The sequence below is a fragment of the Flavihumibacter sp. ZG627 genome (assembly GCF_000814325.1).
GTDB lineage: Bacteria > Bacteroidota > Bacteroidia > Chitinophagales > Chitinophagaceae > Flavihumibacter.
The window spans coordinates 1-57,671 of the sequence record NZ_JPHF01000007.1 but is presented as its reverse complement, the minus strand read 5'-3'; the positions used below and the strand labels follow the sequence as shown (position 1 = coordinate 57,671).

General features: G+C 43.7%; 55 protein-coding genes and 1 tRNA gene (1 of these 56 running past the window's edge). 36 read left to right on the top strand and 20 right to left on the bottom strand.

The genetic code is table 11. From position 1 onward, the window contains the following. From traJ to HY58_RS13780, 9 genes are all read left to right on the top strand, one after another. Window positions 1–28, top strand: the 3' end of a protein-coding gene (traJ, locus tag HY58_RS13820) for a conjugative transposon protein TraJ (protein WP_253271572.1). The gene continues 1,094 nt to the left of window position 1, outside the view; 28 of the gene's 1,122 nt are visible here — the last part of the coding sequence; the start codon falls outside the window, past its left edge; it ends in the stop codon at window positions 26–28. A gap of 87 nt (window positions 29–115) precedes the next feature. Beyond that, on the top strand, window positions 116–733 hold the full coding sequence (gene traK / locus HY58_RS13815; protein WP_039133348.1) for a conjugative transposon protein TraK: 618 nt from the start codon (window positions 116–118) through the stop codon (window positions 731–733). A 7-nt stretch (window positions 734–740) separates the two neighbouring features. Beyond that, complete coding sequence (locus tag HY58_RS13810; RefSeq protein WP_156123695.1) at window positions 741–1,232, top strand: hypothetical protein; 492 nt, start codon at window positions 741–743, stop codon at window positions 1,230–1,232. Next, complete coding sequence (gene traM / locus HY58_RS13805; RefSeq protein WP_052324132.1) at window positions 1,229–2,515, top strand: conjugative transposon protein TraM; 1,287 nt, start codon at window positions 1,229–1,231, stop codon at window positions 2,513–2,515. Before HY58_RS13810 ends, traM begins: the two co-directional genes overlap by 4 nt. Before the next feature lie 20 nt (window positions 2,516–2,535). After that, the gene (gene traN / locus HY58_RS13800; RefSeq protein WP_039133067.1) at window positions 2,536–3,300 is read left to right on the top strand and encodes a conjugative transposon protein TraN; all 765 of its coding nucleotides are present in this window, start codon (window positions 2,536–2,538) and stop codon (window positions 3,298–3,300) included. Beyond that, the gene (locus HY58_RS18965) at window positions 3,297–4,526 is read left to right on the top strand and encodes a hypothetical protein (protein WP_052324130.1); all 1,230 of its coding nucleotides are present in this window, start codon (window positions 3,297–3,299) and stop codon (window positions 4,524–4,526) included. Before traN ends, HY58_RS18965 begins: the two co-directional genes overlap by 4 nt. 40 nt (window positions 4,527–4,566) lie before the next feature. Next, window positions 4,567–5,328 carry a hypothetical protein gene (locus HY58_RS13790; protein ID WP_039133066.1) on the top strand — a complete coding sequence of 254 codons (762 nt, stop codon included), beginning with the start codon at window positions 4,567–4,569 and terminating at the stop codon, window positions 5,326–5,328. A 5-nt stretch (window positions 5,329–5,333) separates the two neighbouring features. Further along, entirely contained in the window at window positions 5,334–5,627 is a 294-nt protein-coding gene (locus tag HY58_RS13785; RefSeq protein WP_039133063.1) for a hypothetical protein, read from the top strand. Between the two features lie 9 nt (window positions 5,628–5,636). Next, window positions 5,637–5,945, top strand: coding sequence for a helix-turn-helix domain-containing protein (locus HY58_RS13780; RefSeq protein WP_039133060.1), 309 nt, complete (start codon window positions 5,637–5,639; stop codon window positions 5,943–5,945). Window positions 5,946–6,169: 224 nt separating this feature from the next. Here HY58_RS13780 and HY58_RS13775 read toward each other — a convergent pair. After that, a tRNA-Asp gene (locus tag HY58_RS13775) sits at window positions 6,170–6,243 on the bottom strand. Window positions 6,244–6,368: 125 nt separating this feature from the next. Here HY58_RS13775 and HY58_RS13770 point away from each other — a divergent pair. The 3 genes from HY58_RS13770 to HY58_RS13760 are packed head-to-tail and all read left to right on the top strand — an operon-like array spanning window position 6,369 to window position 9,114. Continuing rightward, entirely contained in the window at window positions 6,369–7,349 is a 981-nt protein-coding gene (locus HY58_RS13770) for an acetyl-CoA carboxylase carboxyltransferase subunit alpha (protein WP_039133339.1), read from the top strand. A gap of 47 nt (window positions 7,350–7,396) precedes the next feature. Continuing rightward, window positions 7,397–8,278, top strand: coding sequence for a 4-hydroxy-tetrahydrodipicolinate synthase (gene dapA, locus HY58_RS13765; protein ID WP_039133057.1), 882 nt, complete (start codon window positions 7,397–7,399; stop codon window positions 8,276–8,278). After that, window positions 8,275–9,114 (top strand): alpha/beta hydrolase, encoded by an 840-nt coding sequence (locus tag HY58_RS13760; RefSeq protein WP_039133054.1) that lies wholly within the window; start codon window positions 8,275–8,277, stop codon window positions 9,112–9,114. The genes dapA and HY58_RS13760 overlap by 4 nt, the downstream gene beginning before the upstream one ends. Here the strand turns inward: HY58_RS13760 and HY58_RS13755 are convergent, their stop codons facing one another. Together HY58_RS13755 and HY58_RS13750 are read right to left on the bottom strand one after the other, a co-directional pair. Beyond that, complete coding sequence (locus HY58_RS13755) at window positions 9,115–10,017, bottom strand: ribonuclease Z (protein ID WP_039133053.1); 903 nt, start codon at window positions 10,015–10,017, stop codon at window positions 9,115–9,117. A gap of 8 nt (window positions 10,018–10,025) precedes the next feature. Next, a complete protein-coding gene (locus HY58_RS13750; protein WP_039133052.1) occupies window positions 10,026–10,412 on the bottom strand; it encodes an STAS domain-containing protein in 387 nt (128 codons plus the stop codon). A gap of 105 nt (window positions 10,413–10,517) precedes the next feature. Between HY58_RS13750 and HY58_RS13745 the strand changes: the two genes are divergently transcribed. Then, complete coding sequence (locus tag HY58_RS13745; RefSeq protein WP_039133051.1) at window positions 10,518–13,052, top strand: ATP-dependent Clp protease ATP-binding subunit; 2,535 nt, start codon at window positions 10,518–10,520, stop codon at window positions 13,050–13,052. Window positions 13,053–13,118: 66 nt separating this feature from the next. Continuing rightward, window positions 13,119–13,805 carry a (d)CMP kinase gene (gene cmk / locus HY58_RS13740; RefSeq protein ID WP_039133049.1) on the top strand — a complete coding sequence of 229 codons (687 nt, stop codon included), beginning with the start codon at window positions 13,119–13,121 and terminating at the stop codon, window positions 13,803–13,805. 57 nt (window positions 13,806–13,862) lie between these two features. On the opposite strand, the gene HY58_RS13735 is transcribed toward cmk, so the two are convergent. Both HY58_RS13735 and HY58_RS13730 read right to left on the bottom strand, forming a co-directional pair. Next, on the bottom strand, window positions 13,863–16,052 hold the full coding sequence (locus tag HY58_RS13735) for a glutamine synthetase III (RefSeq protein ID WP_039133047.1): 2,190 nt from the start codon (window positions 16,050–16,052) through the stop codon (window positions 13,863–13,865). A 133-nt stretch (window positions 16,053–16,185) separates the two neighbouring features. Further along, the gene (locus HY58_RS13730) at window positions 16,186–17,463 is read right to left on the bottom strand and encodes a hypothetical protein (RefSeq protein ID WP_156123694.1); all 1,278 of its coding nucleotides are present in this window, start codon (window positions 17,461–17,463) and stop codon (window positions 16,186–16,188) included. A 55-nt stretch (window positions 17,464–17,518) separates the two neighbouring features. On the opposite strand from HY58_RS13730, the gene HY58_RS13725 reads away from it, so the two are divergent. The 5 genes from HY58_RS13725 to HY58_RS19535 all read left to right on the top strand — a co-directional run bounded on the left by HY58_RS13725 (window position 17,519) and on the right by HY58_RS19535 (window position 23,156). Continuing rightward, window positions 17,519–18,664, top strand: coding sequence for a glycosyltransferase family 4 protein (locus tag HY58_RS13725; RefSeq protein WP_052324129.1), 1,146 nt, complete (start codon window positions 17,519–17,521; stop codon window positions 18,662–18,664). Window positions 18,665–18,724: 60 nt separating this feature from the next. Further along, window positions 18,725–20,956, top strand: coding sequence for a phosphoribosylformylglycinamidine synthase subunit PurL (gene purL / locus HY58_RS13720; protein ID WP_039133036.1), 2,232 nt, complete (start codon window positions 18,725–18,727; stop codon window positions 20,954–20,956). Window positions 20,957–20,979: 23 nt separating this feature from the next. Beyond that, the gene (rfaD, locus tag HY58_RS13715; protein ID WP_039133028.1) at window positions 20,980–21,960 is read left to right on the top strand and encodes an ADP-glyceromanno-heptose 6-epimerase; all 981 of its coding nucleotides are present in this window, start codon (window positions 20,980–20,982) and stop codon (window positions 21,958–21,960) included. 72 nt (window positions 21,961–22,032) lie between these two features. Beyond that, window positions 22,033–22,827: a pyrroline-5-carboxylate reductase gene (gene proC, locus HY58_RS13710; protein ID WP_039133026.1), complete on the top strand. Its 795-nt coding sequence runs from the start codon at window positions 22,033–22,035 to the stop codon at window positions 22,825–22,827. 164 nt (window positions 22,828–22,991) lie between these two features. Beyond that, entirely contained in the window at window positions 22,992–23,156 is a 165-nt protein-coding gene (locus HY58_RS19535) for a hypothetical protein (protein ID WP_156123693.1), read from the top strand. 91 nt (window positions 23,157–23,247) lie between these two features. Here the strand turns inward: HY58_RS19535 and HY58_RS13705 are convergent, their stop codons facing one another. Next, entirely contained in the window at window positions 23,248–24,084 is an 837-nt protein-coding gene (locus HY58_RS13705) for a dienelactone hydrolase family protein (RefSeq protein WP_039133023.1), read from the bottom strand. Window positions 24,085–24,365: 281 nt separating this feature from the next. Between HY58_RS13705 and HY58_RS13700 the strand changes: the two genes are divergently transcribed. The 3 genes from HY58_RS13700 (at window position 24,366) to HY58_RS13690 (ending at window position 28,646) form a co-directional block, all read left to right on the top strand. Then, entirely contained in the window at window positions 24,366–26,012 is a 1,647-nt protein-coding gene (locus tag HY58_RS13700; protein ID WP_039133334.1) for a CTP synthase, read from the top strand. A gap of 58 nt (window positions 26,013–26,070) precedes the next feature. Further along, complete coding sequence (yidC, locus tag HY58_RS13695; RefSeq protein WP_039133007.1) at window positions 26,071–27,915, top strand: membrane protein insertase YidC; 1,845 nt, start codon at window positions 26,071–26,073, stop codon at window positions 27,913–27,915. A 74-nt stretch (window positions 27,916–27,989) separates the two neighbouring features. Beyond that, a complete protein-coding gene (locus tag HY58_RS13690) occupies window positions 27,990–28,646 on the top strand; it encodes a hypothetical protein (protein ID WP_039133004.1) in 657 nt (218 codons plus the stop codon). Window positions 28,647–28,650: 4 nt separating this feature from the next. On the opposite strand, the gene HY58_RS13685 is transcribed toward HY58_RS13690, so the two are convergent. Then, window positions 28,651–29,034 (bottom strand): hypothetical protein, encoded by a 384-nt coding sequence (locus tag HY58_RS13685; RefSeq protein WP_039133001.1) that lies wholly within the window; start codon window positions 29,032–29,034, stop codon window positions 28,651–28,653. A 144-nt stretch (window positions 29,035–29,178) separates the two neighbouring features. Between HY58_RS13685 and HY58_RS13680 the strand changes: the two genes are divergently transcribed. Genes HY58_RS13680 through HY58_RS13670 form a run of 3 tightly spaced genes read left to right on the top strand, consistent with a single transcriptional unit; the run spans window position 29,179 to window position 32,161 of the window. Continuing rightward, the gene (locus HY58_RS13680) at window positions 29,179–30,600 is read left to right on the top strand and encodes a tetratricopeptide repeat protein (protein WP_039132998.1); all 1,422 of its coding nucleotides are present in this window, start codon (window positions 29,179–29,181) and stop codon (window positions 30,598–30,600) included. 50 nt (window positions 30,601–30,650) lie between these two features. Beyond that, complete coding sequence (locus HY58_RS13675; RefSeq protein ID WP_039132995.1) at window positions 30,651–31,421, top strand: phosphosulfolactate synthase; 771 nt, start codon at window positions 30,651–30,653, stop codon at window positions 31,419–31,421. Beyond that, window positions 31,421–32,161: a shikimate dehydrogenase gene (locus tag HY58_RS13670; protein WP_039132992.1), complete on the top strand. Its 741-nt coding sequence runs from the start codon at window positions 31,421–31,423 to the stop codon at window positions 32,159–32,161. The genes HY58_RS13675 and HY58_RS13670 overlap by 1 nt, the downstream gene beginning before the upstream one ends. Before the next feature lie 4 nt (window positions 32,162–32,165). Here HY58_RS13670 and HY58_RS13665 read toward each other — a convergent pair whose 3' ends face one another. From HY58_RS13665 to HY58_RS18960, 5 genes are read right to left on the bottom strand one after another with little or no spacing between them, the layout of a single operon-like run. After that, window positions 32,166–32,600, bottom strand: coding sequence for a thioesterase family protein (locus tag HY58_RS13665; protein ID WP_039132991.1), 435 nt, complete (start codon window positions 32,598–32,600; stop codon window positions 32,166–32,168). A gap of 27 nt (window positions 32,601–32,627) precedes the next feature. Next, window positions 32,628–33,467 carry a hypothetical protein gene (locus HY58_RS13660; protein ID WP_039132988.1) on the bottom strand — a complete coding sequence of 280 codons (840 nt, stop codon included), beginning with the start codon at window positions 33,465–33,467 and terminating at the stop codon, window positions 32,628–32,630. Window positions 33,468–33,477: 10 nt separating this feature from the next. Continuing rightward, complete coding sequence (locus HY58_RS13655; protein ID WP_052324128.1) at window positions 33,478–34,041, bottom strand: RNA polymerase sigma factor; 564 nt, start codon at window positions 34,039–34,041, stop codon at window positions 33,478–33,480. 29 nt (window positions 34,042–34,070) lie between these two features. Continuing rightward, window positions 34,071–34,649 (bottom strand): RdgB/HAM1 family non-canonical purine NTP pyrophosphatase, encoded by a 579-nt coding sequence (gene rdgB / locus HY58_RS13650; RefSeq protein ID WP_039132985.1) that lies wholly within the window; start codon window positions 34,647–34,649, stop codon window positions 34,071–34,073. Window positions 34,650–34,652: 3 nt separating this feature from the next. Then, window positions 34,653–35,165 (bottom strand): hypothetical protein, encoded by a 513-nt coding sequence (locus HY58_RS18960; protein WP_052324127.1) that lies wholly within the window; start codon window positions 35,163–35,165, stop codon window positions 34,653–34,655. A gap of 130 nt (window positions 35,166–35,295) precedes the next feature. Between HY58_RS18960 and HY58_RS13640 the strand changes: the two genes are divergently transcribed. The 4 genes from HY58_RS13640 to HY58_RS13625 all read left to right on the top strand — a co-directional run bounded on the left by HY58_RS13640 (window position 35,296) and on the right by HY58_RS13625 (window position 38,288). After that, window positions 35,296–36,360: a branched-chain amino acid aminotransferase gene (locus HY58_RS13640; protein WP_039132983.1), complete on the top strand. Its 1,065-nt coding sequence runs from the start codon at window positions 35,296–35,298 to the stop codon at window positions 36,358–36,360. Between the two features lie 65 nt (window positions 36,361–36,425). Continuing rightward, complete coding sequence (gene rpsL / locus HY58_RS13635; RefSeq protein ID WP_039132982.1) at window positions 36,426–36,812, top strand: 30S ribosomal protein S12; 387 nt, start codon at window positions 36,426–36,428, stop codon at window positions 36,810–36,812. Between the two features lie 18 nt (window positions 36,813–36,830). Then, the gene (gene rpsG, locus HY58_RS13630; protein WP_039132979.1) at window positions 36,831–37,298 is read left to right on the top strand and encodes a 30S ribosomal protein S7; all 468 of its coding nucleotides are present in this window, start codon (window positions 36,831–36,833) and stop codon (window positions 37,296–37,298) included. 108 nt (window positions 37,299–37,406) lie between these two features. Further along, the gene (locus tag HY58_RS13625; RefSeq protein WP_039132977.1) at window positions 37,407–38,288 is read left to right on the top strand and encodes a sugar phosphate isomerase/epimerase; all 882 of its coding nucleotides are present in this window, start codon (window positions 37,407–37,409) and stop codon (window positions 38,286–38,288) included. 70 nt (window positions 38,289–38,358) lie between these two features. On the opposite strand, the gene HY58_RS13620 is transcribed toward HY58_RS13625, so the two are convergent. Genes HY58_RS13620 through HY58_RS13595 form a run of 6 tightly spaced genes read right to left on the bottom strand, consistent with a single transcriptional unit; the run spans window position 38,359 to window position 44,175 of the window. Then, window positions 38,359–39,096, bottom strand: a complete 738-nt coding sequence (locus tag HY58_RS13620) for a DUF1080 domain-containing protein (RefSeq protein ID WP_039132974.1) — start codon at window positions 39,094–39,096, stop codon at window positions 38,359–38,361. 1 nt (window position 39,097) lies between these two features. Beyond that, the gene (locus tag HY58_RS13615; RefSeq protein ID WP_039132971.1) at window positions 39,098–39,493 is read right to left on the bottom strand and encodes a c-type cytochrome; all 396 of its coding nucleotides are present in this window, start codon (window positions 39,491–39,493) and stop codon (window positions 39,098–39,100) included. Between the two features lie 13 nt (window positions 39,494–39,506). Further along, window positions 39,507–40,562: a sugar phosphate isomerase/epimerase gene (locus HY58_RS13610; protein WP_039132967.1), complete on the bottom strand. Its 1,056-nt coding sequence runs from the start codon at window positions 40,560–40,562 to the stop codon at window positions 39,507–39,509. Between the two features lie 21 nt (window positions 40,563–40,583). Beyond that, window positions 40,584–41,741: a Gfo/Idh/MocA family protein gene (locus HY58_RS13605; protein ID WP_039132965.1), complete on the bottom strand. Its 1,158-nt coding sequence runs from the start codon at window positions 41,739–41,741 to the stop codon at window positions 40,584–40,586. Window positions 41,742–41,751: 10 nt separating this feature from the next. Then, entirely contained in the window at window positions 41,752–42,417 is a 666-nt protein-coding gene (locus HY58_RS13600; RefSeq protein WP_039132962.1) for a gluconate 2-dehydrogenase subunit 3 family protein, read from the bottom strand. Between the two features lie 18 nt (window positions 42,418–42,435). After that, on the bottom strand, window positions 42,436–44,175 hold the full coding sequence (locus HY58_RS13595; protein WP_039132959.1) for a GMC family oxidoreductase: 1,740 nt from the start codon (window positions 44,173–44,175) through the stop codon (window positions 42,436–42,438). A 229-nt stretch (window positions 44,176–44,404) separates the two neighbouring features. Between HY58_RS13595 and HY58_RS13590 the strand changes: the two genes are divergently transcribed. Genes HY58_RS13590 through HY58_RS13570 form a run of 5 tightly spaced genes read left to right on the top strand, consistent with a single transcriptional unit; the run spans window position 44,405 to window position 50,625 of the window. Next, window positions 44,405–45,679 (top strand): sugar MFS transporter, encoded by a 1,275-nt coding sequence (locus HY58_RS13590; RefSeq protein WP_039132955.1) that lies wholly within the window; start codon window positions 44,405–44,407, stop codon window positions 45,677–45,679. Window positions 45,680–45,688: 9 nt separating this feature from the next. Next, window positions 45,689–46,573: a hydroxypyruvate isomerase family protein gene (locus tag HY58_RS13585; protein ID WP_039132945.1), complete on the top strand. Its 885-nt coding sequence runs from the start codon at window positions 45,689–45,691 to the stop codon at window positions 46,571–46,573. Window positions 46,574–46,617: 44 nt separating this feature from the next. Further along, the gene (locus tag HY58_RS13580) at window positions 46,618–48,297 is read left to right on the top strand and encodes a GMC oxidoreductase (RefSeq protein ID WP_039132943.1); all 1,680 of its coding nucleotides are present in this window, start codon (window positions 46,618–46,620) and stop codon (window positions 48,295–48,297) included. Window positions 48,298–48,302: 5 nt separating this feature from the next. Continuing rightward, the gene (locus tag HY58_RS13575) at window positions 48,303–50,024 is read left to right on the top strand and encodes a GMC oxidoreductase (protein WP_052324126.1); all 1,722 of its coding nucleotides are present in this window, start codon (window positions 48,303–48,305) and stop codon (window positions 50,022–50,024) included. 31 nt (window positions 50,025–50,055) lie between these two features. Continuing rightward, window positions 50,056–50,625: a gluconate 2-dehydrogenase subunit 3 family protein gene (locus HY58_RS13570; protein ID WP_039132942.1), complete on the top strand. Its 570-nt coding sequence runs from the start codon at window positions 50,056–50,058 to the stop codon at window positions 50,623–50,625. A gap of 72 nt (window positions 50,626–50,697) precedes the next feature. On the opposite strand, the gene HY58_RS13565 is transcribed toward HY58_RS13570, so the two are convergent. Further along, window positions 50,698–51,174 (bottom strand): hypothetical protein, encoded by a 477-nt coding sequence (locus HY58_RS13565; RefSeq protein ID WP_039132941.1) that lies wholly within the window; start codon window positions 51,172–51,174, stop codon window positions 50,698–50,700. 319 nt (window positions 51,175–51,493) lie between these two features. Here HY58_RS13565 and fusA point away from each other — a divergent pair, with 319 nt between their 5' ends. Further along, a complete protein-coding gene (fusA, locus tag HY58_RS13560; RefSeq protein WP_039132940.1) occupies window positions 51,494–53,638 on the top strand; it encodes an elongation factor G in 2,145 nt (714 codons plus the stop codon). 334 nt (window positions 53,639–53,972) lie between these two features. Here fusA and HY58_RS13555 read toward each other — a convergent pair whose 3' ends face one another. Next, window positions 53,973–55,070: a C1 family peptidase gene (locus HY58_RS13555; RefSeq protein ID WP_039132937.1), complete on the bottom strand. Its 1,098-nt coding sequence runs from the start codon at window positions 55,068–55,070 to the stop codon at window positions 53,973–53,975. Between the two features lie 675 nt (window positions 55,071–55,745). Here HY58_RS13555 and HY58_RS13550 point away from each other — a divergent pair. Continuing rightward, window positions 55,746–57,671, top strand: a 1,926-nt coding sequence (locus HY58_RS13550) for a hypothetical protein (protein WP_156123692.1), incomplete at its 3' end; no start/stop codon positions are given.

Below are 57,671 nucleotides of genomic sequence, written 5' to 3'. Positions count from 1 at the left end.
GAAGGATAAGTTAAGTGGAAAGAGTTAGGTAGGCCTACTTTCTTTACCCCAGCATATAGTGGTATTGGAATTTAATTTGCTTTCGGTTATATAGTGTTTAGAAAATGTGTGAGTGATGTTTCAGAAATCTAAAAATATTGACACTGCCTTCCGGTATATCCGTTTCTTTAGCCTTGCTTTTTTAATGGCCTGTGTCATCATCTCTGTTTTTATAGCTTACAAAAGCTATCAGCTTTCTTCCCAATCACAGAACAAGGTTTTTATACTGGCAAATGGCAAAGCATTGGAAGCCTATGCAGCCGATAGAAAAGACAATATTCCGGTGGAAGCAAGAGATCATGTAAAAATGTTTCATCATTTCTTCTTTACTCTCGATCCCGATGACAAAGTAATTCAGGCAAATATCACCAAGGCATTATACCTGGCTGACGCTTCAGCAAAGCAACAGTATGATAATCTGAAGGAGAATGGTTATTACTCCAATCTCATATCAGGAAACATTAGCCAGGAAATTAAGGTGGATAGCATCATCATCAATACAGATGTGTATCCGTTTTATTTCAGATATAAAGGTGAACAGAAAATTATTCGTCCCACCACAATTGTAACCAGGAGTCTTATCACAGAAGGTTATCTAAGGAACGTATCCCGTAGTGATAATAATTCACATGGTTTTTTGATTGAGAAATGGCGGACGATGGAGAATACTGACATCAATATTCAAAACCGGTAATATGTGGTTGTATAAAGGAAAGCAAAAAGAGAAAGAAACCGTAGACAAAGTAACTGTTTCTGATAAGGTAGCTGAAAAGATTGCAGGACTTGGTATTAAACTACAACAACTCTTTGCCGAAAAGATGAACAGATTTTTTATGAAAACAGATTTTAAAAGGTTAAAAATCATTCTGATAATTTTCTGCATCGGCGCAGGCGGTTACAGTATCTACCTTATTGCAAACAGTGTCATCAGTCCTGACAAAAAGCAAAACAGTTTTGAAATACAACAAATGGATGTACCAAAACATTTTGATAAAACCGGGGATGAAAATTTAATTCCTGAAGCTTATGTAGATGAAGAAACCTGGCAGGAGGTAAAGCAATTCAGGAATTACATGGACAGTCTGAAACAAAAAAGAAGGAATGAATACGACAGCATCCTGCAATCTCGGCCGGGTTTGATGGACAGTGTGCAGATGCTGGAGCAAATTTATTTATCACAAAAACAAAAATGAAGTGTATGAGCAATGTGCAAAGGTCGCAGGCCTTCCTGCGTAAACGAAAAATGATGCTGGTGTTGCCGCTATTGGTAATACCATTTCTTACAATGGCATTCTGGGCTTTAGGCGGTGGCGAGGGCAAAGAGGAGATAGCTGCAACAAAGCAACAGGGTTTAAATCTGAATCTTCCGGATGCAAAAATGAAAGATGATAACCTTACCGATAAGCTTAGCTTTTATGATAAGGCAGATAAAGATTCAGCCAAGCTGGAAGAGTGGATGCGGACAGACCCTTATTACAAACAAAATGAAGACACATCTTTTTTACCTGTCAACGAATTGGAAGTACTCACTCAAAACTCAGCTTCAAAATACAACCAGCGGCTCAATTCATCGCCGTATGAAGCAACTTCAAATAATCCCGAACAAAAGCTAATGCAAAAATTGGCATTGCTGCAAAAGGAAATTAATAAACAGCCGGAAGTATCAGTCAATGAAGACCCTGATGCAACGAATTACAAACAAGATGAAGAATTTTCCGGTGAAGTAGATAGGCTGGAAAACATGCTGTTCACAATGAATAAAACAAATAGCGGCGATCCCGAGATGGAGCAACTAAACGGTACATTGGAAAAGATACTGGATATTCAGCATCCGCAAAGGATAAAGGAAAAACTGAAAGAAAAATCATTACAACATAAACGGGTGGTTTATGCTGTAACTACTCAACCTGTATTGGCAAATGTTTCGTTGATAGATACAAATAAAAGCAAAACCAATACTGTAAATAAATTTTACGGCTTGGAGAAGTATAACTCAATTACTGAAGAAGGGTTGGCCATTGAAGCGGTTGTTCACAGTAATCAAACATTGGTAAATGGTGCAGTTATTCAGCTAAGATTGGCAACAGATGTTTTTATCAATGGAGTTTTAATTCCTAAAGGCAACCCAATAAATGGTACTTCCTCACTTAATAATGAAAGGCTTGAAGTAGAGATAACTTCTCTCCGCTATAAAAACATTTTATTCCCCGTAAAATTAGAACTATACGACATAGACGGTTTACCTGGCATTTATATTCCCGGTTCGATCAGCAGGGATGTCGCTAAAAATTCTGCTGATAACAGTTTACAGTTGATGGAACTCACCACGCTGGATCCTTCGTTGAAAGCACAGGCCGCCGCCGCCGGTATTAACACGGTAAAGAACTTAATAAGCCGGAAAGTAAAACAGGTAAAAGTGATGGTGAAAGAAGGTTACAAAGTACTGCTGAAAGATAAAAACACTGAGTCCGATTAATAACTTTTAAACTTTATAAAATGAAACGATTAGTGTGTATGATCTGTGCAGGTTGGTTATTCGTTTCTGCTGTGGCACAAACAAAATTGAATATCACAACAGATAAAACCACAAGCCTGGTATTTCCATTCGCTATTAAACATGTTGACAGGGGCACTTCATCAGTTCTTGCACAACAGGTAAAAGAAGCCCCTGAAATTCTATTAGTAAAAGCAGCCGCAAGAGATTTTACTGAAACAAACCTGAGTGTGGTAACAGATGATGGCAGCGTTTATGCTTTTACAGTTACTTACGATAATAAACCTGCTGTATGGGTTTATTACCTGCCTGTGAACAGAACCGCTACAATAAGCTCCTATACTAATGCCATATTGGACAATGAACGGATTACGAAAGGTATAAAAGACAAAAAGTATAATATGAGTGCCGGAGTAAAAGGCATATACATCAAGGAGAATACTATTTACTACCAGATATACATTAACAATGAAGGCGCTGTTGATTATGATATTGACCTGCTCCGTTTTTTCATTAAGGATAAGAAAAGAAGTAAAAGAACCGCTGTACAGGAATCAGAGCAGAAGCCATTGCACATTACAGGAAATTATAATAAAGTGAAAGGAAGCAACAACACCGTATTTGTTGTGGCACTTGAAAAGTTTACCATTCCTGATAAAAAGTATTTAGCTATTCAAATGATGGAGAAAAATGGTGGCAGGCATTTTCTATTGAAAGTTCGCAATAAGGATATAATGAAGGCACGGGTATTACCCGATTTAAAATGAAAAGCGAACATCCCATAGCTGATGAGGTGCTTGACCTGGTGACTATCGCTTTATCAAAAGGTGAGCATTATATGGCTTATAATAACAGCCTGTACTTTATTGACAAAGATGATGTTCATTTTTTCAACACTAAGGAAGAAGCAAATGACTTTTCTACGGCTAATATCAGCGACCGGGACAATTTCTCCGTCCTTCATTTCAATTCCCTTAAAGACGTTCTTGAGCAAATTCCATACGGCGAATGTATAAGCCATCAGTTAAATCTTGATCCTGACGCCAATAGTTTGCACAACAAAGATGGCAACGATTTTACAGATGCATTGATTGACCACTTTGAATCACAACAATTATCAGTATTCGATAAACAATTAAAAACAAATTTTATGAACAATGAAAATCTTCAGTATTTGACCGATAACATCAAATACATGGGCTTTGGTGAAACACTTAAAGCAGAGTTGGAAAGAAACATGAGTGAGGGTAAAGGAGAATTTCAACTTCAATTTAAAGCGGAGGTTAACAAGAAGCCATTTGAGGCAACGCTTAATTTCCGTAAATCTGATTCTACGGACATGTATTTTTTCAACAACTACCATGCTTCATTAGAAAAAAGCAATGGAGAAAAGAATGGGCAAACATTCTACCTGAATAAAGGTAAAGGGGTAACGGCGAAAGAAGCTTATAATCTGCTGGATGGCCGTGCTGTTCACAAAGATCTTGTGACAAAAGAAGGTCAACCATATAAGGCATGGATACAGCTTGACTTTGAGAACAAAGACAAGAACAACAATTTTGAGGTAAGACAATTCCATGAAAACTATGGCTATGATTTGAAAGCCGCTGTAGAAAAATTTGCAGTGGCCGAGTTAAATGATCCTGATAAAGCTAAGGCGCTGATGCAATCACTGGAAAAAGGGAATGTACAATCGATAACCATTGAAAAGGATGGCAGCAGCCACAAAATGTTTATGGAAGCAGATCCACAGTATAAGAAAGTAACACTATACGATTCAAATATGAAAATGGTGGCTAAAGAATCCCTGGAGCAATACAAATCTGGAATAGATAAAGGCAGCAAAGAAGTAAAGGAAGGCCAGGAAAATGATAAAAAAAAAGATTTGAAGCCAGTAACGAAAACTGAAAAGGAAAAGCTGGAGAAAAAGAATGGACAAAGCCTGCTACCTAAAAAAAGGGAAAGCAAAGGCAAAGGTTTAGGAGTGTCATAGTGCACCCCTAAACCATTTTTTAATATACAACAGCAGTACCATGAATATTCAGAATATAACGGCATTGGCAAGCCAATTACAATCTTTAGGGTTTGACAATTTTGGAAGTTTGCTCTTGAAAAGGATTTGTTTTAAACCTGATAATTTTTATTTGAACCACAAAATAGCAAAGGATAAGGAGCTATTGGAGTTCCGGTTTTATTTTGAGAGGCAAAGGGAAAGCGATGCTTATATGTTGCTGTATTATGATGTGACATTACAACAGAAAAATATCTTTGAAGAGTTAATGATTGCCGGGATTAACATAGCAGATCTTGAAAAGCAAATGACAACCATAAACTGGATGTCTGCATTTAATATTGATGAAAGAAAGAAATTGGACCCAAACGATAAAACAACCTGGGAAGTGGAGGCAAAAGTTGAATCTGTTGTTGAAAGTTTAGCCGCACTTGAACTGGATGAAAAAGGTAAAACCGTTGCAGCTGCACTTAAAGTGAAGTTTTGGTTTGGAACTCCATATCATGAAATCTTTGGGAGTATTTCCGCCGTAAAGAATAAGTCAGATATTAGTCAGCGGTTTTATTTTTCTGAAAATAGTAGTGGAATAACTGTTGATGAAGCCTATCGCTTTTTGCAAAATAAGTGGCTTGAAAAACAACTTCAGTTGAAAAAGAAACAAGCAGATTCAACTTCTGAAAGCGAAAATGACGAAACAAACAGCACAACAGGGAGCGGCTTGTTAAAGAAACGCCGGATAAATTCTTCTTTGAAAGGGAAACGAAACAAGACTAACCAGGATTAATCAGCATGGAACTGTTCCCGCCATTATCAGGGTTTTACCAGGCCATTGCAGATGATGCAAGAATAGGCAGTACTCATATAAGTATTTATATGGCTTTACTGCAACAGTGGAATATAAATGGCGGAAAGAATCCTGTGGAAATTGAAAGGATCTTAATTATGAAAGCCGCTAAAATAAATGCCCGGCATACATACAATAAATGTATTAATGAATTGCATGAGTTCGGGTATATTTTATATGAACCGGCACCAAACGGTTCTATAAATAGCCGGATATTTTTAAATAAGTGTGAAATGTAAAAGTGAGTTATGGCAGCAAATTCAGCAGTACCGATTTTGATCCCTTTTGAGCCAGAGGAATTCTGGTCTCAAATCCGACTGATCATTCGGGAAGAAGTGGAACGAAATAAAAAAGCACAACCCCAGGAGCCTGGCATTTTAGAAACACCAGGGTTGAATGAAAAACCGCTTTTCAAAATAGAGGAAGTTTGCAGTCTATTCAAAGTTACAAAGCCCACTATTTACGACTGGATAAAACATGGAAAACTAAAGCGTGTAAAGATCAGGTCAAGGGTCTATTTTTTAGGCAGTGATATTAGACAGTTGATGCAGGCTTAGCCTTTGGTGGCAGTGGGTTTCACTGCCTTTTTTGTGCACAAATAAGTCTTTGAATTCAGGGTAATTCCAGTGCTAAAAAACTACCTTTAGAGTGATATTTATCAAGCTGAATAAAGTGAGATAAAGTACAGTAAAGTTCTTCGTAAAATTGGGTTTTTATAGACCAAAAAATAGACCCAAAAAAGGAAAACCCGCTACCAGAGCGGGTTTTAACCATATACTTGCGGACCGGACGGGACTCGAACCCGCGACCTCCGCCGTGACAGGGCGGCATTCTAACCAACTGAACTACCGATCCGTTTCCCTAATTTACAGCATTACTACCGTGTTTTGGGATTGCAAAGATAAAGGGAATTGCCACTTACAAACAAAACTTTTCCTAAAAATTTTTCAACCCTTAATTTTACACCACAACCAATGCTTATGCCGGAGAATAAGAACAGACAATTCCTGGAATTTGAAAAACCGATCAAAGACCTTTTTGATGATATTGAGAAGATGAGGCAAACTGCCGAGAAGAATGCCAAGGTTGATATGAGCGGGCCCATCGCCGACCTCGAAAAGCAGGTGATCGAAAAAAGAAGAGAGATCACCGAAAACCTCAGTAGCTGGCAAAAAGTACAGCTTAGTCGCCACCCCGACCGTCCCTATACCTTAAAATATATCTCCAAAATGACCACCAATTTCGTGGAACTTCATGGAGATCGCAATGTTAGAGATGACAGGGCCATGGTAGGCGGATTCGCTAACCTGGATGGTGAAACAGTTATGTTCATCGGCCAGCAGAAAGGTATCAACACCAAAATGCGCCAGTTGCGGAATTTTGGTATGGCCAACCCAGAAGGCTACCGCAAAGCCCTCCGCCTTATGAAACTGGCGGAGAAATTCAACAAACCTATCGTTACCCTCATAGACACTCCCGGCGCTTATCCCGGCCTCGAAGCTGAAGAAAGAGGTCAGGGAGAAGCCATCGCCCGCAACATATATGAAATGATGCGGCTTAAAGTTCCTGTAATATGTGCTATCATAGGAGAGGGTGCCTCAGGTGGAGCCCTCGGTATTGGCGTGGGAGACAGGGTGTTCATGTTGCAGAATACCTGGTATACCGTCATATCTCCTGAAAGCTGCTCTTCCATCCTCTGGAGAAGCTGGGACCAGAAAGAAAAAGCCGCCGAAGAACTCAAGCTTACGCCTGACCATATGCATGAATTCGGACTGGTCGATAAGATCGTTCCCGAACCCATCGGAGGCGCTCACTGGGATTATGACCTGGCCGCTGCAAATCTCAAACAGGTGCTTATTGAAACATTGAATGAGCTCAAACAGATCCCCGCAGAAGAGCGGGTTCGCCAACGTATCTCGAAGTTCGGAAAAATGGGCTTCTGGGATGAATTACCGGCATAACCGGATCGAGATCCTTCAATTATTTAAGCTTAAAAAACTACTGTTTCATGTCGCTCAGACAAACTTTACGCGGTACCGGGGTAGCCCTGGTCTCTCCTTTTACCAGTTCAGGGAAAATAGACTACCCTGCCCTTGAAAGCCTGATCAATTATGTTATTAAAAATGGTGTTGAATATGTTGTGACCCTCGGAACAACCGGTGAAACGCCAACCCTTTCCAAAGAAGAAAAGATCGATATCATCAATTTCACCTACGAACAGGTTGATGCCCGTGTTCCCGTGGTGGTAGGTGTTGGCGGAAACAATACCCATGAACTGGTTAAAGACCTGGAAATACTGCCGCTTGATAAAGCCACTGCCGTTCTCAGTGCAAGTCCATATTATAATAAGCCTTCACAGGAAGGTATCTTCAAACATTATGAAGTACTCGCCGCTGCATCACCGCGCCCGGTGATCCTCTATAATGTTCCCGGCAGAACGGGGCGTAATATGGAAGCCTCCACAACACTCAGGCTGGCCCATGAAGTGCCCAATATCGCCGGTATAAAAGAAGCTGCGAATAATATGGTGCAGTGCATGCATATCCTGAAAGATCGTCCCGACCACTTCCTGGTGGTAAGCGGTGATGACGACCTGGTGATGCCTCAGATCGCCTGCGGAATGGATGGTGTTATCAGCGTGGCGGCTAACTGCCTGCCCAGGAAATTCACCGATATGATAAGGGCTTCTCTTGCATTTGATTTCCATAAAGCAAAGACCCTGAATGACTCCATGCTGGAGGCCTATCATCTCTTATTCGCAGAGAACAACCCTGCCGGTGTTAAGGCATTCTTGTCGGAGCTGGGATTGATCAGCAATCATCTTCGTCTGCCAATGGTTCCCCTGAGTGAAGAACTAAGGGAAAAGGTGAATGCTTATCTCATGAAATGAACGGTTTCATCCTTACACTGTTACTGATATATGCTACATCGGCTGATAGCCTGGGGAATACCCATGCGGCACCGCTTTTGAATGATAGCACCATTCGCCAGATGTTTGATACTACCTTTCATATCCCACAATTAAGTCGCACCCGCACTGTCCGGATCTGGCTGCCCAAAGATTACAGCCATTCCAAAAAAAGGTTCCCCGTGCTCTATATGCATGATGGACAGAATCTTTTTGATGCTGCAACTTCTTACGCGGGTGAGTGGGGACTGGATGAAGCAATGGATACCGCCACCAAACAGTGGATCATAGTTGCCATTGATAATGGAACGGTGATGAGGATGAATGAATATAATCCCAATGACCACGAACGTTTCGGCAAAGGGGAAGGGAAGGCTTATCTCGATTTTATCGTCAATACGTTAAAGCCGGCCGTTGACAAAAAATACAGGACCCGGAAAAGCAGAAATCATACAGCCATTGCCGGTAGTTCCATGGGCGCCCTCATCTCTTACTATGCAGGTATATGGTACCCCGGAACATTTGGAAAAGTGGGAGTGTTTTCGCCTTCATTCTGGATCGCACCTGAAATAGACAAGCATACAATTGAGGCTGTGAAACGCAATACACATGGGCGCCAGGATTATTTCTTTTATGGTGGGAAGCAGGAAGGAAAGGAAATGGTTCCTGATATGGAAAGGGTTCATTCAATTTTACGGGAACGTATTCATGCACAGAAGGAGAAAAGTTTCCCGATCATCGTTAATGAAAATGGAAAGCACAATGAAGCCGCCTGGCGAAGCCAGCTCCCGGCATTTATCGACTGGCTGAATAAATGATCATAAGCGGTAACTCACACCTTCCAGAGCAAGATATGTATCGGGGAATAACTCCCTTGCCTCTTCCAGGAACTGGTCGAGCTTTTCATATTTAGAACTGAAATGTCCGATCAGTAATTTACCTACTCCTGCTTTGCTGGCAATAGATGCCGCCTGGTGGGTGGTGCAATGGAACCTTGCATTAGCTCGATCAGCCAGGTCTTTGAGATAAGTGGTCTCATGATACAAAATATCAGCTCCTCTTACTTTTTCAACCAGGCTTTCATCATAGCAGGTATCGGCAGAATAAGCATAACTCTTTGGACGGGGTGCAGGGTCAGTAACCGTTTCATTCAATACAACCCTTCCATCTTTTCTTGTGTAATTTTCACCCCATTTAAGTCTGTCGAAGAATATAGCGGGAATTTCGTGGTGGCGGGCCAATTCAGGATTTACTTTTCGCGGAGCCTTCACTTCTTCAAAACGAAATCCCCAGCAAGGGATGCGGTGGCTTACCGGAAAGCAACTCACCTGGAACTTTTCCTGCTTCGCAATTACGCCTTCACCTTCCAGTGCATGGAAATGAAGTTTATAGGGAAGTGATGTATCGGCAACTCTCAACTGCATCTCGATAAGTTCCAGAAGGGGGGCAGGGGCATAAAGGTTAAGATCGATCTCGCGACCCAATAGCCCCATACTGGTGATCAAACCGATCAATCCGAAGTAGTGATCGCCATGCAGGTGTGATATGAAAATATGCTGGATACGACTCCGCCTGATCTTGTACTTGGCCATCTGCATCTGGGTGCCTTCCCCGCAATCTACCAGGAACAGGAATTCATCCAGCGTCACTACCTGCGCGGTTGGATGCCTGTCGAATGCAGGTAAGGCAGAGTTATTTCCTAATATGGTTACACCAAGCATAGCACTATTTAAAACAGCGGATCTTCATCATCCAGTAATTCACGCTCTATTTCTTCCATCTGAACAATATCCCAGGCTTCTGATTCAGTAGGTGTTGCACTCATGATCTCCAGCAATTGCTCTTTATCAAGCCATTCTTCTACCTCAGGCTTCAATTCACAAATAACGAAAGATGCATTATTCTCATAATAAGATTGCTGCACTTTGATCAACGTTTCGGCTGCCTCGAGATCAAGAGATGATACCTTTCCCATATTTAACACAACGTTTTTAACGTCATTTTGGAGAAAGTCATCTAAACGATTCTGCAGGTCTGCTGTCATATTAGCAGTAATATGCTCGTCAAGCAACGTTATGGCATGGAATTTTTCCTTGGTATCAATTTTGACCTGCATACGCGTAAAATTATGTGACGATTTATTCGTTCTTTGAGTGCTGGGAGGGCAAACCTAAACTCAAAAATATTCGTTATTATTGTATAACACACAACAACTTATAAAATGGACAACAATTTTTCAGCCCAGGTAAAAGAGATCATCTCGTTCAGCAGGGAGGAAGCGTTGCGATTGGGGAATGATTTTATCGGTACGGAGCACTTGCTGCTGGGACTGATAAGAGAAGGTGACAACACCGCTGTCCGTATTCTAAAAAGTTTCAATGTTGACCTTTATGAACTCCGCAAAGAAGTTGAACTCGCGGTAAAAGATAAAACAGGAAAGAATATTGCTAACATCAATAGTCTGCCGCTTACCAAGCAGGCGGAGAAAGTGATTCGTGTAACGGTACTTGAAGCAAAGGCACTTAAAAGTCCAACTGTAGAAACCGAACACCTGATGCTATCTATATTGAAAAACAAAGAAAATATTGCTACCCAGATCCTCAACCAGTTTGATGTGGACTATGATCTTTTCCGCAATGAATTAGGCGTGGTAAAAAGCAATGACGTAAGAAGTGAATTCCAGGATGAGAATGAAGACGACTTTGATGAGGAAAAGAAATACAGTCAGCAAAAGGCAAAGGCAACGGGAGCAACAAAAAGCAAGACACCGGTACTTGATAATTTCGGAAGAGATATCACCCGGCTGGCAGAAACAAATGCACTCGATCCTATCGTAGGACGTGAGTATGAAATTGAGCGTGTATCACAGATCCTTAGCAGGCGTAAGAAAAACAACCCTATCCTTATCGGAGAACCTGGTGTTGGTAAGACGGCTATCGTTGAAGGTCTTGCACTTCGTATTGTACAGCGTAAAGTATCGAGGGTATTGTTTGATAAAAGAGTTATATCGCTCGACCTGGCAGCGCTGGTTGCCGGTACCAAATACCGCGGACAGTTTGAAGAAAGGATGAAAGCTATCATGAATGAACTGGAGAAGAACCGTGATGTGATCCTGTTCATTGATGAGATCCATACGATAGTAGGTGCGGGTGGTGCAAGTGGTTCACTTGATGCATCCAATATATTCAAGCCCGCCCTCGCAAGAGGTGAGTTGCAATGCATTGGTGCCTCCACGCTTGATGAATATCGTATGTACATCGAGAAGGATGGTGCATTGGACCGTCGGTTCCAGAAAGTGATGGTAGATCCGCCAAGTGTGGAAGAAACCATTCTTATTCTTAACAATATCAAATCGAAATACGAAGATTATCACAACGTCAATTATTCTGATGATGCTATCAATGCCTGTGTGAAACTGAGCGACCGTTATATGACGGACAGGCTTCTTCCCGATAAGGCAATTGACGTATTGGATGAAGTTGGTGCACGTGTTCACCTGAAGAATATCAACGTGCCCGAGGAGATCCTTGAACTCGAAAGAAAGATCGAGGACGTGAAGAATGAAAAGAACCGTGTTGTGAAGAGCCAGAAGTTTGAAGAAGCTGCTTCACTGAGAGATACGGAAAAACGTTTACAGGAAGACCTCGAGCGGGCCAAATCGCAGTGGGAAGAAGAAAGTAAGCATAAGCGTTTCCCCATTAGCGAAGATGATATTGCTGAAGTGGTGAGCATGATGACAGGTATCCCTGTTAAGCGAATGGTTCAGGCAGAAAGCGAGAAGCTGAAGAAGATGGCTACTGATATGGCGGATATGGTTGTTGGACAGGAAGAGGCGATCCAGAAAGTGGTGAAGGCCATCCAGCGTAACCGTGTTGGATTGAAAGATCCTAAGAAGCCAGTGGGTACATTTATTTTTCTCGGACCAACCGGTGTTGGTAAAACCGAACTCGCCCGTTCATTGGCACGTTATCTTTTTGACAGTGAAGATGCATTGGTGCGGATCGATATGAGTGAATACATGGAGAAGTTCACGATCAGCAGACTGATTGGTGCCCCTCCCGGATATGTAGGATATGAAGAAGGTGGTCAGCTTACCGAGAAGGTTCGCCGTAAGCCATATTCTGTGATCCTGCTCGACGAGATCGAAAAGGCACACCCCGATATTTATAATATCCTGTTGCAGGTACTTGATGATGGACAACTGACCGACGGCCTCGGTAGGAAGGTAGACTTCAAGAACAGTCTTATCATCATGACCTCTAACATTGGTGTACGCCAGTTGAAGGATTTTGGGGAAGGAGTTGGATTTGCCACTTCAGCGAGAACCGCCAGCAGTGATGAGAATAATAAGGCGGTTATCGAGAAGGCATTGAAGCGCACATTCTCACCCGAATTCCTGAACAGGATCGATGATGTGATCGTGTTCAATTCACTCACCAAGGAGCATATCTTCCAGATAATTGATATCCTGCTGGCCGGAGTAATGAAGCGCCTGAAGAATCTTGGATTCTCTCTTGAGCTTACAGAAGAAGCCAAGAACTTCATTGCAGAAAAAGGATATGACCAGCAGTTTGGCGCAAGGCCTCTTCACAGGGCGCTGCAGAAATACCTGGAAGATCCTTTGGCAGAAGAGATCCTGAATATGACGATCAAGGATGGTGATATACTTATTGCCGACCTCGATAAAGAGCAGAACAAGATCAGGTTTAGTCTTAAGGAGTCTTCGCCTCCGAAAAAGGAAAAATCAGAAGCATAGTTATTGAATATACAACATCAAAGGCCGTCGATGCGACGGCCTTTTTTGTTTTACTATCTTTGTAAAATGGCACCGAAGAAAAAGATAATCATTACCATTGATGGCTGGAGTAGTTGTGGCAAAAGTACCCTTGCGCGGCAGCTCGCAAAAGAACTCAACTATGTATATATCGATAGTGGCGCCATGTATCGTGCGATCACGCTGTACTTCTTAAGAAACCATATTGACTGGACCGATACTACAGAGGTAGAAGAAGCATTAGCGAACATACAGCTTGATTTTCGTTTCAATGAAGTGAGTGAACAGTCTGAAATATTCCTTAATGATGAGAATGTTGAATACGTAATACGTGATCTGGTTATTGCAGAAAAGGTGAGTGAGATCGCTGCTATCAGGGAAGTGAGGACATTTGCCGTTAAGCAACAACAGGAGATGGGCCGGAAGAAAGGAATTGTTATGGATGGACGCGATATAGGCACGGTTGTTTTTCCCAAAGCTGAATTGAAAATATTCATGACGGCAGATAATGCAGTGAGGGTGGAAAGAAGATTTCGTGAGCTGTTTGAAAAAAATCCTAACATAACGATTGAGGAAGTAAAGAATAACCTCGAAATGCGTGATTATATTGACAGCAACCGCGAGGTGAGTCCCCTTCGCCAGGCCGATGACGCGCTGGTTCTTGACAATTCAAAAGTTACCATGGAGGAACAGCTCCGCATTGCACAGAAATGGGTGAAAGAAAAACTACAATAAAAAAAGCCCGTTTCAGTTGAAACGGGCTGGAAGCAATGTTAGTTTTGGTTATAGTGATTATCTCAGGAAAAGCATCTCCCTGTATTTAGGCAGCATCCAATGGCTATCGTCCACCAATAGTTCCAGTTTGTCGACCCTGTACCTGATAGAATCAAAGTAAGGTGCTTTAACCTGGCTTTCGTAGGCGATTGCTTTTTCCCTTGTATTTTCAATTTTGTTACAAACTTTACGAGCTTCGATGAGTTTCTCTACGAGATCACTCAGTATGTTGATATGCTCGCTGATCTTTTCAAGGATCTGCAATTGGTTAGCATAGCTGCTTTCTTTCAGGCCGATCTCTTTTAATCCACTGATATTGCTGATAAGGATATTCTGGTATTTGATTGCTGCAGGCAATACATGACTGGTACAAAGTTCACCCATGATCCTCGCTTCAATTTGTACATGCTTGATGTATTTCTCGAGTTCGATCTCATGACGTGCTTCCAGTTCTACGTGTGTAAGAACATCATTGCTCTCATAGAGATTCTTGGTTTTGTCGGTAACCATTGCATCAAGTGCCAGCGGGGTGGTCTTCACATTTGGAAGTCCACGGCGACCAGCTTCTGCTGCCCACTCATCACTGTATCCGTCACCTTCAAAAAGAACCTTATCACTCGCAACAATATATTCGCGGATCACATGCATGATAGCGATCTCTTTCTTTTCACCTTTCTCGATCAGCCCGTCAACATCCTTCTTGAATTGCTTAAGGGTTTCCGCCATGATGGTATTCAGAACGGTCATCGGGTTTGCGCAATTGGCAGAAGAACCAACGGCACGGAACTCAAACTTATTACCCGTGAAGGCAAAAGGAGAAGTACGGTTACGATCGGTATTGTCAAGGAGCAATTCCGGAATGCTGCGATGCAGGTCGAGCTTTAAGATGGCCTCATCCTGCTCATCGAATTTTGCACTCACTCTTTCCTTTATTTCTGACAATACATTGCTGAGGTAACCACCAACAAATACTGAGATGATAGCAGGAGGGGCTTCGTTTGCACCAAGACGATGGTCATTTCCTGCAGATGCGATGCATGCACGAAGAACATCAGCATAATCATGAACCGCTTTGATCGTGTTCACGAAGAAAGTCAGGAACATGAGATTTGTCTTAGGCGTTTTGCCGGGAGCAAGAAGGTTAACACCGGTATCGGTTGACATGCTCCAGTTGTTATGCTTACCACTACCGTTGATTCCGGCGAATGGTTTTTCGTGAACCAGTACACGAAGTTTGTGACGACGCGCAACACGATCCATTACGTCCATGAGCAGGGTGTTATGGTCAACAGCAACACTCACTTCTTCAAAGATGGGGGCACATTCGAACTGTGCCGGGGCAACTTCATTATGTCGTGTACGCAGGGGAATACCCAGTTTGTAAGATTCGTTCTCGAAATCGCGCATGAAGGCATAGATACGCTCGGGGATGGAGCCAAAATAATGATCCTCCAGCTGCTGTCCCTTTGCAGGCGCATGACCAAAAACGGTTCTTCCGCTAAGCACCAGGTCGGGCCTTGCATTGAACATGGCCTCATCTATCACGAAATATTCCTGCTCCCATCCAAGGGTTGCAGAAACGCGGTTTACATTTTTATCGAAGTAATTGGCAACATCAACAGCATGCTTATTGAGGGCTTCCAGTGATTTGAGAAGCGGCGCTTTATAATCAAGTGTTTCGCCGGTATAAGAAACAAATATGGTTGGGATACAGAGTGTGCGGCCATTGCCGATCTCCATGATAAAGGCCGGAGAAGAAGGATCCCATGCAGTATAACCACGGGCTTCGAAAGTTGCACGGATACCACCGCTGGGGAATGAGGAAGCATCAGGTTCCTGCTGGATGAGCGCGGCACCATCAAATTCTTCAATGGCGGTACCATCTCCTTTCAATGTGAAAAACGAATCATGCTTTTCGGCTGTAGTTCCTGTTAATGGCTGAAACCAGTGCGTGTAATGCGTTACACCTTTTGTTTCTGCCCACTGGCGGATACCTGCTGCAACCTGGTTGGCAACATTGCGGTCAATTTTCTTTCCACCGCGAATGGAGGCGAGCAGACTTTTATAGCCTTCATCACTCAAAAAGGCCCTGGCCTTCTGGATGGTGAAAACATTCTCCCCAAAAATCGCAGTAATCTTGGCAGATCCCGAAACTTCCACTTCTTTTCCTTCATTGATGCCTTCTAAAGCACTGAAACGTAATGACATTAAGAATTAATTTTAGCTATTGAAAAAAATGATAATCTCAGCTTTTTGAAGGACCCTTAACAGGGTTTTCAAAAATTTCCTCTAAGTTGAGTAAAAAAATGATGCAAATCATCCTTTTCGTGCAGAATAAATATCAGAAACCTCTGTTTTTATAAACATTAATTAATTTATAATGTGAAATTTTATGCCCCCCGGCCGCCAGACTCAGCCAGATCAGCAGGCATAATTCAGGGATCGCCCTGTAGCGCACCAGTGCACCGGGGAATGGAATGGTATAGCCTATGAAGAGGCAGGTGAGGAGGGCGGTGTAGGCGAGCACGGCCGCCATAGGGTAAGGGGCAAGGAGAGCCCTGCCGGGGTAACGACGTGCAATAAGCGTCAGGAATAATCCGAGCAGAACCAGGTTCTGGACCACCATCAGCAATTGAAGGGCGCCGCTGGCATTCCATGGACGCGGTTGCAGAAAGGCATTGTCGGCTGCCATGGGCAGCAACTTTATAAATGATGCGGGAGATGGTTCCAGCCGGTGGAGGCTGACCCTTGTTTTTCCTTCCAGCGTAAAGAATGAGGCTTGCTTTTCCGCAACCATTTCAGGCAGGTTGAGGGGGGAGGGCAATAATCCGCTCAGGAAAAATATCACCATCGCGATCATATGCACCGGGACAAATGCTTTTACCTGGGGCTTTTGTTTTTTCACCACCAACCACCAGGCCACAAGCGATGGGATGATGACGGCTACCAGCGGCGCGCGGATGAAACTGATTCCTGCCAGTGCCAGGATGGTCAGCATCAGGTAACCGGCTTTGCCCCTGGCCAACCATTTTCCATATATATATATAAGGAGTCCGAAAAAGAAGAATAGCCAGGCATCCGATCTTATGCCGCTAAGCCAGAACAGGGTGGGGGGATAAAGAAAGATCAATATGAACAGCCATCGCTTAAGTTGGGGCCAGGCAGCCAGGCATGCCTGGTAAAGCCAGAAATGTCCCCAGAAACTAATACCGCTGAAGGCAACCACATTAATATAATAGTTGCCGCCCGATATAAGGTTTACTATGGCAAGGGGCTTGATGATGAGGGCCTGCTCCATTTTCATCTGGAAAACTGCCAATCCCCCTGCCCAGCCATTCTCTGATACAAGTCGGAATATATCTACATCTTCAAAAAAATAGGCAGGACGATTAAGGAGTTTATCGAGTTCATTCATGCTGTCGCCATTGATGAACCAGGTATCATCGCCGCCATAAAACCGAAGGAAGACAAATCCATAAAGTGAACCCATGATGATCTTTGCTGCCATGGCAAGAAGCAATTGCTGTAAACTGAAACGCGGCTCAGCTTTTCGGGTGAGCCATCGCGTTAGCAACAAAACAATGATCAAAACAATGAAGTAGCGCAGGTATATATCCATCCGGGTTTCTTGATTTTCCTTTTCAAATCTATACATTTGGCTTTAATGTGGCCGAATGCAAGTTGAAACAGACAGATCCCTCCTTATCGCTTTTGTTTCCAATAACGGATGGTCCGTTTATAATTTCAGGCTCGATGTGATCCGGAGCCTGCTGCAGGCCGGGCATCGTATCCTGGTTTTATGTCCGGAGGATGCATTTGTTGACAAGCTCCGCAAGGAAGGATGCCAGTACCAGCCCCTTCACTTTGATAACCGCTCGATTAGTCCGCTGGCCGATATTCAATTTTACCGGGAGGCGAAGAAATATTACAGGCAATACCGTCCCAACCTGGTATTTCATTTTGTTGCCAAACCAAATATTTATGGAACCATGGCTGCCACGGCAGCAGGCATTCCTTCCATTGCAGTGGTAACCGGACTTGGATATGCATTTTCGCAAAAGAATATTCTCTATTATATGGTGAAGCAATTGTACCGCAAAGCACTTAAGGGTGCCCGTGAGGTTTGGTTTCTGAATAATGAGGATGCGGGATTCTTTACACGTAATGGTATTACCGATATAAAAAAAACGCGTGTGCTACCGGGTGAAGGCATTGATACCGAATGGTTTTCACCTCTTTCAAAAAGCGATGGTGGGGATGATGATTTTTGTTTCCTGATGGCAAGCCGTCTCTTAAAAAGCAAGGGTATCGGCGTATTTGCTGATGCCTGCAGGTTACTGCGAAAGAAAGGGTATAAGTTCAGATCAGTATTGATCGGGTCAGTGGAAGCCCATCATCCTGATTCCATTTCAATGGAAGAGCTGGCGCGGTGGGAAAAGGAAGGTCTGCTCCGTTATGAGGGATTCATGGATGATGTAAGGCCATGGCTTTCGGAGTCAGATTGCTTTGTATTTCCCTCCACCTATAACGAGGGTGTGCCGCGCTCCTTACTGGAAGCGGCCAGTATGGAACTGCCGATTGTTACCTCCGATTCAAGGGGCTGCCATGATGTGGTGAAGCATCTTGAAAACGGTTTGCTCTCAAAGCCCGGCGATCCTTTTGACCTTGCCTTAAAGATGGAGGAACTGCTGCTTATGACTCCATCCGTTCGCATGCGCATGGGTAAAAAAGGAAGGGAGCTGGTAAAGGCTCAATTTGATATCAGTATAATAATCGCCCATTATAAACAGGCCGTGGCCGGCATTGAAGGGCATCAATAATTTTCGCATTCACTGCCTTACCTTACCTTTGCGCTTTCTTACACCATCCGCAAAAGCAACATGGAAGTAACCGTTAAAACCGCGCAACAATTACGTCTTACCGCCGAAGAATTTGAACTGATCAAAGAGAAACTCGGCCGAACCCCTAATTTTAATGAACTCTGCGCCTTCAGTGGAATGTGGAGTGAACACTGCAGCTATAAAAATTCCATTAAATGGTTGAAAACCCTTCCAAGGGAAGGTGGCAAAATGCTGGTAGCAGCAGGAGAAGAGAACGCCGGACTCATGGATATGGGGGATGGATATGGCGTTGTTTTCAAGATCGAGAGTCATAACCACCCATCGGCCATTGAACCATTCCAGGGAGCTGCAACCGGTGTGGGAGGTATTCACAGGGATATTTTCACCATGGGGGCAAGACCTATTGCCGCTTTGAATTCTCTGCGTTTTGGTAAACTCACGGAAGGTAAAACCCAGCACCTCTTAGGTGGCGTGGTACATGGCATTGGCCATTATGGCAATTGCTTTGGTGTTCCTACTGTGGGGGGCGAAATATATTTTGAACAATGCTATCATACCAATCCACTCGTGAATGCCATGAGTGTTGGAATTGTAAAGGCGGGCGGTACAGTAAGTGCCACTGCTGAAGGACTAGGCAACCCGGTTATGTTTGTGGGTTCTGCTACCGGTAAGGATGGAATAGGCGGAGCCTCATTTGCATCTGCTGATATCACTGCCGAAAGTACCGAGGAACTGCCAGCGGTACAGGTTGGTGATCCCTTCCAGGAAAAAAAATTACTCGAGGCCTGCCTTGAGGTTATAACAACTGGCGCAGTGGTGGGCATGCAGGATATGGGTGCTGCGGGCATCATCTGCTCTACCGCTGAAATGAGTGCAAAAGGTGGCGTGGGAATGAGGATCGACCTTGATAAAGTACCTACCCGCCAGCAGAATATGAAAACATGGGAACTCCTCCTCAGTGAGAGCCAGGAGCGCATGCTCATGGTGGTTGAAAAGGGCAAGGAAGCATTGGTGGAGAAGATCTTTGAAAAATGGGATCTGCCCTGTTCAGTGATAGGGGAAGTGACTGATAACGGACTCCTCGATTTCTATATGCATGGTGAACTGGAGGCTTCCATCCCGGCTTATGAACTGGTACTTGGCGGCGGTGCACCTGTATATGACCGTGCATATGAAGCGCCGGCATACCTCGAGAAGATCGCTTCTTTTGATGCTGCGAAAGTGCCGGTACCTGCCGACCTTAAAGCAGTGGCATCCCAATTGGTTGAGATCCCCAATATAGCTTCCAAGCGCTGGATCTATGTTCAGTATGACAGCATGGTTGGAACTGGAAATACTTCCACCAATGCTCCCAGCGATGCAGCTGTAGTACTGGCAAAACCAAGCAATAAAGCACTAGCGGTAACAACAGATTGTAATAGCCGCTATGTATATGCCGATCCCTACAAAGGCGCCATGATAGCAGTTGCTGAAGCCGCGAGAAATATAGTGTGCAGTGGCGGCGAGCCACTGGGTGTTACCAACTGCCTGAATTTCGGCAACCCTTACGACCCTCAGGTCTACTACCAATTTGTTCAGGCCATTAAAGGAATGGGTGACGCATGCCGCAGATTCAATACCCCGGTTACCGGCGGTAATGTGAGCTTTTATAACCAGAACCCCGATGGTCCGGTGTACCCAACACCTACAATTGGAATGGTTGGATTGCTGGATTCTGTCGACAATAAAATGACGCTTGATTTTAAGCAGGAAGGTGATGCTATTTACATTATAGGAAATAGTTCAGACTGTATCAATAGCTCTGAATACTTAAATAAAATAGTGGGTGTGGAGCATTCGCCGGTTCCGCATTTTGATATAGAAGAAGAATTTGCCCTTCAGCAAACGATCAGTGAATTGATCAAGGACAAACTGATTGATTCAGCACATGATATCAGTGAAGGTGGACTTTTCATTACGCTGGCAGAAAGTGGATTTAATCGCGATCTCGGATTCAGCATCGATACTGACCCCGCCATTCGTAAGGATGCATTCCTTTTCGGGGAGGGTCAAAGTCGGGTGATCGTATCCGTTAATCCGGAACGTCAGTCGAAGTTGGAGGCCGCAATCGCTGGAAAAGCTTTCAGGAAGATCGGAACTGTAAGCTCGGGCAATATTACCATTGATGGGGAAGACTGGGGCGATATTAATTCCTGGAAAAAGAAATATGATACTGCCATTGAAAGATTGCTGGCAGGCCATGATGCCGAATTTGCAATGAGCCCTATTTAATAATGGCGTAAACTGCCTCATATATGAATACAGATTCTGTTATTGTCATAACCGGTGCCGCGGGTTTTATAGGTAGTTGCCTGGTTGGTTATCTTAACCAGAAAGGATTCAATAATCTTTTGCTGGTGGATGATTTCAGCAGGGATGACAAGGCCCCCAATACCGAAGGGAAATCATTCCTTGAGAAAATCCCCCGGGACCATTTCTTCGAATGGCTGAATGAGCACAAACCCAGGATCGATTTTGTATTTCATATAGGAGCAAGAACCGACACCACCGAATTCAATTATTCCATCCACCAGGAACTGAATGTGGAGTATTCCCAGAAGATCTGGAACTACTGCACCATCCATAATATCCCACTGGTATATGCCTCATCTGCTGCCACCTACGGCGGGGGTGAACTTGGATACGACGACAGTCATGAGCTTGTTTTCAATTTGCAGCCGCTGAACCCTTATGGCGTTTCAAAGAATGAATTTGATAAATGGGTAATGCATGAGGAATGTCATCCCCCTTTTTGGGCGGGACTAAAATTCTTCAATGTGTATGGCCCGAATGAATATCATAAAGGAAGGATGGCAAGTGTGATCTGGCATTCCTTCAACCAGATCCGGGAAACCGGGAAGGTGAAGCTGTTTCGCTCCCACCGCCCCGATTTTAAAGATGGTCAGCAGCTCCGTGATTTTGTTTACGTGATGGATGTGCTGAAGGTTTGTGTGTGGCTGATGGAGAACCAGCCCAAATCAGGATTGTACAACCTGGGAACCGGCAAAGCGCGCGCATTTGAGGACCTCGTTAAGGCAAGTTTCAGGGGAATTGACCGTGAGCCGGTAATTGAATTTATTGATATGCCGGAAGACATCCGTGATAAGTATCAGTATTTCACCGAAGCAAACATGCAGAAACTCAGGGCGGAAGGTTATTCCGAAAACTTCTATTCTCTTGAAGAGGGGGTGGAGGATTATGTGAGAAATTACCTTGTTCCGGGTAAGTACTTTTAAATCATTATATTTACAATATGATTGCTGCCATCACTCCGAAAGAGTGATGGCATTTTTTTAAACCTATGTGAGATGAGTAAAAAAATTGCCATTATTGGTGGCGGAAATCTTGGTATATCAATAGCGGAAGGCTTATTGGCCGGTGGATTCACAGATGCCGGCAACATTACTGTAACCCGTAGAAATATTGCTCTTTTACAGCCTTTACAGCAGAAAGGCATACATGTAACGAATAATAATGTGGAGGCGGCGCAGCAGGCCGATGTAATTCTGCTTGCCGTTAAGCCATTCCAGGCTGCGGAGGTTGTTCGTGAAATTGCCGGGGTGACCGGAAAGGAAAAAATGCTCATTTCGGTGGTAACTGGGGTGACCATAGCAGAATTGGCAAAGGAGCTCAATGGCGAAACTGCCATATTCAGGGCGATGCCCAATACGGCTATAGCCATTCGGGAAAGCATGACCTGTGTGGGTTATACCCGCGCGGATGCGGCCCAGGTGGAATGGGTGATGGCATTGTTTAACCAGCTGGGACGGGTTGCCATCATTGATGAAAAGCTTATGGATGCGGCAACGGTGCTGGGTGCCTGTGGCACGGCCTATGCAATGCGGTATATCCGGGCCAATATACAGGGGGGAATCGAAATAGGCTTTGATGCGGCAACTGCCAGCCTCATTGCTGCCCAAACAGTGAAAGGAGCGGCGGAACTATTATTACAGAAAGGTACCCATCCGGAGCAGGAGATCGATAAGGTGACTACTCCCAAGGGCTGTACTATAGCGGGACTTAATGAAATGGAACACCAGGGGTTCAGTTCATCACTCATTAAGGGGATAGCCGCCAGCTATGATAAGATACAAAAGGGATAATTTTTATGCATCTACCGCATAATACATGAGAAAAAACGTTATTAATAATATATTAATGGGTAGATCGTTAATCTAATATGGTAAATCCGACAGGCAGTTTTTGCGGCTAGGCCTAATTGAGGTAATTTGCACCGCGTTGGACTTACCACCATTGAACTACAGATATGAAAAAGAATATTAGCAGTTGGATTTTACTATTAGAGATTATAGCCATCGTGGCTATGCATGCCAATAAGGGAGGCAGCGAAAAGATCAAAGACATCCTTTTAAAGAGAAATCATACTGGTCTGATCAAAGCAACACCTATCATCCAGGCATCTGTAAATTAGGATTATATAATTAGCAATAATCACCAAAAGGAAAATAGGCATCCGGGAAACCGGGTGCCTATTGTATTTAAGGGAGTATTTATATTTTAGCTCAACTTCTTTCACGGATAAAGGCCAGTACTTTCTTGTAAGCGTCTTCGGTTGCTTCCTTATTGAAGTTGGGATTACTCGGATTCGCAAATGCGTGGGTAGCGTCATAGCGGTTTAGCAAAAGCTTCTTGCCGGCTTTATTCATGTTTTCAGCGAATTCATCCACCACCTGTGGACTCGGCCATTGGTCCTGGTTGGCGAAGAAGCCCAGGATATCTGCATTCAGCGTTTTGAGTTTTTCAACATCCTTTTCAGGCTGGCCATAATACATTATTCCCCCGGCTGCCTGCTTGCCACCCAGTAATGTTGCCTGCAGGCTCCATCCGCCGCCAAAGCACCATCCGATGGTAAATACCCGGGCATCATCGCCTGCATATTTATAAGCACCTCTTATGATGGCTTCAGCCCTTTCTGACTTTACCGACTGCATCGTTTTAGCTGCATCCTCCCTGTTGGAGGCAACCACATTGTCATACAGATCAAGGGCTATCACATTTATTCCAAGGTCGCGGCCAAGTTTTTCTGCTTCCTGTTTGATATAGTCGTTAAGTCCCCACCATTCATGAACCACGAAAAGGTAATTCTTAGTTGGTGTTGCTGATCTAACCTCCCAGGCATGTGCTGTTTTACCATCGGGTGTAGCATAATTGATGTCTTTGCCCGCATCAGACTGGTATTTAAAGGGAAGGGGCTCATCATGGCTCATACGGAATGATTTGCTGGAGGCATTCTGTGCAAATGATTCTGTTGCCATTGCCGCACAGCAGGAAACTGGTTCCTGGGCACTGGCAGCCTTTATGAATAAAAAGCCGGCAACAAAAAGAACGATTTTTTTCATATGAGTAAACTTTTTAAGATTACAATCCAGTGGCCTTCTTGTTCAATTATTGCCAGTGAATATGCTGATCGGCTATACAGTTTTTTTCCACAAGGCAATTCCCAACTTGGGTGGAATGGGGAATACTGTATCTTTGCATGACCTCCCGGATATACATATTCCATTTTTCCGCAAGGTCAGTATTCAGACTGGAGAAGCGGTTCAACATTAAAACAAGGATGTCAGCAATAACCTAAGCTATTATGGCTTGGGAGTTTATTTTTTTTGAAAAAATTCAAAATATGGCCAAGTACATTTTCGTAACAGGAGGGGTAACCTCATCATTAGGTAAGGGTATTATTGCAGCATCGCTGGGGAAGTTGCTTCAGGCGAGGGGATTGAATGTAACGATCCAGAAATTTGATCCTTACATCAATGTTGATCCCGGTACACTTAATCCTTATGAACATGGCGAATGTTATGTAACAGAAGATGGTGCTGAAACCGACCTTGATCTTGGTCATTATGAAAGATTCCTGAGCATATTTACTTCACAGGCCAATAACGTTACTACCGGTCGCATATACCAGACCGTTATTAACAAGGAAAGGGAAGGAGCATACCTTGGTAAAACCGTTCAGGTTGTACCACATATCACTGACGAGATCAAAAGGAGAATGTTATTACTTGGTCAGCAGGGCTACGATATTGTTATAACCGAAATTGGCGGAACAGTTGGTGATATTGAAAGCTTACCTTTTATTGAAGCGGTTCGTCAGTTGCAGTGGGAGTTACCCGAAGAGGATTGTGTGGTGGTTCACCTTACATTGATTCCCTACCTCCGTGCGGCGAAGGAACTAAAGACCAAGCCCACCCAGCACAGCGTCAGGATGCTTAGCCAGGAGGGTGTACATCCCGACGTACTTGTATGCCGCACCGAAGAATCACTATCCCCCGAAATAAGAAAGAAGATTGCGCTCTTCTGCAATGTGAAAAAGGAAGCAGTAATTGAAGCAGCGGATGCCCCTACTATTTATGAGGTTCCATTGGCGATGATGCGTGAAAAGCTTGACCTTATCTGCCTGAAGAAGATGAATATCACTAATTATTCAGAACCTGAGCTCGGTAAATGGAAAGAGTTCCTTGATAAGCTTAAGTATCCCAAGAGTAAGGTAACCATCGGGTTGATCGGTAAGTATATTGAATTGCAGGATGCTTATAAGTCGATCCTCGAAGCGTTTGTACATGCAGGTGCGATGAATGAATGCAAGGTGAATGTGGTGAATGTTCACAGTGAATTTATCACGGAAGAAAATGTGGAAGAAAAACTTGGTCATCTTGATGGATTGCTGGTTGCCCCAGGGTTTGGGCACAGGGGTATTGAAGGAAAGATCACAGCGGTAAAATATGCACGCGAAAATAAATTGCCATTCTTTGGAATATGCCTGGGCATGCAGATGAGTGTGATTGAATATGCAAGAAATGTATTAGGTTGGAAAAATGCTCACAGTACCGAGATGGACCCGAATACAACCCATGCGGTTATTGATCTTATGGAAGGTCAGAAGGCAGTTACAGCCAAGGGAGGCACCATGAGGCTTGGTTCTTATCCCTGCGAAATCAGGGAGGGAAGTCTGGCGCATACCGTATATGGCAGCACATTAATTAGTGAAAGGCATCGTCATCGCTGGGAATTCAATAACCAGTACCTCGCAGATTTTGAGCAGGCGGGTATGATTGCGAGTGGAAGAAACCCGGAGAGCGGATTGGTGGAGATCGTGGAATTATCAGGCCATCCATTCTTTATTGGCGTACAATACCATCCTGAATTAAAGAGTACGGTGGAGAATCCTCAGCCGGTTTTTGTACACTTTATTAAGGCAGCCAAGGAAAATGCAGAAAAAAGAGAAGGTATCCGGAACCCACTGTTACAGAGTGAAATGATATAAATAAAAGGCCCGCGAGGGTCTTTATTACCCTATCTTTGCACGTCAAAAAACATACTACATGCAGAGCATGGATAGAAATACGATCATTGGTTTTGTGTTGATGGGAGTCCTACTTTTTGTTTATCTCTTCATTTCTTCCAAAAACAGCCAGGAGCTGCAGGTCAAGAAGCAGCAGTACGAAGATTCGGTAGCAAAGATAGAATTAGCAAGAAAGAAAACTGCCCCGGTAATAACTGACATCGTAAATGCGGTAGCAACAATTGATTCAACAGCAACCGGATGGGCACGAGCAGCAGCCGCGGCAGAATCATTCCAGGACCTTGAGAATGATGTATTAGCCATTCGCTTTACCAACAAAGGCGCCCAGCCTGTTCAGGTGAAGCTGAAAAAATACAAAAGATCCGATAGCAGCCAGGTTACCCTGATTCATGATGGCAGCGATAATATAAGTTATGCAGTTAATATTGGTCCTAACCAGACTGCCCAGGCAGGAGAACTGTTTTTCCAGCTAAAAGACATTAAGAAAGATCCTTCCGGTAACCAGACGATCAGTTATGAAGTGACCGGTAATAATGGTGAAACTATCGTTCATGAGTATGCGTTGAAACAGGGAAGTTATCTCGTTGATTATACCATTCGCCTGAATGGCGTTAACAGCTTGCTCACACAACAGCAACTGAACCTGAACTGGGTGGTTGATGCACACCAGCAGGAAAAAGATGTGAAGTACGAGAGGCAGCAATCTCAGTTGGTGATAATGGAAGATGGTGAGTATGATTACTTCAATCTGTTTTCAAGCGACCAGGAGAAATTCGAAAAGCCTGTACATTGGGCAAGTATAAAGCAGCAGTTTTTCAATACCACACTTATTGCTAAAGACAAGTTTGATGCTGCACAGGTTGATTGGACCAGTGCGGGTGAAGACACCACCAGCCTTATTGTTGCTGCCAAAGCAAGTTTCCAGAAAAAACTGACTGGTGATAATACTGCCGTGATCCCCCTGCAATTCTATTTTGGTCCCAATGATTATAAGATCCTTCGGAATGTAGGTGTTGATGATATGGATAAGATCGTTAACCTGGGCCAGGGTTTCTATGCATTTGTGCGACCAATCAACCAGTTTGTGGTAATGCCGGTATTTGATTTCATTAAGAAATTCATCGGCAGCTTTGGAATAGTGATTGCGTTACTCACATTATTTATTCGTCTGATCACTTCCCCGCTTGTTTACTCCAGTTATCTCAGCGGTGCAAAGATGAAAGCGCTCAGGCCGGAGATAGATGCGTTGAAAGCAAAACATGGTGACGACCAGCAAACATTCGGAATGGAGCAGATGAAGCTTTTCAGGGAGGCCGGCGTGAATCCATTGGGCGGATGTATTCCTGCATTATTACAGATCCCGATCTTTTTTGCGCTCTATAGTTTCTTTAATGCTAATGTGGCGCTTAGGGGTGAACGTTTTCTCTGGGCCGAAGATCTTTCAACGTATGATGTAATAGCCCGGTTACCTTTTTCTATTCCACTTGGATTTGGAGATCATATCAGCTTGTTCACTTTACTGGCTGTTATAACCAGCTTCCTGATATCATTATACAACATGAATATGACGCCGGACCAGAACAATCCGATGCTCAAATACATGCCGTATATCTTTCCGGTTGTAATGTTATTCTTTTTTAACAGGTTGCCTTCAGCGCTTACCTGGTACTATACGGTATCAAACGTAATTACGCTGGTATTACAGTTCATTATTCAGAAATACATCATCAATCATGACCAGATAGTTGCCCAGCTCGCACAAAACCGCCTTAAACCCAAGACCAAATCGAAATGGCAGGAGAAAATGGAGGAAGTGCAGAATTCCCAGAAGCGGGTGCAGAACATGCAGAAAAAAGGAAAGTAGGTCAATTTCGATGGGCTTTCTTATTTTAGACAACCTGAAAGGTTTAAAAATCGTCTGATACCGTAAGATCGACCATGAAAAAATTATTAATAGTCAGCTCCCTGTTTTTTACAGCGCTGGCTTCCGAAGCTCAGAAAAAAACTGCTGACTTAACTATCATCTACGATGCCGTCATTACCACCGGCAGTGTTGAGCCCCGGCTGGCTGATGCTTTTGACGGCGCAACCACCACGGTTTACCTCAAAGGCCACCACAGCAGGTCGGAGATGGTAAGCGCACTTGCAAAGTTCACCACAATACATGACTCACGCACAGGCGCAGGGGTTGTTTTGCAGGAAGTAGGGGGACAAAAAGTGCTGATCCGGATGACTGCAGATGATTGGAAAGATAAGAACCGGAAATATGAAGGGATTCGTTTCACGCCAAGCTCCGAAACCAAGATGCTGGCAGGCTACCTTTGTAAAAAGGCAGTTGCTGAAATGAAGGATGGCAGCTCTTTTGTAGTCTATTATACAGAAGATATCATTCCCGAAAATAATGATTACAACAGCCAGTTCACAAATTTAAAGGGATTACCGCTTGAATATGAACTTACCCAGGGAAAGCTGAATATCAGGTATGTAGTATCACAAGTATCACTGAATCCCGTTCCGGTATCAAAGTTCGATATACCAAAAGCTGGTTATAGGGAAATGACCTACGAGGAAAGTAAAAAAGGAAGAAAAAATTAATCGATCACTTATTGAGTTTCACCTTCAGGCGAAGTAACTGGAGATTGTCCTGTGTAGCCCCTGCTTTGCTGATAGTTACCCGGTGATTATAGGGCATGATATAGGTGGTATTACCCTTCTGGTAGGTGATGAGGGTATTAAAAGTAAGGTGACTGGCTGATTTTTCCTGTTTGAAGATCATGCTCCCCTTGTAAGACGGACCGGCTTTAAGCGTAAATCCTGAGCTGGTCTTGATAGGAACGAAATCTGCAGTGAGGTTTGAGCCTTTGCGGTTCTTTTTCTCCCCACCCATACTTGCGAAAGCAAAGCAGGCGAACCCCAGGAAAGCTGTTGCCACAAACAGCTTTAAGCTATGTCGGGCAATTCTTGTATGGAGATTTCTTAACATCGTGACAAAAATAATAAAAATATTTGCTAATTCCGAAACCGTTTATCACAAACTTTAATATGTATTTAACGGATGGTGATAAAAAAAGTTACAATTAATTGGATGTTTTTTTTGAATAGCCTATATTAGGATAACCTATAGTAAATGAAAGAATACCCCTTTCGCCAGGATAAAGAGGATATTGAGGAGTTGCTCAGGCAGTATAACGACAGGAAATCCGGCCGTTCTTACTCCTTTCTGGATGAGGAAGCCTATGAAAAGATAATTAATCACTTTGACCAGGCCGAAGACCTGGCACAGGCGCTTGAAGCCAGTGAAATGGCAGTTGAGCAGTTTCCTTATTCTTCCACCTTATTGATCCGAAAAGCAGATATACTGATAGCATCCCGCAAATACCAGGATGCTCTTTCCATTTTAGACCTCGCTGAGCTCCTCGACAGTACAGACATCAATCTATTTATTCTGCGCACCGATGCTTACCTGGCGCTCGACCAACAGGACAAGGCCGTTGAATTACTGGAGAATGCCCTGAATTATTTTGAAGGGGAGGAGCGGATCGAACTACTTTTCGAACTGGCGGATGTTTATGATGACTACGAGCAGTTCGATAAGATATTTGATTGCCTAAAGCTTATCCTGGAACAGGAACCTGCAAACGAAGAGGCCTTGTACAAGATCTGTTTCTGGACTGATTTCACCGGCAGAAATGAGGAGAGCATTCGCCTGCACCAGAAGATCCTCGAAGAGCTGCCTTATAATGAACTTGCCTGGTTTAACCTTGCCGCCGCTTACCAGGGACTTAAACTATATGAGAAGGCAATCGATGCCTATAAATTTGCCATCACCATTGACGAAAAATTTGATTATGCCTATCGGAACATGGGAGATGCATTTATCCGCATGCGTAAATTCCGGGAGGCTATTGAAGTGTTGGAAAAAGTGCTTGAGCTTAGTCGCCCTGAAGATGTAATCTATGAAGCTATTGGTCACTGTTATGACCGCATAAAGAATTATGGCCAGGCCAGGTTCTACTACAGGAAAGCGGTGCACCTCAATCCGGATGATGCCAGGCTTTATTATAAGATCGGTTGCACCTATATTAATGAAGAGCTCTGGGCACAGGCTGTTAAACAGCTTGAAACGGCTATGCAGATCCAAAAATCGGTACCCGAATTCAACCTCGCCATGGGCGAATGCAAGATCCAGCTGGGTGAAACCCGCGATGCCATATTTTATTTTTCCAATGTTGTGAGGGCAAGGCCAAAGAGCACCACAGGCTGGGAAGCGCTTATACGTTGTTTATACAAAGGCTCTTTTATGGAGGAGGCCCTTGAACAGGCAGATGCAGCCCTCCAGCATACTGAAGGCAAGCCCCTTTTTATATACTATAAAAGTGCAATATTGTTTGCCCTCGGCAAATCAAGGGAAGCGCTGATATACCTGGAAAGAGCCATTCAGAAAGCACCTAAACAGCTGAAAGAATTTGTTGCACTTCATCCCTCTGTATTGCAAAATCAGCTTGTTGTTGATGTAATTGCCAGGAATAGGAAAGGTAGCCGTCCGTAATATGCGTCCCGTTTCCTATTTTTGCGCGGCAATTCCTTAAACAAAAGCAAATGAATTTCAATTTAACGCAGATCCCTGAACGTGTTGCCAAGCCGCGAATGAAAGGGATTACAATGGTAATGGATAAGGGCCTGAGTATTGAAGAAAGTAAGAATTTCATGAGTATTGCATATCCTCATGTTGATATAGTGAAGCTTGGTTTTGGAACTTCTTATGTTACTCCCAACCTCCGCGAAAAGCTGGAAATTTACCGTTCTTATGATATGCCTGTTTATTTTGGCGGTACATTGTTTGAGGCATTCCTGATAAGAAACCAGTTTGATGATTATATAAGTGTTTGTAAAGATTATGGCATCAGCTATATGGAAGTGAGTGATGGTTCCATAACCATCCCGCATGCCGAGAAATGCGGATATATTGAAAAACTAACCAAGCATGGTACCGTATTAAGTGAGGTAGGAAGTAAGGATGCAGCACATATCATCCCTCCCTATAAATGGATTGAACTTATGCGAGCTGAGCTGGATGCGGGTTCTACCTATGTTATTGCTGAAGCCCGGGAGGCTGGTAATGTTGGTATCTATCGCGGAAGCGGGGAAGTTAGGGAAGGTCTGGTGCAGGAGATCCTTACACAGATACCCGAAGAAAAGATCATCTGGGAAGCGCCCCAGAAAGCCCAGCAACTTTACTTCATTGAACTGATTGGCGCCAATGTTAATCTGGGTAATATCGCCCCTGCAGAAATGCTTTCCCTTGAAGCAATGCGGGTTGGATTAAGAGGCGACACTTTTCATATGTTCCTTGATAAAGAAATGGCCTGATGCGCCAGTTCGGCTTAATAGGATACCCCCTTGGTCATTCTTTTTCCAAAGGATATTTCACGGAAAAATTTAAAAGGGAAGGCATTGATGCCACATATAATAATTTCCCGATGGCATCAGTGCAGGAAGTTCCTGCATTGATGCTTGCCAATCCTCTTTTGGAGGGGTTCAATATCACCATTCCACATAAAGAAACTATAATTCCTTATCTCCATTCCGCCAATGATGTTGTGAAAACTATCGGAGCCTGCAACTGCGTTAAAATTCAGGATGGTAAAATGCAGGGATTTAATACCGATGTTATCGGCTTTGAATTGTCATTGAAAAAATATCTCCGGAAAGAACATGCTAAAGCCCTTGTATTTGGAACAGGTGGTGCTTCCAAAGCTGTTCAATATATACTCTCAAAACTTGGAATAGAATTTATAATTGTAAGTAGAAAGATGGAGAGTAATGATGGCACCATCAATTATGGATCTCTTACAGAAGATTTGCTAAGAAGTTCAACCCTTTGGATCAATACAACCCCTGTTGGTATGTATCCCAATGAAGATTCGATACTTCCGCTTAACTATGAAGCAATAGGAGCCCGGCATTATTTATACGATCTTGTTTATAATCCGGCTGAAACCAGGTTTCTTAAAGAAGCCAGGCAAAGAGGTGCAACCATCGCAAATGGTTATGACATGCTTATCATCCAGGCAGAAGAAAGTTGGCGGATATGGAACAGCAACGAATAATACATTAAGATGCTCCCAGCGTTCTGATCAATTCTTCTGGGAGGGAGGTTACTTTTTTCTGCTCATAGTTATAACAAACCATTCCTGTTTTAGCGAGGGCAATGATAGAGGATTGATCACCACTAATTTTTTCCAACTGATAAAAGATATCAAATCCTACCCTTGTAAATTCTGCAGCAATAATTTTCACCTGAAGCCGGTCGCCATAAAATAATTCATTCTTGAATTCAATACCAACATCTGCCATGATAAGTGAAGCCCCGGCAGCATTCATTTCAGTGTATCCTGCATTCCTGAGAAACAGCATGCGGGCTTCGTGAATCAGGGTGAGGATTTTATCATTACCTACATGTCCGCCATAATTCAGATCAGTGATCCTCACCGGCACCTCAGTTGTGAATATAAACTTCCCGGGCATGCTTAACCTTATACGGGCCATGAATTAAATTTTTAAAAGTTAGATTTATTAATCCTGTTGAATAAGATCACTAAAGCGCAGCAGATCAAATAAATTATTGGGATCTGGAATATAGGGAGAGCGGTTTATACGCTGTTGTAAAGTATTGAGCATGCTGGCATTGGAAGCATGCTCCTGCTGGTTGATCAATGAATAGTATAATGGGGCGAATTTGGTCGACATCCTGACCTTTTGACCATCTCCCTGTCTTAATATGATATAACCTTCTTCGTTACTCTGTACCGGAAGCATTGACTGTGAAATTGTTGGCGGGTGAGGGTAGTTCACAGAGATTTCCGGATTGCCGTTTACGTGCCTGGCCGCTGGCTTGTTTCGGAGTGAAGAATATTGTGGTTGTCGCCTGGTTTCCCTTCTATCCGGGGGCGCTTCGTTTATATGTATCAGTTGGGGAGTTTCTTTTATATCTCCATCGGCAGCACGAGTTACTACGGGTGAAGTAACCTGAGGTCCTGAATTATTTTCGATCGGCACAAGCGATGCGGTGGCTGTTTGTGAAGTATTTTCAAATGGATTCCTGTTGAAAGCCCAGATGAGTAGTCCAATTAAAACCGCTGCTGCACCATATCTAATCAGATAAGGATATAATGGTCTTACAGGAACAACAGGATTGAGGGGGATGGATTGTTCTGATTCGGGTTCCGACCCGTGTAGTTCCTGCATTACCCTGTTCCAGATTTGAGCGGGAGGTGTTGATTCAAAAGCTATCAGTCTTGTGCTGATTGCCTTTTCCGCATTCAGTTCTTCCAGCTCACCCGCAATTTTTGTCCATGCATCAGGTGGTGGACTCGCCTGCCAATCATGCATTTTATCTCGTAAAGGATCATTCATCAGCTGGTGGTTATTTTCTTGTTACGCCTAAATGTTCTGCCACTTTTTTCTGCAGTATGGATTTGGCCCGTGCTAGTTGCGATTTACTGGTGCCTTCACTGATGCCGAGTATCTCACCGATCTCCTTATGAGAATACCCTTCAATCACATACAGGTTGAATACCGCCCTATAGCCTGGTGATAATTCCTGAACCAGTTGCACTATATCTCTTTCCGCTAACTGGTCCAGCACCGAAACCGAAACATCCTCGATGCCTACTTCCTCCTTTTCAGAAATACTGTTAAGGTGAACTTTCCTACGATAATGTTCAATGGATGTATTGACAAAAACCCTTCTGAGCCAACCTTCAAATGAGCCTTCATTCCTGAATTTCTCCAGGTTTCTGAAAACTTTGATAAATCCCTCCTGGAGCAGGTCCTGGGCGTCATCATTATTTCCCGCATAACGCAGGCAGATAGCATACATTTTCGGAGCAAACCGCTGGTACAGAATCTCCTGTATCCTGGGGTCTCCGGCAATACTTCCTTTGATTAAGTCGTAATCCGTAATATTTTGGTTGCCTGATTGCTCCACTTTTTTTTATTTCTTGGGTTTTCGATCGCTTAAGACCTTTTATGCAGGAAAGCGATCAACAGATCCATGGCCTTGCGCCTGTGACTGAATGTTTTTTTCTCTTCCATGCTCATCTCCCCAAAGCTTTTTTCACCGCCATCCGGAACAAAAACCGGATCATATCCGAATCCGTTAGAACCTTTTGGCCGCATAAGGATGGTTCCCTCGCATTTTCCCTCAAAAAAATACTCCTCACCTTCTAAAATTAAGGAAATGACCGTTCTGAATCGGGCATGACGGTTGGGATTGTGTCCCAATAGTTTCAGGAGTTTATCGTTGTTTCCCGAATAGCCTTCATCTGCTTTGGCAAAACGGGCAGATCTTACCCCCGGGGCGCCATCTAAGGCATCCACTTCCAGACCAGTATCTTCACTAAAGCAGCTTTTGCCGGTCAGCTTATAAATGGTCTGGCTTTTCTCAGATGCATTTTCCCGTAATGAATCATGTGGTTCGGGAATATCAATCTTTATGCCTGCCTCATGCAGGGTTATAAGATTGAATCCGGCGGGAATGATCTGCCGGATCTCATTTATCTTATTAATATTATTGGTTGCAAAGATCAGATCCATACACTAAGGTTTAATTAATTGAAGGATTCCATCCCAAAGTTTTTTCTTAAGGGGCTTTACGGTATCACTAACCTGGTTCAGGGTTTCAATGGGAGGGGCCAGCATGTACCCGAATTCATTTGTTTTTTCAGCTATAAGCGGGGTTGGGGAGGGAAGTTCGGCATTCAGTGAATTGTCCCCAAAACTCACAATCACAGATGGTTGCAGTTGAGAACGGAGTTCGGGCAGACTAATGTCCTGCTTTGCAAGGTTCACAATTGCTACATCAGCCGCATTTAACTGGCAGGCTTTCAGCAGGTTAGCTAAAAAGGTAAATGACTCATCAGGAAGATGAAGCTGTTCGGGATAATTTACGAGTATAACGAACTGCTTACTGTTGTTCCCCAGGTATTGAAGCGGGGGCATTGGCGCCTTCACTTCTTTAGCGATCCTCTTTTCGGGTGTGGTTATAACCAGTGAATCCTTATAAAGTGCCTGTAATAATTCACCGGAAAGTTCTATATCATTGATTGACATTGGTGGATATGATTGTCTGTTGCAGGCAAATTACCCAGGTTATCAAGCTACTAACAAGTGTTAGTAAAATTCTTCCAATGGTTTGGCCGCCCGTATTTTTCGTTGTTACTTTGCAGCAAATGTACCAATTATGATTGCAGCTACCGATATTCCGGTTACTAAAGTTGAACGGACCCGGCTCAATGATATCCCTCTGAAGAATATCCCTTTTGGAAAGTATTTTACGGATCATATGCTTGAGGCCGAGTTTGCTGATGGCGAATGGAAATCGGTTTCCATCAAACCCTACCAGCCCCTGCAGATGGACCCTTCGCTTGCGGCATTACATTATGGCCAGGCTATTTTTGAAGGAATTAAGGCTTATAAGGATTCAGAAGGTAACGCCTATATATTCAGGCCCTACGACAACTTTAAGAGATTTAACAGGTCGGCAGAGCGCATGAACATGCCTGCTGTTCCGGAGGAGATTTTCATGGATGGTATGCGCAAACTTATAGAATTGGACAAGAACTGGATTCCTCAAATGGCCGACCATTCCCTTTATATCCGTCCGGTGATGTTTTCGACTGATACCATGCTGGGGGTAAGACCTTCTTCTACCTATAAGTTTTTGATCATCCTGAGTCCAACCGGACCATATTTTGCTGCCCCGATGAAGATCCTCGTGGAGGAGGCCTATACCCGTGCTGCTCCTGGTGGGGTGGGTTTTTCCAAGAATGCAGGAAATTATGGAGGTAGTATGCTGGCAGTAACCGAAGCGCAGAAGCAGGGATATGACCAGGTGCTCTGGACCGATGCGTTTGAGCATAAATGGCTTCAGGAGGTAGGGATGATGAATGTTTTCTTTGTAATTGATGGTAAGGTGGTTACTCCCTCGCTGGAAGAGGGAACGATACTCGCGGGGGTTACCCGTGACAGTGTTATCACGGTATTAAAGGACATGGGGCTGGAAGTTGCGGAAAGGCGGATCAATATAGATGAATTACTTGAGGCATATGGTAAGGGAAAGCTTCAGGAAGCCTTTGGAACAGGAACTGCTGCAGTGATAGCCCTGATAAAAGAACTGAGGTACAAGGAGTTTTCCATGCAATTCAATACTGAGGAAGCTGGCATTGCCAACGAGGTAAAAAGTCGACTTTCTGCCATCAGGGGGGGCATGGCTCCCGACCCTCATCAGTGGATGTATAAAGTTTAGAATTTTTATTTTGTTTTATCGGCAATGGGTTTTACCTTTGCCGTCCCAAATAAATAAGGTTTAGAATGCCTACAATTCAGCAATTAGTAAGAAAAGGTAGAGAAATAATCAAGGCCAAAAGCAAATCCAGGGCTCTGGATGCATGCCCTCAGCGTCGTGGTGTGTGCACACGTGTTTACACAACTACTCCTAAGAAGCCGAACTCAGCCCTCCGTAAGGTGGCAAAAGTTCGTCTGACGAACAAGATTGAGGTTATTGCCTATATCCCGGGTGAAGGTCACAACCTGCAGGAGCACTCAATTGTGCTGATCCGCGGTGGTCGTGTTAAAGACCTTCCGGGTGTACGTTACCACATTGTACGTGGTAGCCTTGATACAGCCGGTGTAAAAGACAGGAAGCAGAGCCGTTCTAAATACGGTACTAAGAGAGATAAACAAGCTGGTAAAAAATAATTATAAAATAGTTCTTCGATGAGGAAAGCACAAGCCAAAAAATTACCGCTGGCACCCGATGCCCGGTATAACGATAAACTGGTTACCCGTTTTGTCAATAATATCATGTGGCAGGGCAAGAAAAGCGTAGCCTTTGAAATATTTTATGACGCGGTTGACAAGGTGAGCAAGATCACTAATGAAGACGGTTATGAGATCTGGAAAAGAGCAATTGCCAATGTAACTCCGGCTGTTGAAGTTCGTAGCCGCCGTATTGGGGGTGCAACTTTCCAGATACCATCTGAGGTTCGTCCTGACAGGAAGGTTTCTCTGAGCATAAAGTGGCTTATCCGCTTTAGCCGTGAAAGAAATGGTCGCAGCATGGCAGATAAACTTGCCAATGAGATCGTTGCTGCAGCAAAAGGTGAAGGTGGTGCGTACAAGAAGAAAGAAGATACGCATCGTATGGCCGAAGCCAACAAAGCATTCTCACACTTCCGTATTTAAGGGAAATATCTACTTTTTCATATGGCCGGTCCTTTTCAGGACCGGCTTTTTTGTATGCATCAATTTCCAGCGATTACGTATATTCATAACTAATTTATCTCAAGCAAAATGACTACCCGCAGAACCTTTTTAAAGCAGGCCGGACTGATTACACCGGCAATGCTTTTGCTTCCTGATGCACTCATGGCAGCAGCCAAACCTAAGAAAGTAGGTCTTCAACTTTACACTCTTCGCGAGTTGATCAGTAAAGATCCACGTGGTGTGATCGAAAAAGTTGCTGCCGCCGGTTACAAGGAAGTAGAACTTTTCGGACTTAACAATGGAAGTTTCTTTGGAATTCCTGTACCTGAATTTGCCGCCTTGCTTAAATCACATGGACTAAAGGCCATCAGTGGTCATTATATGCCAGCTAAATTCCTGTTTTCCGATACAGGGGAAGGCACCACTGAAATCAATGATATGCTTGGTCATGCAGTTACCATGGGCAATACGTATTTTACCATTCCATGGCTTCCTGCAGAAAAGAGGTCAAGCCTTGATGATTACAAAAAGATTGCAGCCAAACTAAATACAGGTGCTGAACTTGCGAAAAAGGCCGGCCTCAAGTTCGCCTATCATAACCATGATTTTGAATTTAAATCTTATGATGGCACAACCGGGTTCGACATTTTAACCCGCGAAACCGATAAGGACCTTGTTAAATTTGAATTGGACATATACTGGGTCGCATTTTCTGGTATTGATACCGTGTCATTATTCAATCAGCTTAAAGGACGAGTACCTCTATGGCATGTGAAAGATATGGATAAGGTGAACCGCAGTAATAATACGGAGATTGGAAATGGTACGATTGATTATTCTGCCATATTTAAGGCGGCAAAAGTATCCGGCATGAAGCATTTCTTTGTTGAGCAGGAAACCAACTACGTTCCTGATCCAATAAGCAGTGTAGAAGCCAGTATTAAATATATCAAGGCTAAGTTGATCTAAGGAAATTGTAACTTATAAAAAAGCCCCCGTGATCAGATCTCCGGGGGCTTTTTTATTCAGGGAAGGAAAATTATAATTTCCTTATTTTAATATTTCGGAACCATACATTGTCTCCATGGTCCTGCAACGCAATTCTTCCGGAACGGAATCGCCCAAAATCGGGCATATCCCTAAATTTACTTCCGGCAAGTAATGATTTCCAGGATTCATCCCATAAACTGGTAGTGACGATAGTTTCACCATTCAGCCTGAGTTCAAGTTTATTATTATGCTGAATGATTTCTGCAAGATTCCATTCACCTACTGGCCTGACTGTTTCTTTTGAAGAGGCGATCAGGTCATAGAGGTCACCAGCTCGATGTTTGTGGATCTTCGCATCAGGATGACCGTTATTGTCAAGGACCTGCATTTCAGGCCCCGTATGCCATACATACTTGTATTTAGCGGGGTCATCCTGTATATTAAAGATGATACCACTATTACCGTTAGGTGATATCTTCCATTCCAGTTTGAGGTGATAATCGCCAAACTCCTGGTCTGTAACTATATCTCCTCCATCGCCGGTTTGCCATCCGCTCTTATTGGATGCGTCCAGATGAAGTGTGCCATCTGTAACTTTCCAGGCTGCTCCCACGGTGTTTTTTCCATAGGTATGCCAGCCGTTGGTGGTTTTGCCGTCAAAAAGAAGCTGCCATCCTTCCTGTTGTTCCTTTGTGCTGAGTGAATTATCGGCTGTCATTTTTTGAGAAGTTGAGCAGGCACCTAATACAAACGATGAAATGGCAGTTAAAACTAAGTTTCGCATCATCTTATTTGGTTTTTAATGAGAGGATGTATCTTACCATTGTTTTGGCATCATCCTCTGATAGCTGTGGATGCGCTGTCATAGGCACTTCACCCCAAACACCGCTACCTCCCTTAATGATCTTGCCTGCAAGGTCAACGATGGTGGCATCATTTGCTGTGTATTTATTTGCCACATCCTGGTAAGATGGCCCGATAGATTTTTCATTGACCTTATGACAGGTTAGGCAGTCGCTACCGGCAATAAGTTCAATTCCTTTTTCCTCGTCTGCATTTACAGCAGGGGTTTCAGGAGCTGCCTCTTGTTCAGTAGCAGTAGTTTCCGTCTTCTTTTCTGAGTCAGTGCCTCCACATGCAAAGCTGAGTGCGCTGATGCCTGCGATGATAAAGATCTTTTTCATGTTGTTTTTTTGTTTATTGAATTCCAAGGATTCTCTTGTTGAATGCTTCGTCTGAACCAGTTCCTGCAAAATCATCAAATGCCTTATCAGTAACCCTGATTATATGGTCCTGGATAAAGATAGCACCTTCTGCTGCTCCATCCTCCGGATGTTTAATGCAACATTCCCATTCCATAACTGCCCAGCCCTTATAATCATATGCGGCAAGTTTGCTGAATACCGATCCAAAATCAACCTGTCCATCACCTAATGAACGGAATCTGCCTGCCCTGTTTATCCAGTTCTGGTAGCCTCCATAAACGCCCTGCCTTCCTGTTGGATTAAATTCTGCATCCTTTACATGGAACATGCGTATCCGCTCATGATAAATGTCAATGTATTCCAGGTAATCAAGACACTGCAATACGAAATGTGAAGGATCGTACAAGAGGCATGCCCGCGGATGATTGTCAACTTCTTTGAGGAACATCTCATATGATATTCCATCATGAAGGTCTTCTCCCGGATGGATCTCATAGCATAGGTCTACACCATTTTCATCAAATACGTCAAGGATAGGGCGCCACCTTTTTCCCAATTCACGAAAACCAGTCTCAACTAATCCCGCCGGCCTCTGTGGCCATGGATAAACAGTATGCCATAACAGCGCTCCGCTGAAAGTGGCATGGGCATTGAGTCCCAGGTTTCTTGATGCCTGTGCTGCATACAACAGTTGTTGTACAGCCCATTCAGTACGGGCAGCTGGATTTCCACGAAGGGACTCGGGTGCGAAACCATCAAAGAGTTCATTATATGCCGGATGCACTGCAACCAACTGACCCTGGAGATGCGTGGATAATTCAGTAATACTCATTCCGCATTCCTCTACTATACCCTTTACTTCATCGGCATAGGTCTTACTTTCTGCAGCCAGTTTAAGATCGATACAACGACTGTCCCAACTGGGTATCTGTACGCCTTTAAAACCCAGGGCCTCAGCCCAAAGGCAAATAGACCTGAGGTTATTGAATGGTGCCTTGTCGCCCAGGAATTGAGCCAGGAATATACCGGGACCTTTAAGTGTTGTCATATAATTCTTTTATGTTGATTTTTAGACTTCAAAAGGAGTCCATTTCTGATCCGATTGTGAACTCCTAACAACGTTCTCAATAAATGCCATTCCCCTTATCCCTTCTGTTATGCCAGGGAAATCGAGCCATTCCTTTTCAGGATTGCCCCCCTCCAGTTTTGTCCTGAGGGTTAATGCGAAATTGCGGTAGAGGTTAGCAAATGCTTCAAGATATCCTTCGGGGTGGCCTGCAGGGGTGCGGGTTCCAAACCTCGCATAACTGCTCAGGTAAGGATTGCCGGCACGTAATACCTGCGTGGGCTCATGAAGCCATTTCAGGCGTAATGAATTAGCATCTTCCTGGTACCATTCCAATCCCCCCAACTCACCATAAATCCTGATCTTGAGATTATTCTCTTCGCCGGCAGCAACCTGTGTTGCATAAAGAAAACCAGTTGCTCCCTGCTCAAATCGAAGCAAAACGGCACCATCATCATCTAATTGTCTTCCAGGCACTACTATATTTAATTCTGCACAAAGGGCGGTAACCTTTAAGCCACTTACATATTCAGCCATATTAAAGGCATGGGTACCTATATCACCCATGCAACCTGAGATACCACTGCGTTTGGGATCGGTGCGCCATGCAGCCTGTTTGTAATTGGATCCTTCCCTGAATTCGGTTAACCATCCCTGGGGATATTCTACCTGAATCTTCCTGATCTTCCCCAGCTTGCCGGCAGCAATGATTTGCCGCGCTTCCTTTATCATCGGGTAGCCGGTATAGGTATGCGTGAGACAGAACAGCATTCCTGTTTTTTTAATCACCTCCTGCAATTGAATTGCTTCAGCAAGTGTAAAGGTGACAGGCTTATCGAGCACCACATGAAAGCCATTTTCCATGGCCATACGTGCAGGCGCGAAATGCATATGATTGGGAGTTACAATGCTTACAAAATCCATCCGGATATGTTCCGGTAATTTTTTTTCAGCAAGTATCATTTCTTCAAAGCTCCCATATACCCTGTCGTTCGGTAAATAAAGTGAAGAGCCGCTAATCCGTGATTTTTCTGCATCACTGCTGAATGCTCCGCAAACCAATTCTATTTCACCATCCATTATGGCAGACATCCGGTGCACTGCACCAATAAAGGCATCCTTGCCGCCACCAATCATCCCCATTCTAAGTTTTCGGCTCATCCTTTAAGATTTATTTCATGAAGCTGATACATTCTTTCAATTCCTTTTCTGTATATGCCATTCCATATTGCTTGAGAACATCATCAGGAACTCCATTCCACTGATTGGGCGTATTACCCATATATCCGATATCTTTAACGCCAATAGGAGAGGTATAGAATCCTGAAGCTGTTAGATCGCGCATCAGGTTGAAAAATGCTACGCCCTGTTGCATTCCAGGTGCAGCTTTCTGAGGATAGGCGATCTGGTCAACCATAGAAATTCTTTCTTCCTCACTACAATCCTTAAACGATTTATCAAACTGGCGGAAACATTGCATGTCGAGCCAGCGTAATCCGCCCCGCATCGGTGTTTGGTGGTAAGGCATATCCTTCACAATGAATTCTATGAAATCGGGAACACCTGCTTCTGAAGCGCTTCCACTTACTTCATCTTTTGGAATAATTATATCAGCTAAAATTGTTATGGTAGCCATTTCATGATCAGTGAAAAATTTCTCTGCAGTGATCTTTTTATAATGCGCCTCTTCCTCCTTCATGCGGTCAACCTTAGGACCTGCCGCTGTATCAGCTGTTTTTACTGTATCCTTTTTATCTGTTTCCTTGCATGCATCAAGCAGCATGCCGGCAGAAAGTGAGCCCAGTGCAATTGCTTTTATAGATTTCCTTCTGTCCATATAATATATTGATATGGGTTAGATATTTTGTTTTTTCAACTGGTCAATGATGTATTCACTTGCTCTCATTGACAAGGCCAGGATTGTCCAGGTAATATTTTTATCAGCCTGCGAAACAAATGGCGCGCCATCCACAACAAAAAGATTTTTGCAATCATGGGCCTGGTTCCACTTATTGAGTGCCGATGATTTCGGATCGTTACCCATTCTTGCAGTTCCGGCTTCATGGATAATTTTACCAGGTGGGTTGAGACCATAATTATTAGCTGCACTAGCATCATCACCCCATGTAATGATTGCACCCATCTCGTGCATGATCTCCCGGAAAGTTTCTTTCATATGCTTTGCCTGGTTGATTTCATGATCACTCCATTTAACATTGAAACGTAGTACAGGTATACCATATTTATCTACAACATTGGGATCTATCTCGCAATTGTTTTCGCGGAAGGCTACAGCTTCACCGCGACCTGCCATGCCCACGCTGGCGCCATAAAAGTAGCGGTAGTCCTCTTTCAGGGAAGCGCCATAGCCACCAGCTTCCTTTTTCTGGCCATTAACTGCATATTTACCATTCTGGAACTGGATACCACCGCCAAAGCCATAGGCGGGCTGGCCCATTCCGCCCCAATATTCAATATGATATCCACGTGGGAAATCCATTTTTTTATTGTCAAGCCACCAGGGAGAATAAACATGCATCCCGCCAACACCATCTTCATTATATCTTTTACGCCCCAGTAATTGTGGTAAGAATCCACCCATTTCTGCTCCGGTAGAATCATGCAGGTATCTTCCTACCACATCACTAGAATTGGCAATTCCATTTGGATGACGTTGTGATTTTGAATTAAGCATGAGTCGCGAAGATTCGCAGGCACTCGCTGCAAGTACCACAACCTTGGCCTCCACCTGATATTCGAGCATGTCATCCTTATTGACATATGAAACTCCGGTAGCAAGGCCTTCTTTATTAGTGAGTACTTCCCTTGCCATTGCATTCGGGATAACATCAATATTACCTGTTGCCATTGCCGGCTTGATCAGTACTGACGATGAAGAGAAATCGGCATACACCTGGCAGCCCCTGTTACATTGACTGCAATAGAAACAGGCACCCCTGCTATCATTGATCTTTTTTGTGAGAATGGAAAGTCTTGATGGAATTACTTTAACACCTGCTCTTGTTGCTCCGTTTTTTATAAAGAGTTCATGAAGCCTTGGCTTGGGCGGTGGAAGAAAGATACCATCGGGTTCATTCTCCAATCCCTCATTGGTTCCGAAAATGCCGATCAGCTGGTCAACCCGGTCGTAATAAGGCTTTATATCATCATACCCAATTGGCCAGTCTTCACCCAATCCATCAATACTACGTCGCTTAAAATCTTTGGGTCCAAACCGAAGGGAGATCCTTCCCCAGTGATTTGTACGACCGCCTAACATGCGCGCCCGCCACCAGTCCCATTCAGTACCGGCAGCTTTTGTATATGGTTCCCCATCAATTTCCCAGCCCCAGTAACAGGCGTCGAAATCACCAAATGGTCTGAAGCGTGTACTGGCGCCCCTACGCGGTGATTCCCAGGGATTTTTCAACTGGGTAACATTCTTGGCCGGATCGTACATAGGACCCGCTTCCAGAAGGCAGACCTTTAAACCTGCATTGGCCATAATATAAGCGGCCATTCCACCACCGGCACCCGACCCCACAATAATAACATCGTATTTTTTTGGCTGTTTTTTGATCTGCAAATCACCCATCGTTAGATATGAATTGGAAATGAAGTAAAAGAATTAAAATTAGGTATTAAACCTATTCAAAATCAGAAAATTCACCAGCCTCCCTATTTGATAAAAAAAATGAACAATCGGTTAAAATAGTGCAACAATAGGGGTGAATCTGATCTTTTTTTTGCGAGTACAAATATTAGTGTCACAAATACACACGAATCCCATAAATTTATAATCGTCTATAGAGCAAACCAACGATATGCAAGCCAACATTAACCGTAATCAACTATTCGTAGCCAGCTGCCTCTCTTTGTTAGTAACTTCTTTGTCTTTTGGTATCCGGGCAGGGATACTGAATCGACTGGGCCAGGAATTTCATTTGGATCCTCCTCAACTTGCCTCCATTGCTGCAACAGCTTTCTGGGGCTTTCCCCTTGCAGTTGTAATTGGAGGGATGGTAGTAGATGCCATTGGAATGAAAAAACTTCTGATCGTAGCATTTATATTCCACCTCGCAGGAATTGTGCTAACCATTTTTGCCGGTGGTTTCTGGTCATTATTTATTTCCACCTTACTGATTGGTATAGCAAACGGTACTGTAGAAGCAGCCTGTAATCCGCTGGTGGCAACACTTTATCCGGAAAATAAAACTACTAAGCTCAACCATTTCCATTTATGGTTTCCGGGAGGAATTTTCATTGGTACCCTTATAGTATTCCTATTCGATAAACTCGGCATAGGATGGCAGATACAGGTAGCAATGATGATCCTGCCAACACTAATATATGGATACCTGTTTTCGCGGTTAGACTTTCCCGTTACCGAGCGTGTTGCCGCAGGGGTTTCAACGGCTGAAATGTACAAGGCAGTAGCCACACCTTTATTCCTCTTCATGTTCATCTGTATGTTTGGCACAGCTATTACCGAACTTTTTACCGGACAGTGGGTTGGAGTACTCCTTAATAATGTTACAGACAATCCAATTCTGATTCTAACCATTACCACGGGCGTGATGGTTGTAGGTCGTGGTCTTGCTGAACCAGTAGTACATCGCTTTTCTCCGCAGGGAGTGTTACTGATGTCGGCAATCATGGCTGCAATCGGGATTTATATGCTTAGTACCATGAGTGGTAATTCCCTTTATTTTGCTGCCCTTATATTTGGTATAGGCGTATGTTATTTCTGGCCAACCATGCTGGGTTTTGTAGCGGAGAATATTCCAAAATCTGGCGCGCTGGGTCTTAACCTTATGGGTGGAGCTGGTATGTTCGCTGTTTCAGTTTATACCTTATTCATGGGAGGTTTTTATGACAGGCTTTTGATGAAACAATTGCCGGAAGGCGCAGCTCTTGATACCTACAGGTCGGCGGCGGCGGGATCCAGTGAAGCTGCCCAGTATGCAGCGGCACAACTCTCTGCCGGACCGGATGTTTTAAAAGCAACTGCCGTGATCCCCATCATTTTGGTTGTAGCCTTTACAGGGCTGGTAATTTATATGCGAAACAGAAAAAAAGTAACCATAGCGGGTGCCTAAAATAGAACTATGAAACCAGAAAATACAAGAAGGTATGCCATGAAAAAAATCCTGGCAGCAGGTGCTGGCGTGGCGCTCTCACCTATTTCATCTCTTGCATCCGGTTGCAGTGAAAAATCTGATAATTTAATGAAAGGTAATATTAATCATGCTGTTTGCAGATGGACCTATTCATTTCTTTCCCTGGACGAATTATGTAAGCAGGCAAAAGATATCGGAATAAAAGGCATTGATCTTGTAGGGCCAAATGAATGGGATGTACTAAAAAAATATGGACTCGAATCTTCCATGTGTAATGGTGCTGAGATTAACCTTGTACATGGATTCAACCACACAGAATACCATGATACTTTGGTGAAAAATTACACGGAGATGATTCCATTGGTGTCTAAAGCTGGTTATAAAAACCTGATCTGTTTCAGTGGAAACAGGGATGGCATGGACGATGAAACCGGCCTTAAGAATTCGGTGGGAGGATTGAAGAAGATTCTTTCCCTGGCAGAAAAGCATGGTGTTACCATACAAATGGAATTGCTGAATAGCAGGGTGGATCATAAAGATTACATGTGCGACCGTTCGGCATGGGGCATTGAACTCTGCAAACGACTTCAAACCCCAAATTTCAAATTGCTCTATGATATCTATCACATGCAGATCGATGAGGGAGATATCATGAGATCCATCCAGAACAATCACCAGTACTTCGGCCATTATCATACAGGTGGGAATCCTGGCCGCCATGAGATTGATGAGAGTCAGGAACTTTATTATCCTGCTATCATGAAAGCAATTGCTGCTACAGGCTTTAAGGGTTATGTGGCACAGGAATTCATTCCGGCTGCAGCCGATAAAATTGCATCATTGCGTAAAGCTGTGCAATTATGTGATGTGTAATTCAATATTAACTACAACAATCAAACAAACCACAAATAAGAAATATGGCCGAGAATACTTATGATGCCATCGTAATTGGCTCCGGAATTAGCGGAGGTTGGGCCGCTAAGGAATTAACGGAAAAAGGGCTTAAAACATTGATGCTTGAAAGAGGCAGAAATGTTGAGCACGTGAAGGATTATGTGAATGCCAACAAACATCCCTGGGATTTCCCTCACCGTGGAGGCCGCACCCAGGAAATGATTGCGAACTATCCCGTTCTTAAACGTGATTATCCCCTCAATGAAACCAACCTTGATTTTTGGGTAAGTGATAAGGATTGTCCATATACAGAGATAAAACGATTCGACTGGTTCCGCGGATACCATGTTGGTGGACGTTCGCTTACATGGGGCAGGCAGAGTTACCGCTTTAGTGATACTGATTTTGAAGCTAACCTTAAAGACGGCCACGGTGTTGATTGGCCTATTCGTTATAATGATATTGCTCCATGGTACAGTTATGCCGAAAAGTTTGCGGGGGTAAATGGATCTAAAGAAAACCTGGCTATCCTTCCTGATGGCGAATTTTTGCCAGCTATGGAATTAAACTGTGTTGAGAAAGATGCCGCCGCCAGGATCAAGGCACATTTTAAAGGAGAGCGTGCACTCATCATTGGGCGTAGTGCCAACTTAACGGCACCAATCAATGGTCGTTCCAATTGCCAGTATCGGAATAAATGCTGGCTGGGTTGTCCATTCGGCGCATACTTCAGTACACAATCGGCAACTTTACCTGCAGCAATGGCAACTGGTAACCTGACCTTACGGCCATGGTCAATCGTAACTAAGATCATTTACGATAAGGATACAAAAAAGGCTAAAGGTGTTGAAGTGCTTGATGCAGAAACAAACCAGACCTATGAGTATTTCGCTAAGATCATTTTCCTGAATGCATCTGCATTGAACTCAACATGGATACTCATGAATAGTGCAACAGATATCTGGCCTGATGGTTTGGGTAGCAGCAGTAATGCACTTGGACATAATCTCATGGATCACCACCTCGGTGTTGGTGCGAGTGGAATCGTTGAAGGTTATGATGATAAATATTATTCAGGTCGAAGGCCGAATGGATTTTACATTCCACGCTTCCAGAATGTGGGAAATGACAAACGTGATTATGTGCGTGGATTTGGTTACCAGGGCTCTGCCAGCAGAAGTGGCTGGAGAAGGGAGATCGCTGAACTTAATATCGGCGCCGAACTTAAAGAAGCGCTCTCTGAACCTGGCGGCTGGACAATGGGTATGGGAGGTTTTGGTGAGATATTACCTTATCATGAGAATAAAGTAACGCTTGATAAAACAGTTAAAGACAAGTGGGGACTGAATGTACTTGCCATTGATTGCGAGCTGAAGGAGAATGAAAAGAAAATGCGCAAGGACATGATGGATGAGGGAGAAGCAATTCTTATTGCTGCAGGGGTTAAAAATGTACGTAAATGGGATGGTGATGGAACCCCTGGAAGAGGTATCCATGAAATGGGAACTGCTCGTATGGGAAGGGATCCAAAGACATCGGTTTTGAACAAATGGAACCAGGTTTGGGATGCACCAAACGTTTTTGTAACAGATGGCGCGGCTATGGCCTCCGCCGCTTGTGTGAATCCTTCATTAACTTATATGGCGTTAACAGCAAGAGCTGCTGATCATGCCGTGTCTGAATTGAAAAAAGGTAACCTTTAATAATTATGCCCGGCGATTCAACACAAGTGAATATCAATGGCTCTGCAAAAGAGGCCAATACCTATGACGCTATTGTTGTAGGCAGTGGGATCAGTGGGGGATGGGCAGCCAAAGAACTCTGTGAAAAAGGACTCAAAGTAGTGATGCTTGAAAGAGGGCGACCACTTGAGCATATAAAGGATTATACAACAGCCAATAATCACCCCTGGGAAATGGCACATCGTGGTAAGGTCACTGACCTGCAACGAAGAGATTATCCTGTGATTGCACGTGGCTGGGCGCTGAATGAGCCCGTGATGGAATATTGGGCAAATGAAGAAGAAAATCCATACACGGAAATTCAACCCTTTACCTGGTGGCGTAGTTACCAGATGGGCGGGCGTTCTTTATTGTGGGGAAGACAAAGCTATAGACTGAGCGATCTTGATTTCATGGCTAATGCTAAGGATGGACATGGAATCGACTGGCCTATCCGGTATAAAGACATTGCCCCATGGTATGATCATGTAGAACGTTTTGCAGGTATCAGCGGATCGTTGGAAGGCATTCCACATTTACCGGATGGACAGTTTCTCCCCGCAATGGAATTGAATTGTGTGGAAAAAGATGTTGCAGCGAGGATTAAAGCTCATTTTCGTGACCAGCGCCGGTTGATCATTGGCAGAGTTGCTAACCTGACTGCTCCCATTGAAGGCCGCAGCAAATGCCAGTTTCGAAACCGGTGTTGGGAAGGTTGTCCTTTTGGTGGTTATTTCAGCACACAATCTTCTACTTTACCTGCGGCACAGAAAACAGGTAATCTCACTGTAAGACCCTTTTCTATTGTAACGAAACTTGTTTATGATAAGAATAGTAAAAAGGCTACTGGTGTAGAAGTGTTGGACGCAGAAAATAATAAGACTTACACCTACAATTCTAAAATTGTATTTCTGTGTGCTTCGGCACTGAACTCTACATGGGTGCTGTTTAATTCTGCTACAGATATCTGGCCGGGAGGGTTAGGCAGTAGCTCAGGAGAGTTGGGGCATAATGTTATGGACCATCATTATAATCTGGGTGCGAGTGGCAGGGTTGAAGGATTTGAAGACAAATACTATTATGGACGGAGGGCAAATGGTTTTTATATTCCCAGGTTCGTAAATATTAATGGCGACAAAAGAAAATATTTGCGAGGATTCGGCTACCAGGGTGGTGCAAGCAGAATGGGTTGGAGTAGGGAGATAGCGGAAATGTCAGTTGGAAAGGAATTTAAAGACGCCCTCACGGAGCCCGGAAACTGGACAATAGGTGCAACGGGATTTGGAGAAATATTACCTTATCATGAAAACAGGATATTATTGGATAAGGAGCGTCACGATAAGTGGGGGCTGCCGGTATTGGCGATGGATGCAGGGCTTAAGCAGAATGAAATGGATATGCGGGAAGATATAAAAAATGAATTGGTGGCCATGCTGGAATCAGCGGGAGTGAAAAATGTTCGCACTTATGATACCGGACATGCCATGGGGCATGGTATTCATGAAATGGGAACAGCGAGAATGGGTCGGGATCCTAATACTTCTGTACTCAATGCATTTAACCAGGTTTGGGATGCAAAGAATGTATATGTAACAGATGGGGCAGCTATGACATCATCAGCCTGCCAGAATCCATCATTAACTTACATGGCTCTTACAGCAAGGGCTGCTGATCATGCTGTGTCTGAATTAAAAAAACGAAACTTATAACTGCAATCAATAACCGAAAAACTGAATTATTATGAATAGAAGAGAAGCCGTATCTGCGGTAGCGGTGTTACTGGGCGGAACTATTGTTGGTTCAAATATGTTCCTTACCGGTTGTAAAACTGCTGATAAGAAAGCTGGTCTAACCGACTTTAGTACTGATCAAATTGCCTATCTGGATGAGGTGGCAGAAACCATAATCCCTACCACTGATACGCCTGGAGCAAAAGCTGCTAAGGTAGGTGCATTCATGAAGGTGATGGTAACAGATTGTTATACCGAGGCCGATCAGAAAGTTTTTGTGGATGGGATGGCTGCGCTTGAAACAGCCAGTGAAAAGCAATTCAGCAAGGGCTTCATGAAGCTTGATGCAACACAGAAAAAAGAACTGTTGACAGCCCTTGATAAAGAGCAGAAGGACCATCATTCTTCCAAGAAAGCAGAAGATCCTGCTCATTATTTCCGCATGATGAAGGAGCTGACGCTATTGGGATATTTTAGTTCAGAGATCGGTGCTACGCAGGCATTGAGATATGTTGCAGTACCTGGCAAATATGAAGGCTGCATTCCTTATAATAAAGGAGATAAGGCCTGGGCAACTTAAAAAAGCGGAATAGTAATAGAAAAGCCACTGCATATGCGGTGGCTTTTTTTATTTCGGGGTTGAATAAAAAAATCAACTTGGGTTTTCCGATTCTGACGATGGTGTTTCAACCATTGGAGACTCCACCATTGGAAGAGATGGTTGCTCAACCGGCGCTGCGGGCTTTTTAGAACGGCTTGATTTTGAAGAAGCTTTTTTAGGAGGTGCTTTTTTTGCCGGAGCAGATTTAGCTGCCTTTGGAGCGGCCGCTTTTTTTGGTGCAGCCTTTTTAGCGGCTGCTTTCTTTGGCGCTGCTTTTTTAGGTGCCGCCTTCTTAGCCGCTGCCTTTTTAGGTGCTGCTTTTTTTGGTGCTGCCTTTTTAGCCGCTTTTTTCATTGGAGATTTCTTTTGAGCTGCTTTTTTTACTGCTTTTTTAGCCACTTTTTTAGCTGGCGCTTTTTTAGCAACAGCCTTTTTAGCTGGTTTTTTAGCTATAGCTTTTTTTGCTATTGCTTTCTTTACTGCCTTTTTGGCCGGAGCTTTTTTGGCGGCCTTCTTTTTTGTGGGCATATTAATGCGTGATTTTGAGTGAGAAATGGGTTAATAAACTTTGATTTCTAAATTTACATCGCTTGCACCTATCTACCAATATGTCAGTCACTTTTATGTATAGTTTTTTTAAATGGTGGATAACCTGTTGGTTTCTTAAAACCCATCTGTTTTACTGCCTGGTACTAATTTCTTTAACTTATTAACAACGCTTATAATTTCATTACTAATACCTACCTTTGCGCTCCAAATTGGGATTGGTGACGATTTTCGTCAGTTTTTCCTATTTGACCGGCTCCTTGCCGGAGATGAAAAAGGCTTAACATTTTAACATACAACAATGGCAGACTTAAGATTTCAAAGAAACTTTGGTATTGCGGCCCACATTGATGCCGGCAAGACCACAACTACGGAGCGTATCCTCCGTTACACCGGTATGATTCACCGAATTGGTGAAGTGCATGACGGTGCCGCTACTACCGACTGGATGGAGCAGGAAAAAGAAAGGGGTATCACCATTACCTCAGCAGCCGTTAGCTGTCAGTGGAATTTCCCAACCAATAAGGGTACTGCGGATGCCAATACAAAGAAATATTCTTTCAACATTATTGATACTCCGGGCCACGTTGATTTTACTGTAGAGGTAGAACGTTCCATGCGCGTACTCGATGGACTGATCGCCCTGTTTTCTGCCGTTGATGGTGTGGAGCCTCAGTCTGAAACTGTTTGGCGTCAGGCAAACCGCTATGGCGTTCCCCGTATTGGATTTGTGAATAAGATGGACCGTTCTGGTGCCGACTTCCTCAACGTAGTAAAGCAGGTGAAGGAAATGCTTGGTTCAAAAGCTGTTCCCCTTCAATTACCTATTGGTGCTGAAGATGATTTTAGAGGAGTTGTGGATCTCATCAAGATGAAAGGGATCATCTGGCATATGGAAACAGAAGGAATGACCTTTGATGAAATCGAAGTTCCTGCTGATATGTTAGAAGAAGCACAGGAGTGGAGAGCCAGCCTCGTTGAAGCAGTAGCTGAATATGACGACAAATTGATGGAGAAATTTTTCGATGATCCTAATTCCATCACTGAAGATGAAATGCATGAGGCAATCCGTAAAGCAACCATCGACCTTAGCATCGTGCCGATGATGTGCGGATCTTCATTTAAGAATAAAGGTGTTCAGACAGCGCTTGATGCTGTTTGCCGTTACCTGCCTTCTCCTGTTGATATTCCTGATACCCAGGGTACTGATCCTGATTCAGGTGAACCCGTTTTCCGTAAGGCAGATCCCAAGGCACCATTTGCTGCCCTGGCATTTAAGATCATGACCGATCCATTCGTTGGACGCCTGGCATTCTTCAGGGTCTATTCAGGTCATCTTGACGCCGGTTCTTATATACTTAATGTTAGAAGTGGTAAAAAAGAGCGTATCAGCCGGATCATGAAAATGTTCGCCAACAAGCAGAATCCGATCGACTTCATCGAAGCTGGTGATATCGGAGCGGCGGTAGGTTTTAAGGAGATCAAGACCGGAGATACACTTTGTGATGAGAATCATCCGATCACCCTTGAAAATATGTTCATCCCTGAACCGGTAATCGCTGTTGCAGTAGAACCGAAAACGCAGGTTGATGTTGATAAGATGGGTATGGCCATTGCCAAACTTGTTGAAGAAGATCCGACGCTTAGGGTTAATACAGATGAAGAAACAGGGCAGACCATCCTTCGTGGAATGGGTGAATTGCACCTTGAGATTATCATAGACCGGATGCGTCGTGAATTTAAAGTGGAAGTTAACCAGGGTGCTCCGATGGTTGCTTATAAAGAGGCTTTCTCCGGTCGTGTTGAACACCGTGAAACCCTTAAGAAGCAAACAGGTGGTCGTGGTAAATTCGCTGATATCGTTTTCGAACTCAGCGCGGCTGATGAAGAGTGGCTGGCAGCTAATCCTGGTCAGGGATACCAGTTTGTGAACGATCTTTTCGGAGGTTCTATTCCACGTGAATTCGTTCCTGCAATACAGAAAGGATTCCAGCTCGCAATGGTAAATGGTGTACTCGCCAGTTATCCTGTTGTGAACATGAAGATCCGTGTATTTGATGGTAGCTTCCACGCGGTTGACTCCGATGCGATGTCATTTGAACTTTGTGCAAAGCAAGGTTTCCGTGAAGCAGCCCGTAAGGCCAAACCAGTTCTCCTTGAGCCTATCATGAAAGTTGAGGTTGTTACGCCAGACCAGTACATGGGAGATGTAACAGGTGACCTTAACCGTCGCAGGGGAATGATGGAAGGAATGGATAGCCGTGCAGGTGCACAGGTTATTAAAGCAAAAGTGCCGCTGAGTGAAATGTTCGGTTATGTAACACAGTTACGTTCCCTTTCTTCAGGTCGTGCTTCTTCTACCATGGAGTTTTCTCATTATGCTCCGGCACCTAATAACATCGCTGAAGAAGTGATCGCTAAGGTGAAAGGAAAAGTGAATGCCTGATAATTATTCAGATTATAGCAAAGCCATCCGAAAGGATGGCTTTTTTTATGCCCAGGCTTTACTGATTCCAATATTTAATATGTGTTGTTTATGCATTTTATCTCTTTAGTACTAGGGTTATGTCAGGGTTATGCCAGCGTTATTCTGGGCTATAAACCCTAAGAAAACCCTAGGATAACCCTAGGATAGAACAAATGTGACCCAATTTCGAAAATGACTTTAAAATGTAACAGCACAGCCTTATTATTACCCATGTTGACGGGAAGTATTCAAAACAAACAGGCCGCCTCAGTTTACTGAGGCGGCCTGTTTTAATTAACTATCAAATGTTTGATCAGAGTTTGATCGAGTAAAGGTCGTAGCTGATGGAGGGCAGGAAATCATAAGCGATCCAGATATATCCTGCATCTCCCCAGGATGTACCCCATTGGTTAACGGCTTTATAAGCTTGTTTAGCATCATCATAACCAACAATGGTCATAGCATGCGGGCCATAGAATGTTGTAGAGTAGCTGTTCCAAATAGTACCAGCTTTATAATTGTAAAAGTTAGCATCCGCAGTAAAGGTCATTATTAAAGGATGTTTGGCTGCCAGCATTTGTTTCATAGCAGTACGATCACTTGCTAGTACACGAACATATGAACTGATGCGGTAATTGGCCGCTTCCGCAGTTTGAGTAGTTGTTGGCAAAGTAGTACAGCCATCACTGGAGGAATATGGCATGGTACTCCAGGTACAGCTTCCTTTGTTCACCAGGAAATTAAGTGTGGTGATAACTGCCGATCCGCTGGCACAACTACTGCTCACCTTTGTTTGGTTATAAACAAACTCCGGACTGAAAATATTGGAAGATAAACTGAAACTGGTAGCACCAGTCTTGTAATATTGTTCAATTGATCGTGCGTTATAAACGGCCGCAAAAGTAACGCAGGTTGACTCACTTCCCTGGTTAGCAACAGGAGGGGCGGGCATTATGAAACTCGCAGGAATTGTTGTTGGAGGTGGAGGCAGAACTTCGGGATCAGTGGGAACTGGTGCAGTATCGGGGCATCCATCTGTATCCTGGTAACCGTTGAAGGTTTCTTTCTGGGTAGGGCAGGAGTCATTTGTATCAGCGATTCCATCCCCATCTGCATCGGCAGCAGGTCTGGGTTTGCCACCCTTTGCTCCATTACCACCGCCTTTTGCACCCAATACTGCATCTCCGGTAGTAAAGGAATTAAATTTTCCAGCGGCATAATCAGCTGAAACTACTGCCTTCACTTTCATGATTTCGGCAGCATCATCGAAAATTGCTCCCAGTGATCTTTCAGATCCTGGGCCTTCGTATAGTGCTTCCTGCTGGTCACTAATTTCTTTCTGGCAGGAACTCAGGCTTCCCACAATGAGCAGTGAGATGCCTGCAAGGTTTTTCAATTGGATTTTTCGCATACGTATCGATTTTAATTATAGGGTTTATGGGAATAGCGCGCTAATCCCTTTAAATGGAACAATGTTTTGTTTGGTTCAATAATGTGCTTGGAAAAGGTCAAATAGAAGTCTTGAAAGGGGACTATTTCGTTTTTCACAGGCACTCGAATCAGTCTCACTCTATAACCAATAAATATGCCAATGAATTGCGTGAAAAAGGCCGCTAATATTGAGTTTTCATCATTTTCTTAAACCCTGAACCAGGGTCTGTTCTTCGGTGAATAGTATTACTGCGGATACTGATTTCTTAATGTACTGTTAATAAATATAAAATAAAAATAATACGAATGCTTTTCGGGTATAACTGGACGTTAGTGGTCATTCGTCGAAAATTGATAATCGTCAAGCAATTTATTTTTGGTTTTTTTCCACAATCTGTTAAAAATGGAAAATTGGGTTATTATTATTGAATTGCATCAATGTTGCAGAAATATATGTTTAACATACTATTGACAATGCAGGCGGCTTATTACTATATTTGGGTTCTATTCTTCTATCTCCTGATTAACCCTTGTCTACGTACCTTCTTGAATCTATTCTGTTGATCTCCTCTTAATGCCTTTTTTCAATTATCCTGGGTAAGCCATGCGCCTGCTCTGCGCAGTAGTATTTTTTTTCATACATAAAACTTATTGTATGGTCCCCATTTTTACCCAAAATGGTGCAGGCCTAAGAGGCGTGCATCCGTATGAGCGTACATCCACGCGATGTTGTTCAAAAACCCTATCAGGGAGTTCCGGCGCCGCTTTGCGGGTCATGCGGGCTTTCATTTTTAGTTTTCTACTGATATTTGCCGCGTCGTCGCTGTTTGCACAGCCGGCGTCATCGCCATGTACGGCTCACCGTTGGTATGCCGGTGATGGCTGGCGGAAAGTAGGAGGGGAGTGGATTGCAGAAGTTGCTGCATCTCCAAACCTGCAGCCTAAAGGAATTGTGCGATGTGCATCTTCGGCTGAAACAGAATCACAACTGGAAGCATTTGCGGGAATTTACAATTCAGCAGATTTTAACATTGGAACATTACCTAATGCTATACCGGGAGCTTTACCATGCTTTAGTCAGGTAACTGAAACCAGGGGCGTTCAGGTTTCGGGTCCAACACAGGGCGAAGAAATTGTTTGGTTCAATTTTGACATCCGGCCACTTGCCGGAACTTACCAGTTTCAGATAGTGACCAATGAATCAGTGGGTTGGGCTCTCTATTATGTTGATCCTGTTAATGCAGGTCCAACACAGCTGACTTCTGGAACAGTCTTTCCAAATTATACAGGTTATCCTGATGTTGGCAATGCAACACAGGCAAATAACCTTTCCGGAAATTGCGGGACTTTATTATATGCTGATTGCGGTTTAAGCGGTAACGGTTGGTCAACCATTACCGTTCCCTCATTTAAGAAGCCTACCAATTATTACCTGGCAATGTGGATGGCCGATCCTGGCACAGGAGTTGGTAAATCCAGTTTTCCAAACAGCATGAACCTTGTTTATAAATCAAGGTATGGCTGTGGTGGATCCACCTGTACGATCGAGAATGATGGATACACTACAGAGTGTGCAGAGAATGGAGAAACTTACACAGTTTGCTATAACGTAGTAGGTAGTGCAGGAAAGTGGGCATTGGTTGATAATGCAGCTGCAGGTCAGGAAGCATCTTTTTATTCAATTACTCTTTATAATCAGAATGATGTTCAGATCGGCGTACCAATTACAAGTACAGATCTTGGAACAACTCCACTTAATCTTTTATTGGGAATCATTCCCGATGGCGCGGTAAAAGCTAAGATTTGTGCCACTTATCCGTATGGTACTCCATCTAATCTTGCACTAGTTCCGGATGGAACTTATTCTACCGGTAATGATTATGTGCAGTGTACAGATGGATTGACCTTGCAGTCACCTTCTCCTGTTAAACCAACTGTGGATGCTTTAATCAGTACCGGAACAGGCGTCTCTGCTCCAACAGAAGGTAACACTTGTTATACTTTAAATATTCTGCAGAGTAATTCTGTAACACTAACCTCCACTGCAAGTGAAGGTGCAGATGTTAGTTGGTCATTCGAACCTAACCAGGGAGATGTAACTTTTGTTGATAATGGAGATGGTACTGCGTCATTCACGATAAACGGATTGGTGCCGCTTTATGCGAATCAATATACATTCACAGCAACTGCCACTTATGAAAATGGTTGCAGTTCAACAGACCAGGTTTGCTTAGTTATTCAAAGTGTTTTGCCAACCTGTTCTATAACTGGTCCTCCGAATGCATGTGAAGGCACAGCAAATCTTACTTACAGTTTCAACGGAACCTATGATGATTGGGATGATGATTTCGATTTCACCTGGTCAATCATAAATGAAGTTGGTGCTGATGCTACAATAGTTGGAGACGCTACAAATGTTTCAAGTATTGAAGTAAGTGTAACGGGAAACGGAACATACGAAGTACAGTTGACCATTTTAAGTAAGGGAGTTATTAAAATAGGACCTCCTCCTTGTCAGATTTCCACTACGATTAATCCAACACCGGATGCTCCTGGTGTAGCTGGTGATGATAATTGCGGT

Bases quoted from the DNA above. Each gene is read 5' to 3' on its own strand.
- fusA (WP_039132940.1), top strand. From the start codon at position 51,494: ATGGCAGACTTAAGATTTCAAAGAAACTTTGGTATTGCGGCCCACATT.
- rfaD (WP_039133028.1), top strand. From the start codon at position 20,980: ATGAATACAGATTCTGTTATTGTCATAACCGGTGCCGCGGGTTTTATA.
- HY58_RS13750 (WP_039133052.1), bottom strand. From the start codon at position 10,412: ATGCAGGTCAAAATTGATACCAAGGAAAAATTCCATGCCATAACGTTG.
- HY58_RS13700 (WP_039133334.1), top strand. From the start codon at position 24,366: ATGGCCAAGTACATTTTCGTAACAGGAGGGGTAACCTCATCATTAGGT.
- HY58_RS13585 (WP_039132945.1), top strand. From the start codon at position 45,689: ATGAAACCAGAAAATACAAGAAGGTATGCCATGAAAAAAATCCTGGCA.
- HY58_RS13745 (WP_039133051.1), top strand. From the start codon at position 10,518: ATGGACAACAATTTTTCAGCCCAGGTAAAAGAGATCATCTCGTTCAGC.
- proC (WP_039133026.1), top strand. From the start codon at position 22,033: ATGAGTAAAAAAATTGCCATTATTGGTGGCGGAAATCTTGGTATATCA.
- HY58_RS13780 (WP_039133060.1), top strand. From the start codon at position 5,637: ATGGCAGCAAATTCAGCAGTACCGATTTTGATCCCTTTTGAGCCAGAG.
- HY58_RS13665 (WP_039132991.1), bottom strand. From the start codon at position 32,600: ATGGCCCGTATAAGGTTAAGCATGCCCGGGAAGTTTATATTCACAACT.
- HY58_RS13590 (WP_039132955.1), top strand. From the start codon at position 44,405: ATGCAAGCCAACATTAACCGTAATCAACTATTCGTAGCCAGCTGCCTC.
- traN (WP_039133067.1), top strand. From the start codon at position 2,536: ATGAAACGATTAGTGTGTATGATCTGTGCAGGTTGGTTATTCGTTTCT.
- traM (WP_052324132.1), top strand. From the start codon at position 1,229: ATGAAGTGTATGAGCAATGTGCAAAGGTCGCAGGCCTTCCTGCGTAAA.
- dapA (WP_039133057.1), top strand. From the start codon at position 7,397: ATGTCGCTCAGACAAACTTTACGCGGTACCGGGGTAGCCCTGGTCTCT.
- rdgB (WP_039132985.1), bottom strand. From the start codon at position 34,649: ATGGATCTGATCTTTGCAACCAATAATATTAATAAGATAAATGAGATC.
- HY58_RS13670 (WP_039132992.1), top strand. From the start codon at position 31,421: ATGCGCCAGTTCGGCTTAATAGGATACCCCCTTGGTCATTCTTTTTCC.
- HY58_RS13660 (WP_039132988.1), bottom strand. From the start codon at position 33,467: ATGAATGATCCTTTACGAGATAAAATGCATGATTGGCAGGCGAGTCCA.
- HY58_RS13785 (WP_039133063.1), top strand. From the start codon at position 5,334: ATGGAACTGTTCCCGCCATTATCAGGGTTTTACCAGGCCATTGCAGAT.
- HY58_RS13705 (WP_039133023.1), bottom strand. From the start codon at position 24,084: ATGAAAAAAATCGTTCTTTTTGTTGCCGGCTTTTTATTCATAAAGGCT.
- HY58_RS13680 (WP_039132998.1), top strand. From the start codon at position 29,179: ATGAAAGAATACCCCTTTCGCCAGGATAAAGAGGATATTGAGGAGTTG.
- HY58_RS13615 (WP_039132971.1), bottom strand. From the start codon at position 39,493: ATGAAAAAGATCTTTATCATCGCAGGCATCAGCGCACTCAGCTTTGCA.
- HY58_RS13790 (WP_039133066.1), top strand. From the start codon at position 4,567: ATGAATATTCAGAATATAACGGCATTGGCAAGCCAATTACAATCTTTA.
- yidC (WP_039133007.1), top strand. From the start codon at position 26,071: ATGCAGAGCATGGATAGAAATACGATCATTGGTTTTGTGTTGATGGGA.
- rpsL (WP_039132982.1), top strand. From the start codon at position 36,426: ATGCCTACAATTCAGCAATTAGTAAGAAAAGGTAGAGAAATAATCAAG.
- HY58_RS13600 (WP_039132962.1), bottom strand. From the start codon at position 42,417: ATGGACAGAAGGAAATCTATAAAAGCAATTGCACTGGGCTCACTTTCT.
- rpsG (WP_039132979.1), top strand. From the start codon at position 36,831: ATGAGGAAAGCACAAGCCAAAAAATTACCGCTGGCACCCGATGCCCGG.
- HY58_RS18960 (WP_052324127.1), bottom strand. From the start codon at position 35,165: ATGTCAATCAATGATATAGAACTTTCCGGTGAATTATTACAGGCACTT.
- HY58_RS13595 (WP_039132959.1), bottom strand. From the start codon at position 44,175: ATGGGTGATTTGCAGATCAAAAAACAGCCAAAAAAATACGATGTTATT.
- HY58_RS13690 (WP_039133004.1), top strand. From the start codon at position 27,990: ATGAAAAAATTATTAATAGTCAGCTCCCTGTTTTTTACAGCGCTGGCT.
- HY58_RS13570 (WP_039132942.1), top strand. From the start codon at position 50,056: ATGAATAGAAGAGAAGCCGTATCTGCGGTAGCGGTGTTACTGGGCGGA.
- HY58_RS13605 (WP_039132965.1), bottom strand. From the start codon at position 41,741: ATGAGCCGAAAACTTAGAATGGGGATGATTGGTGGCGGCAAGGATGCC.
- HY58_RS13685 (WP_039133001.1), bottom strand. From the start codon at position 29,034: ATGTTAAGAAATCTCCATACAAGAATTGCCCGACATAGCTTAAAGCTG.
- HY58_RS13640 (WP_039132983.1), top strand. From the start codon at position 35,296: ATGATTGCAGCTACCGATATTCCGGTTACTAAAGTTGAACGGACCCGG.
- HY58_RS13610 (WP_039132967.1), bottom strand. From the start codon at position 40,562: ATGACAACACTTAAAGGTCCCGGTATATTCCTGGCTCAATTCCTGGGC.
- HY58_RS13675 (WP_039132995.1), top strand. From the start codon at position 30,651: ATGAATTTCAATTTAACGCAGATCCCTGAACGTGTTGCCAAGCCGCGA.
- HY58_RS13565 (WP_039132941.1), bottom strand. From the start codon at position 51,174: ATGCCCACAAAAAAGAAGGCCGCCAAAAAAGCTCCGGCCAAAAAGGCA.
- HY58_RS13620 (WP_039132974.1), bottom strand. From the start codon at position 39,096: ATGATGCGAAACTTAGTTTTAACTGCCATTTCATCGTTTGTATTAGGT.
- HY58_RS13735 (WP_039133047.1), bottom strand. From the start codon at position 16,052: ATGTCATTACGTTTCAGTGCTTTAGAAGGCATCAATGAAGGAAAAGAA.
- HY58_RS13760 (WP_039133054.1), top strand. From the start codon at position 8,275: ATGAACGGTTTCATCCTTACACTGTTACTGATATATGCTACATCGGCT.
- purL (WP_039133036.1), top strand. From the start codon at position 18,725: ATGGAAGTAACCGTTAAAACCGCGCAACAATTACGTCTTACCGCCGAA.
- cmk (WP_039133049.1), top strand. From the start codon at position 13,119: ATGGCACCGAAGAAAAAGATAATCATTACCATTGATGGCTGGAGTAGT.
- HY58_RS13555 (WP_039132937.1), bottom strand. From the start codon at position 55,070: ATGCGAAAAATCCAATTGAAAAACCTTGCAGGCATCTCACTGCTCATT.
- HY58_RS13625 (WP_039132977.1), top strand. From the start codon at position 37,407: ATGACTACCCGCAGAACCTTTTTAAAGCAGGCCGGACTGATTACACCG.
- HY58_RS13755 (WP_039133053.1), bottom strand. From the start codon at position 10,017: ATGCTTGGTGTAACCATATTAGGAAATAACTCTGCCTTACCTGCATTC.
- HY58_RS13725 (WP_052324129.1), top strand. From the start codon at position 17,519: ATGCAAGTTGAAACAGACAGATCCCTCCTTATCGCTTTTGTTTCCAAT.
- HY58_RS13730 (WP_156123694.1), bottom strand. From the start codon at position 17,463: ATGGATATATACCTGCGCTACTTCATTGTTTTGATCATTGTTTTGTTG.
- traK (WP_039133348.1), top strand. From the start codon at position 116: ATGTTTCAGAAATCTAAAAATATTGACACTGCCTTCCGGTATATCCGT.
- HY58_RS13575 (WP_052324126.1), top strand. From the start codon at position 48,303: ATGCCCGGCGATTCAACACAAGTGAATATCAATGGCTCTGCAAAAGAG.
- HY58_RS13580 (WP_039132943.1), top strand. From the start codon at position 46,618: ATGGCCGAGAATACTTATGATGCCATCGTAATTGGCTCCGGAATTAGC.
- HY58_RS19535 (WP_156123693.1), top strand. From the start codon at position 22,992: ATGAAAAAGAATATTAGCAGTTGGATTTTACTATTAGAGATTATAGCC.
- HY58_RS18965 (WP_052324130.1), top strand. From the start codon at position 3,297: ATGAAAAGCGAACATCCCATAGCTGATGAGGTGCTTGACCTGGTGACT.
- HY58_RS13770 (WP_039133339.1), top strand. From the start codon at position 6,369: ATGCCGGAGAATAAGAACAGACAATTCCTGGAATTTGAAAAACCGATC.